Source organism: Pseudomonas sp. NPDC087626, from assembly GCF_044743405.1.
Taxonomy (GTDB): Bacteria; Pseudomonadota; Gammaproteobacteria; order Pseudomonadales; family Pseudomonadaceae; genus Aquipseudomonas.
In genome coordinates, this window is record NZ_JBIUWJ010000012.1 from 114138 (window position 1) to 160864 (window position 46727).

The 46727-nt window shown below is 60.3% G+C and carries 44 protein-coding genes, 2 tRNA genes and 1 pseudogene (1 of these 47 only partly in view); 22 read left to right on the forward strand and 25 right to left on the reverse strand.

Going from position 1 to position 46727, the window contains the following annotated elements; all coding sequences use genetic code 11:
- Positions 1-145 (forward strand): cold-shock protein (locus ACIOVD_RS12690; protein ID WP_401128075.1); only part of this gene is annotated, 145 nt, incomplete at its 5' end.
- A 133-nt stretch (positions 146-278) separates the two neighbouring features.
- Here ACIOVD_RS12690 and ACIOVD_RS12695 read toward each other — a convergent pair.
- Positions 279-1286: a DUF481 domain-containing protein gene (locus ACIOVD_RS12695; protein ID WP_159994079.1), complete on the reverse strand. Its 1008-nt coding sequence runs from the start codon at positions 1284-1286 to the stop codon at positions 279-281.
- A 166-nt stretch (positions 1287-1452) separates the two neighbouring features.
- Between ACIOVD_RS12695 and ACIOVD_RS12700 the strand changes: the two genes are divergently transcribed.
- The 4 genes from ACIOVD_RS12700 (at position 1453) to ACIOVD_RS12715 (ending at position 6228) form a co-directional block, all read left to right on the forward strand.
- Complete coding sequence (locus ACIOVD_RS12700; protein WP_095166919.1) at positions 1453-1806, forward strand: MGMT family protein; 354 nt, start codon at positions 1453-1455, stop codon at positions 1804-1806.
- Between the two features lie 43 nt (positions 1807-1849).
- Entirely contained in the window at positions 1850-3412 is a 1563-nt protein-coding gene (locus tag ACIOVD_RS12705; protein ID WP_095166917.1) for an AmpG family muropeptide MFS transporter, read from the forward strand.
- Positions 3413-3541: 129 nt separating this feature from the next.
- On the forward strand, positions 3542-5257 hold the full coding sequence (locus ACIOVD_RS12710; RefSeq protein ID WP_095166915.1) for a proline--tRNA ligase: 1716 nt from the start codon (positions 3542-3544) through the stop codon (positions 5255-5257).
- A gap of 17 nt (positions 5258-5274) precedes the next feature.
- Positions 5275-6228: a hypothetical protein gene (locus tag ACIOVD_RS12715; RefSeq protein WP_095166902.1), complete on the forward strand. Its 954-nt coding sequence runs from the start codon at positions 5275-5277 to the stop codon at positions 6226-6228.
- 42 nt (positions 6229-6270) lie between these two features.
- Here the strand turns inward: ACIOVD_RS12715 and dinB are convergent, their stop codons facing one another.
- A complete protein-coding gene (gene dinB / locus ACIOVD_RS12720) occupies positions 6271-7332 on the reverse strand; it encodes a DNA polymerase IV (protein WP_095166900.1) in 1062 nt (353 codons plus the stop codon).
- Between the two features lie 298 nt (positions 7333-7630).
- On the opposite strand from dinB, the gene ACIOVD_RS12725 reads away from it, so the two are divergent.
- From ACIOVD_RS12725 to ACIOVD_RS12740, 4 genes are all read left to right on the forward strand, one after another.
- Positions 7631-7707 (forward strand) — tRNA-Met (locus ACIOVD_RS12725).
- A 220-nt stretch (positions 7708-7927) separates the two neighbouring features.
- A tRNA-Met gene (locus ACIOVD_RS12730) sits at positions 7928-8004 on the forward strand.
- Between the two features lie 274 nt (positions 8005-8278).
- Complete coding sequence (mprF, locus tag ACIOVD_RS12735; RefSeq protein WP_401128004.1) at positions 8279-10921, forward strand: bifunctional lysylphosphatidylglycerol flippase/synthetase MprF; 2643 nt, start codon at positions 8279-8281, stop codon at positions 10919-10921.
- Complete coding sequence (locus ACIOVD_RS12740; RefSeq protein ID WP_095166896.1) at positions 10921-12216, forward strand: virulence factor family protein; 1296 nt, start codon at positions 10921-10923, stop codon at positions 12214-12216. Before mprF ends, ACIOVD_RS12740 begins: the two co-directional genes overlap by 1 nt.
- 87 nt (positions 12217-12303) lie before the next feature.
- On the opposite strand, the gene ACIOVD_RS12745 is transcribed toward ACIOVD_RS12740, so the two are convergent.
- Positions 12304-14205: a potassium transporter Kup gene (locus tag ACIOVD_RS12745; protein ID WP_095166894.1), complete on the reverse strand. Its 1902-nt coding sequence runs from the start codon at positions 14203-14205 to the stop codon at positions 12304-12306.
- A gap of 445 nt (positions 14206-14650) precedes the next feature.
- Here ACIOVD_RS12745 and rimO point away from each other — a divergent pair, with 445 nt between their 5' ends.
- From rimO to tsaA, 6 genes are all read left to right on the forward strand, one after another.
- The gene (gene rimO, locus ACIOVD_RS12750) at positions 14651-15988 is read left to right on the forward strand and encodes a 30S ribosomal protein S12 methylthiotransferase RimO (protein WP_095166890.1); all 1338 of its coding nucleotides are present in this window, start codon (positions 14651-14653) and stop codon (positions 15986-15988) included.
- A 115-nt stretch (positions 15989-16103) separates the two neighbouring features.
- Positions 16104-16577, forward strand: a complete 474-nt coding sequence (locus tag ACIOVD_RS12755) for a GNAT family N-acetyltransferase (protein ID WP_095166887.1) — start codon at positions 16104-16106, stop codon at positions 16575-16577.
- 82 nt (positions 16578-16659) lie between these two features.
- The gene (locus tag ACIOVD_RS12760; RefSeq protein ID WP_401128009.1) at positions 16660-17370 is read left to right on the forward strand and encodes an rRNA pseudouridine synthase; all 711 of its coding nucleotides are present in this window, start codon (positions 16660-16662) and stop codon (positions 17368-17370) included.
- A gap of 67 nt (positions 17371-17437) precedes the next feature.
- Positions 17438-17902: a DUF1456 family protein gene (locus ACIOVD_RS12765; RefSeq protein ID WP_095166883.1), complete on the forward strand. Its 465-nt coding sequence runs from the start codon at positions 17438-17440 to the stop codon at positions 17900-17902.
- Positions 17903-18052: 150 nt separating this feature from the next.
- A complete protein-coding gene (locus ACIOVD_RS12770; protein WP_401128012.1) occupies positions 18053-18823 on the forward strand; it encodes an SDR family oxidoreductase in 771 nt (256 codons plus the stop codon).
- A gap of 133 nt (positions 18824-18956) precedes the next feature.
- Positions 18957-19655 (forward strand): tRNA (N6-threonylcarbamoyladenosine(37)-N6)-methyltransferase TrmO, encoded by a 699-nt coding sequence (gene tsaA, locus ACIOVD_RS12775; protein WP_401128015.1) that lies wholly within the window; start codon positions 18957-18959, stop codon positions 19653-19655.
- A gap of 165 nt (positions 19656-19820) precedes the next feature.
- Here the strand turns inward: tsaA and fpr are convergent, their stop codons facing one another.
- Positions 19821-20600, reverse strand: coding sequence for a ferredoxin-NADP reductase (gene fpr / locus ACIOVD_RS12780; RefSeq protein ID WP_003443014.1), 780 nt, complete (start codon positions 20598-20600; stop codon positions 19821-19823).
- Between the two features lie 119 nt (positions 20601-20719).
- On the opposite strand from fpr, the gene ACIOVD_RS12785 reads away from it, so the two are divergent.
- On the forward strand, positions 20720-21646 hold the full coding sequence (locus tag ACIOVD_RS12785; RefSeq protein WP_095166878.1) for a LysR family transcriptional regulator: 927 nt from the start codon (positions 20720-20722) through the stop codon (positions 21644-21646).
- Between the two features lie 4 nt (positions 21647-21650).
- Here ACIOVD_RS12785 and ACIOVD_RS12790 read toward each other — a convergent pair whose 3' ends face one another.
- Together ACIOVD_RS12790 and erdR are read right to left on the reverse strand one after the other, a co-directional pair.
- Positions 21651-22013 carry a diacylglycerol kinase gene (locus tag ACIOVD_RS12790; RefSeq protein ID WP_095166877.1) on the reverse strand — a complete coding sequence of 121 codons (363 nt, stop codon included), beginning with the start codon at positions 22011-22013 and terminating at the stop codon, positions 21651-21653.
- Positions 22014-22086: 73 nt separating this feature from the next.
- Positions 22087-22737 (reverse strand): response regulator transcription factor ErdR, encoded by a 651-nt coding sequence (erdR, locus tag ACIOVD_RS12795; protein ID WP_095166875.1) that lies wholly within the window; start codon positions 22735-22737, stop codon positions 22087-22089.
- A 237-nt stretch (positions 22738-22974) separates the two neighbouring features.
- Here erdR and ACIOVD_RS12800 point away from each other — a divergent pair, with 237 nt between their 5' ends.
- Positions 22975-23874, forward strand: a complete 900-nt coding sequence (locus tag ACIOVD_RS12800; protein ID WP_095166873.1) for a DMT family transporter — start codon at positions 22975-22977, stop codon at positions 23872-23874.
- On the opposite strand, the gene ACIOVD_RS12805 is transcribed toward ACIOVD_RS12800, so the two are convergent.
- Positions 23871-24581: a tRNA-uridine aminocarboxypropyltransferase gene (locus ACIOVD_RS12805; protein ID WP_401128021.1), complete on the reverse strand. Its 711-nt coding sequence runs from the start codon at positions 24579-24581 to the stop codon at positions 23871-23873. The two genes, ACIOVD_RS12800 and ACIOVD_RS12805, sit on opposite strands and share 4 nt — an antisense overlap.
- 190 nt (positions 24582-24771) lie before the next feature.
- On the opposite strand from ACIOVD_RS12805, the gene ACIOVD_RS12810 reads away from it, so the two are divergent.
- Positions 24772-25197 (forward strand): PA3611 family quorum-sensing-regulated virulence factor, encoded by a 426-nt coding sequence (locus ACIOVD_RS12810; RefSeq protein WP_095166869.1) that lies wholly within the window; start codon positions 24772-24774, stop codon positions 25195-25197.
- Here ACIOVD_RS12810 and ACIOVD_RS12815 read toward each other — a convergent pair whose 3' ends face one another.
- Positions 25198-25392 carry a hypothetical protein gene (locus ACIOVD_RS12815; protein WP_095166855.1) on the reverse strand — a complete coding sequence of 65 codons (195 nt, stop codon included), beginning with the start codon at positions 25390-25392 and terminating at the stop codon, positions 25198-25200. It lies immediately after the preceding gene.
- Positions 25393-25870: 478 nt separating this feature from the next.
- Here ACIOVD_RS12815 and ACIOVD_RS12820 point away from each other — a divergent pair, with 478 nt between their 5' ends.
- Complete coding sequence (locus ACIOVD_RS12820) at positions 25871-26989, forward strand: TIGR00730 family Rossman fold protein (protein ID WP_401128026.1); 1119 nt, start codon at positions 25871-25873, stop codon at positions 26987-26989.
- 34 nt (positions 26990-27023) lie between these two features.
- Here the strand turns inward: ACIOVD_RS12820 and recX are convergent, their stop codons facing one another.
- The 5 genes from recX to ACIOVD_RS12845 form a co-directional block, all read right to left on the reverse strand.
- Positions 27024-27491, reverse strand: coding sequence for a recombination regulator RecX (gene recX / locus ACIOVD_RS12825; protein ID WP_401128029.1), 468 nt, complete (start codon positions 27489-27491; stop codon positions 27024-27026).
- A gap of 8 nt (positions 27492-27499) precedes the next feature.
- Positions 27500-28549, reverse strand: coding sequence for a recombinase RecA (gene recA, locus ACIOVD_RS12830; protein WP_095166849.1), 1050 nt, complete (start codon positions 28547-28549; stop codon positions 27500-27502).
- Positions 28550-28632: 83 nt separating this feature from the next.
- Entirely contained in the window at positions 28633-29133 is a 501-nt protein-coding gene (locus tag ACIOVD_RS12835) for a CinA family protein (RefSeq protein WP_159994057.1), read from the reverse strand.
- A gap of 103 nt (positions 29134-29236) precedes the next feature.
- Positions 29237-29578, reverse strand: coding sequence for a phage holin family protein (locus tag ACIOVD_RS12840; RefSeq protein WP_095166845.1), 342 nt, complete (start codon positions 29576-29578; stop codon positions 29237-29239).
- Between the two features lie 184 nt (positions 29579-29762).
- The gene (locus tag ACIOVD_RS12845) at positions 29763-30497 is read right to left on the reverse strand and encodes a S24 family peptidase (RefSeq protein ID WP_095167143.1); all 735 of its coding nucleotides are present in this window, start codon (positions 30495-30497) and stop codon (positions 29763-29765) included.
- A gap of 201 nt (positions 30498-30698) precedes the next feature.
- Here ACIOVD_RS12845 and mutS point away from each other — a divergent pair, with 201 nt between their 5' ends.
- Both mutS and fdxA read left to right on the forward strand, forming a co-directional pair.
- The gene (mutS, locus tag ACIOVD_RS12850; protein ID WP_095166843.1) at positions 30699-33278 is read left to right on the forward strand and encodes a DNA mismatch repair protein MutS; all 2580 of its coding nucleotides are present in this window, start codon (positions 30699-30701) and stop codon (positions 33276-33278) included.
- A 140-nt stretch (positions 33279-33418) separates the two neighbouring features.
- Complete coding sequence (gene fdxA / locus ACIOVD_RS12855) at positions 33419-33742, forward strand: ferredoxin FdxA (RefSeq protein WP_095166841.1); 324 nt, start codon at positions 33419-33421, stop codon at positions 33740-33742.
- 508 nt (positions 33743-34250) lie between these two features.
- On the opposite strand, the gene rpoS is transcribed toward fdxA, so the two are convergent.
- The 8 genes from rpoS to ACIOVD_RS12895 all read right to left on the reverse strand — a co-directional run bounded on the left by rpoS (position 34251) and on the right by ACIOVD_RS12895 (position 41461).
- Positions 34251-35255, reverse strand: a complete 1005-nt coding sequence (gene rpoS, locus ACIOVD_RS12860; protein WP_095166839.1) for an RNA polymerase sigma factor RpoS — start codon at positions 35253-35255, stop codon at positions 34251-34253.
- A gap of 104 nt (positions 35256-35359) precedes the next feature.
- The gene (locus tag ACIOVD_RS12865) at positions 35360-36217 is read right to left on the reverse strand and encodes a peptidoglycan DD-metalloendopeptidase family protein (RefSeq protein ID WP_095166837.1); all 858 of its coding nucleotides are present in this window, start codon (positions 36215-36217) and stop codon (positions 35360-35362) included.
- A gap of 211 nt (positions 36218-36428) precedes the next feature.
- On the reverse strand, positions 36429-37064 hold the full coding sequence (locus tag ACIOVD_RS12870) for a protein-L-isoaspartate(D-aspartate) O-methyltransferase (protein WP_174244610.1): 636 nt from the start codon (positions 37062-37064) through the stop codon (positions 36429-36431).
- A 41-nt stretch (positions 37065-37105) separates the two neighbouring features.
- Positions 37106-37855: a 5'/3'-nucleotidase SurE gene (gene surE, locus ACIOVD_RS12875; protein ID WP_159994049.1), complete on the reverse strand. Its 750-nt coding sequence runs from the start codon at positions 37853-37855 to the stop codon at positions 37106-37108.
- Positions 37843-38901, reverse strand: a complete 1059-nt coding sequence (gene truD / locus ACIOVD_RS12880; RefSeq protein ID WP_401128036.1) for a tRNA pseudouridine(13) synthase TruD — start codon at positions 38899-38901, stop codon at positions 37843-37845. Before truD ends, surE begins: the two co-directional genes overlap by 13 nt.
- Positions 38898-39371, reverse strand: a complete 474-nt coding sequence (gene ispF, locus ACIOVD_RS12885) for a 2-C-methyl-D-erythritol 2,4-cyclodiphosphate synthase (protein ID WP_095166830.1) — start codon at positions 39369-39371, stop codon at positions 38898-38900. Before ispF ends, truD begins: the two co-directional genes overlap by 4 nt.
- Before the next feature lie 42 nt (positions 39372-39413).
- The gene (gene fghA, locus ACIOVD_RS12890) at positions 39414-40259 is read right to left on the reverse strand and encodes an S-formylglutathione hydrolase (RefSeq protein ID WP_401128040.1); all 846 of its coding nucleotides are present in this window, start codon (positions 40257-40259) and stop codon (positions 39414-39416) included.
- A gap of 89 nt (positions 40260-40348) precedes the next feature.
- On the reverse strand, positions 40349-41461 hold the full coding sequence (locus ACIOVD_RS12895) for an S-(hydroxymethyl)glutathione dehydrogenase/class III alcohol dehydrogenase (protein ID WP_095166826.1): 1113 nt from the start codon (positions 41459-41461) through the stop codon (positions 40349-40351).
- A 106-nt stretch (positions 41462-41567) separates the two neighbouring features.
- Here ACIOVD_RS12895 and ACIOVD_RS12900 point away from each other — a divergent pair, with 106 nt between their 5' ends.
- Positions 41568-42464 carry a LysR substrate-binding domain-containing protein gene (locus ACIOVD_RS12900; protein WP_095166824.1) on the forward strand — a complete coding sequence of 299 codons (897 nt, stop codon included), beginning with the start codon at positions 41568-41570 and terminating at the stop codon, positions 42462-42464.
- A 73-nt stretch (positions 42465-42537) separates the two neighbouring features.
- On the opposite strand, the gene ispD is transcribed toward ACIOVD_RS12900, so the two are convergent.
- From ispD to ACIOVD_RS12920, 4 genes and pseudogenes are all read right to left on the reverse strand, one after another.
- On the reverse strand, positions 42538-43251 hold the full coding sequence (gene ispD, locus ACIOVD_RS12905) for a 2-C-methyl-D-erythritol 4-phosphate cytidylyltransferase (RefSeq protein WP_401128043.1): 714 nt from the start codon (positions 43249-43251) through the stop codon (positions 42538-42540).
- Positions 43248-43526: a cell division protein FtsB gene (ftsB, locus tag ACIOVD_RS12910; RefSeq protein ID WP_027619031.1), complete on the reverse strand. Its 279-nt coding sequence runs from the start codon at positions 43524-43526 to the stop codon at positions 43248-43250. The genes ispD and ftsB overlap by 4 nt, the downstream gene beginning before the upstream one ends.
- A gap of 170 nt (positions 43527-43696) precedes the next feature.
- Positions 43697-44986 carry a phosphopyruvate hydratase gene (eno, locus tag ACIOVD_RS12915; protein ID WP_095166820.1) on the reverse strand — a complete coding sequence of 430 codons (1290 nt, stop codon included), beginning with the start codon at positions 44984-44986 and terminating at the stop codon, positions 43697-43699.
- Positions 44987-45228: 242 nt separating this feature from the next.
- Positions 45229-46727, reverse strand: a pseudogene (locus ACIOVD_RS12920) (CTP synthase) (it continues 123 nt past the right edge of the window).

The window sequence follows — 46727 nt, forward strand, 5'->3', positions numbered from 1 at the left end:
TCCACAATCCTGTGACGACCTGTTCGTTCACTTCAAAGCTATCCAATCCGACGGCTTCAAAAGCCTGAAAGAAGGCCAACAGGTTTCTTTCATCGCTACCCGCGGTCAGAAAGGCATGCAAGCTGAAGAAGTTCAAGTTATCTAACTTGTACTGATTTAGTAAAAAAAGCCCCGCCCTCAAAAGCGGGGCTTTTTTGTGCCCGTAGATTTTGTACTCGCTTGCGACACGTGCTTGCGACACCTGCTTGCGGCGCCAGCGGGAGCCGCAAGACTGGGCGTTACCAGGTCACCCCAAAGCCTGCGGTGTAACGGGTCTTGCTGAAGTCGGCATCATCGGAACCGCTGATGATATCGCGCTCGGCCTTGAGGTTGAGCGATGCCCAGTCCGTGACCTTGTAACGCAAGCCCAGCTCGGCATCGAGGGCAAAGTCGGCGACGCCCGACAGCGGCTTGCCGACTTCACCATTGGTGAAGAATTCCACCGACCTGCCGATCAGGTAACGGTTGTAATCCCACTTCATCGCCAGCGAATAGAAGTTGTCTTTGCCGCCGTCCGAATATTCGTAGTCGGTGCGGTTCAGCAGTGAGCCGAGGGAGAACGCACCCAACTCGTCATCCCAGAACTGGTAGCCCGGACCGGTACCGACCGTGCGCTGGCGGGAGAGGTCCTCGACCTTGTCGCGCTTGTAGGTCAAACGCCCCTGCCAGAACCATTGATCGGTAATGAAGCGATCAAGGGAGTACTCGGCCCGCCAGTTGTCGGTAGTCACGACCTCATCCTGGAACTCGCGGTTGTATTCACCTTCTGCGGTATGACGCCATTTGCCATGTCGGGCGGAAGTCTTGAAATCCACGTCATAGTCGTCGGTGTCATTTTCCGCCCGCTGATAATCCAGGGCGACATCGACATTGCCCTTCCACACCAGATCCTCGACCACTGGCTTAGGCTTGAGAATCTGCTGGATACTCGCCAATTCGACGGTCTTGGGGGTTTCGCCATTGGCCAAGGTGACCTTGCCCTCATCGGCCGCCTGCAGGGACTTGGCTTTTTCACCAGTGTAGGCATCCTGCTTGACCAGCAGCTCCTGGTCACTTTCCAGGGTCTTGACCTGTTTCCAGTCGATCGGGATGGCTCCAGCGTATTCGGTCTGGATCAGCAGTTTGCCGCCGTCAAAGAGCTTGATCTTGCCACTCAGGCGATCGCCATTCTTTAACCAGACGGTGTCGCCGAGTGCAGGAGCGCAGGCACTGATAGCGGCGAGGCAGAGCAGAATTCTGGACGGCATAAACAAGGACAAGCCTCAGGTTCGCGAAAAAAAGGCGGTATTATCCCTATAGAGAAAGCCTGAGCAAGGACTGACCGGGGTATTTGTGATGAGTTCATTTATCATTGCGTGATCGGCGCTTTACTCTACCAGCGGTGCAGCGCCTGCCCGTCAAGGAACCCAACACGTGAGCGACTGCGAGAACCAACCTCAGGACCCGGCACAAATCCGCCGAACGGCACTCTACCTCACCCTGGCCCAAGTGCCCGAAGGCAAGGTAGTGAGTTACGGCCAACTCGCCGAACTGGCCGGCCTGGGTCGGGCTGCGCGCTGGGTCGGGCGCACCCTGAGCCAATTGCCCGGCGACAGTAAACTGCCCTGGCACCGCGTGCTCGGCGCAGGCGGACGTATCAGCCTGGCCGTCGGTACCCCCTCGGGCGACGAACAACGCGCGCGCTTGCGAGCCGAGGGCATCAGTATCCAGAACAATCGTGTTGATATTCAGCGCCATGGCTGGCGTCCGGTAGAGCACAGCGGTTAGAGTGCGCGCTTTGTTTCCGCAATTTTGAGGCAGACTCCAGCCCATGCCCCGTAAAACCTGGCGCGCCGCGCTCGCCGCTTATGCCAGCCCCTCGACGCTCGTGCTGTTGCTGCTGGGTTTCGCCGCCGGCCTGCCCTACATGCTGGTATTTTCGACGCTTTCCGTCTGGCTGCGCGAGGCCGGCGTGGCCCGCGAAACCATTGGCTATGCCAGCCTGATCGGCTTGGCCTACGCCTTCAAATGGGTGTGGTCGCCGCTGCTCGACCAATGGCGCCTGCCCTTGCTCGGCAAGCTCGGCCGTCGTCGCTCCTGGTTGGTGCTGTCCCAAGCTTTGGTGATTCTCGGCCTGATCGGCATGGGCTTCTGCGACCCGCAAAAACACCTGTCCTGGCTGATCGCGATCGCGGTGGTGGTGGCTTTCGCCTCGGCCACCCAAGATATTGCCGTCGACGCCTACCGCCTGGAAATCGCCGACGACACGCGCCAGGCTGCCCTCGCCGCCAGCTATATGTCCGGCTATCGGGTGGCCGCCCTGCTGGCAACTGCCGGCGCACTGTTCTTTGCCGAAGGTTTTGGCTCCACCGGCTTCAATTACCAGCACTCGGCCTGGACCGGCACCTACGTGCTGTTTGGCCTGTTGATGGTCCCGGCGTTGCTGACCAGCCTGTTCATGCGCGAACCGCCCGTACCCTTGCGCACCCAGCTGTCCGCCGGACGCTACAGTTTTGTCCACCAACTGGCATCGGTGTTCGTGCTGATTGTGTTGCTGGTCTCGGTACCGGCGATGTGCACCCAGCTCTACAACACTGACTTTGCCAGCGTGCTGTTCGGCGACACCAGCCTGCTCGACTTGCTGCTCGAAGACCGCGCCTTCCTGCGCGCCATCCTCTACATCACCCTCACCGGCATGTGCCTGTCGACCATGGGCCGCCGCGGCCTGGCGCCTGTGCTGACGCCAATCAACGACTTCGTCATGCGCTATCGCTGGCAGGCATTCCTGCTGCTGGGGCTGATTGCTACCTATCGGATGTCCGATACGGTGATGGGCGTCATGGCCAACGTGTTCTACATCGACCTGGGCTTCACCAAGGACCAGATCGCCGGTGTCAGCAAGATTTTCGGCCTGATCATGACCCTGGTGGGTGCCGGCATGGGCGGCCTGCTGATCGTGCGCTTCGGCATCCTGCCCATACTGTTCATCGGCGGCGCGGCGTCGGCCGGAACCAATATCCTGTTCGTGATGCTCGCCGACATGGGCGCCAACCTGCAGATGCTGATTGCCACCATTTCGCTCGACAACTTCAGCTCGGGCCTCGCGACGTCGGCCTTCGTGGCCTATCTGTCGAGCCTTACCAACCTGAAGTTCTCCGCCACCCAATACGCCCTGCTGAGCTCGATCATGCTCCTGCTGCCGCGCCTGATCGGCGGTTATACCGGGGTCATGGTGGAAAAATTCGGCTATCACGACTTCTTCATCATCACCGCCCTGCTCGGCGTGCCGACGCTGATCCTGATCGCCATACACTGGTTCCAGGAAAGCCGGCGCGAAGGTCCGACCCCGACACCTGGGCCCGTGACGAACACCAGCACCCTCGAAGAATCCTGACAAACGCCCGGGGTGCGGGGCTTTCCCCGCCTCAGGGCGACACCACGGACCGCACGCCTGTACGCCAGCACATCTCGCCCGTACAATGCTCCGTCATTTCTAGTCTTCAGCAACCGACAACGGCCTACCATGCGCACCAGTCAATTTTTGCTCGCCACACAGAAAGAAACGCCTTCCGATGCGGTCGTCATCAGCCATCAGCTGATGCTGCGCGCCGGCATGATCCGCAAACTCGCCTCGGGCCTGTACACCTGGCTCCCCATGGGCCTGCGGGTAATGCGCAAGGTAGAAGCGGTCGTTCGCGAAGAAATGAACGCCGCCGGCTCTCTTGAAGTGTTGATGCCGAGCACTCAACCGGCTGAGCTGTGGCAGGAATCCGGGCGCTGGGAAGAGTACGGCCCTGAGCTGCTGCGCTTCAAGGATCGACATGGCCGCGATTTCTGCGCCGGTCCGACCCACGAAGAAGTGATCACCGATCTGATGCGCAACGAGTTGAGCAGCTATAAACAGCTGCCAATCAACCTGTTCCAGATCCAGACCAAATTCCGCGATGAAATCCGCCCACGCTTCGGTTTGATGCGCGGCCGCGAATTCATCATGAAGGACGCCTACTCCTTCCACGCCGACCAGCCTTCGCTGCAGGTCACCTATGACCGCATGCACCAGGCTTACTGCAACGTATTCACGCGCCTGGGCCTGAAATTCCGTCCAGTTGAGGCGGACAACGGTTCGATCGGTGGCGCCGGTTCCCACGAGTTCCACGTTCTGGCCGAATCCGGCGAAGACGACATCGTCTTCAGCAACGGCTCCGACTACGCAGCCAATATCGAAAAAGCCGAAGCCGTGCCACGGGAAACCTCCCGTCCTGCGCCAAGCGAAGAGCTGCGCCTGGTGGATACACCAGAGACCAAGACCATCGCGGCACTGGTGGAAAAATTCAATCTGCCGATTGAAAAGACCATCAAGACCCTGATCGTGCACGCCGAAGAAGCCGGCAAGCTGGTTGCCCTGGTCATCCGTGGCGACCACGAACTCAACGAGATCAAGGCCGCTAACCAGCCTGGCGTTGCCAGCCCGCTGGTCATGGCCGGCGACGCCGAACTGCGTGACGCCATCGGCGCCGGCGCTGGCTCCCTGGGCCCATTGAACCTGCCGCTGCCGATCATCATCGACCGCTCGGTGGAGCTGATGAGCGACTTCGGTATCGGTGCCAACATCGACGACAAGCACTACTTCGGCGTCAACTGGGAGCGCGACCTGCCGGTTCCAACCGTGGCCGACCTGCGCAACGTCGTGGCCGGCGATCCAAGCCCGGACGGCAAAGGCACCCTGGAAATCAAGCGCGGCATCGAAGTCGGGCACATCTTCCAGCTGGGCAACAAGTACAGCAAAGCGATGAAGTGCGAAGTGCTGGGCGAGAACGGCAAGCCGGTGACCCTGGAAATGGGTTGCTACGGCATTGGCGTGTCCCGCGTGGTCGCAGCTGCCATCGAGCAGGGCAACGACGAAAAAGGCATCATCTGGAGCGACACCCTCGCGCCATTCCAGATTGCCCTGGTACCGCTGCGCTACGAAACCGAACTGGTACGCGAAGCCACCGACAAGCTCTACGCAGAACTGACTGCGGCCGGCTTCGAAGTGCTGCTGGACGATCGCGACAAGAAAACCAGCCCGGGCATCAAGTTCGCGGACATGGAGCTGATCGGCATTCCTCACCGGATCGTGGTCAGTGATCGCGGCCTCGCCGAAGGCAACCTGGAATACAAGAGCCGTACCGAGGCCGAGCCGCAAGCGCTGCCGGTCGCTGACGTACTGTCGTTCCTTCAGGCTCGCATCCGCCGCTGACACCAGATAGAGAAGTCATGTTCAAGCGAAACACCTTAAGCCTCGGTGGTGCTGCCCTGTGCAGCACCCTGCTGCTCAGCGGCTGCGCCAATCAAATGTCACAGCGCAGCGAGCACGAGGAACGTATCGAGCGCAAACTGCTCGATCACAGCCTGCAGATCGATGTCGGTGAGCCTAAGGTGCTTGAGCTGCCGCAACGCCGAGTGCGGATTCATGAACAGAAGACCTTCGAAGTCACCGAGTTCGAAGTCACCCGGCGCTACGACCGCTACACGCCTTACCAACCCTGGCGGGAGGTCTATGAGATTCCGCTGGGCGCGGTCGCAGTGGTGGCAGGCGTCGGCGCCAACGTGGTCAACGTGTTTGCCCTCGGCAACCTGCCGGACAGCGTCACCAAGGACTGGATCAGCTACGGTTTTGCCGGGCTCAACCCGTTCATGAACGTGCAGTCCCACGGTCGAGCGCAACAGAACCTGGCGGGCATTGATGAAGTCGAGCGGGAAAAACGCACGGAATACTCAAGCCTGCCCTGGAGCGAACGCCCGGTAGAGGTCAAGACCGGCAAGCAGACCTTCGAGCTCACCACCGACCGCAATGGCGTGCTGCGCTTGAACCTGCTGGACAGTCCGTTCTCCGAACATGACCTGAGCCGCATCAGCAAGCTGCAGATCTCTGTCGCAGACGCCCAGGATGACGTGCACAGCGATTCCTCGCTGGCCATCAGCGGCAATTTGCGCGGCAAGCTGCTGGAAGCCCACGAACTGATTTACGACGACCTCGAAGATGACGAAGTGAGCCAGTGGGTGCACCGGGTCAAGCGCCTGTCGGAACTGGGCCTGGAAGAAGAGGCCAGCGAATTGGAGCAGAGCCTGATCGAACTGACCCGCAACGATCCCGAGTTGCAGAGTGAGTTCCTCAAGTCGCTGACCAAGGATGCCGGGCGCCTGGTGGCGGATCCGGGCGTCAATTAGTACCGCAAATGTTCGCGGGCAAGCCCTGCCCGCGACTACTTTCTAGCGCCCGAACAGGTCCAACTGCTCGAACCCACCGCGCAAATCCTGCAATCGCACGCCAATCCCCAACAACCGCACCGGCTTGCCACCCCGATTGAACGCCTGAGTCAGCAACAGCTGATAACTGCCCAGGTCACGCCCTGCCCCAGCCTGTTCCAGGGTGGTCTGGGTAAAGTCATGGAACTTGACCTTCACGAACGGCTTGCCCGGACGGTAACTGCTGTCGATGCGCGCCATGCGTCCATTCAGGCTTTCCAGCAGCTCGGGCAGCTTGTCCAGGCAACTGACCAGGTCGGGCAGGTCGACATCGTAGGTATTCTCCACGCTCACCGATTGCCGGCGACTGTCGTTTTGCACCGCCCGCTCATCAATCCCACGAGCCAGACTCCATAAGCGCTCGCCAAAACTGCCAAATTCGCGCACCAGCGCCAGCTTGTTCCACTCGCGCAGTTGCAGGCAATCGACGATACCCAGGCGCGCCAGCTTGTCCGCCGTGACCTTACCGACGCCATGCAACTTGCTCACTGGTAACTGTGAGACAAAATCTTCGACCTGATCCGGCGTGATCACGAACAGTCCGTTGGGCTTTTTCCAGTCGCTGGCGATTTTTGCTAAAAACTTGTTTGGCGCCACCCCGGCCGAGACCGTGATGTGCAACTGATTGGAGACGCGCCGGCGGATGTCCTGGGCAATCCGCGTGGCGCTGCCGGCAAAATGCCCACAGTCGGACACATCCAGGTAAGCCTCATCCAGCGACAACGGCTCGATCAGGTCGGTGTAATCGCGAAAGATCGCCTGGATCTCCTTGGATGCCTCGCGGTAAGCGTCCATGCGCGGCTTGACGATGACCAGGTCCGGACACAGCTTCAACGCATGGCGCGAAGACATTGCCGACCGTACGCCATAGGCCCGGGCTTCATAGTTGCAGGTCGCAATCACCCCCCGTCGATCCGCGGAACCACCCACCGCCAGCGGTTTACTGGCCAGCGTTGGGTCGTCACGCATCTCGATGGCTGCATAAAAGCAGTCACAGTCGACGTGAATGATTTTGCGTTGAGTCATAAAAGGCGGTGTTCGCTGAAGGAAAAAGGACAAATATCAGTCAGATCACCAGTATCTCACTGACACCTGTATATAGCACCAGTGCTTTTAATCTTCTGTTACAGCAGGCAATAGCGCCAGGATGGATTTAATTTATTAATCGAAATCAGACCATCAATAGAGCTGAGAGCCTTACGGGGCAAGCCCTGCAGCCCTCCAGGCATCTCCCGCATAAGCGCTAAGCGCTTGAACAGGAACAGATTTTTCTCAGTTAGCGGTTGACACCCCAGCGATCCTCTGTAGAATGCCGACACACAGACGCGGGATGGAGCAGTCTGGTAGCTCGTCGGGCTCATAACCCGAAGGTCGTCGGTTCAAATCCGGCTCCCGCAACCAAACATCAAAAAAGGCTACTCGAAAGAGTGGCCTTTTTTGTGCGTGGGTGTTTTTGCCCACAGCCTTTGAAGACATAACCGAGACGCGACAAATTCTCGTTATGCTTCTGACACTTAAGTGCAGCCCCCGCGTCTTCCCAGGGCAATTTACGTTTATTTGACCCAATCCACGATTAACGGTTGACACCCCTGCGTTCCTCTGTAGAATGCCGCCACACAGACGCGGGATGGAGCAGTCTGGTAGCTCGTCGGGCTCATAACCCGAAGGTCGTCGGTTCAAATCCGGCTCCCGCAACCAAACATCAAAAAAGGCTACTCGAAAGAGTGGCCTTTTTTGTATCTGCAGAAAAAGTCCTTTCGCAACAATGGCCTGGCAAGGTACTGCGAACCTTTGCCGCCCTCCCAGATCCATCAAGCTATGCTCAATCGCAGGCGACCCTTCCAGCATTGAATCGCGCCCACGCGCCAAGGCTCAATGACAGGCGTCAGTATTTGTAACTTTTTTTTACAACAGGGATTGGTAACTTGGCTGGATACCCCCATCCTGTCGCGCACAATCCAAGAGGTGATTGATGCGCGCCAACTCGTCTGATTCACAAGACACCGTCACTGCGACCCAACCGATCAAAGCCACACGCCTGCATTGGCTGGATCTGCTCAGCAAGTACCGCCAGCCCATCGGCCTGGCCGTGACCTTGCTGCTGTTCGCGATTGCCTTGATTGCCTGTCGCCATCTATTAAGCGAACTGGATCTCTACGCCCTGCATGACTCCATCCTGCAAGTGCCACAACCGGCCTTGCTCGGCGCCCTGGGTGCAACGATCGTCGGTTTCATCATCTTGCTCGGCTATGAGTGGTCGGCATCGCGCTATGCCGGTGTAAGCCTGCCGGCCCGCAGCCTGATGTTCGGCGGCTTCAGCGCATTTGCCATTGGCAACGCCATAGGCCTGTCATTGCTCTCGGGCGGCTCGGTGCGTTACCGGCTCTACGCGCGTCACGGCCTCGGGGCTTCGGAAGTTGCCCACATGACCCTGTTTGCCAGCCTGTCCCTGGGCTGCGCCCTGCCCCCGCTGGCAGCCCTGGCGACCCTGAGCAACCTGCCGGCCGCCTCTGCCGCCCTGCACTTGTCCGAGGCCCTGCTGGGCGGCATGGCAATTGCCGTGCTGCTGCTCTGTGCGGTCCTGGCGATTGGCATCTACCGGCGGCGCCTGCCCGAGCAACCCTACCCGGACAACCTGCTGGTGCGTTCCGGGCGCCGCACCCTGCGCCTGCCGGGCCGGCGCCTGACCTTCCTGCAACTGATCATCACCGCGCTCGACGTCGCCGCGGCTGCCACCGTGTTGTATCTGCTGCTGCCGGAAACCCCGCCATTCGGTGCATTCCTGCTGGTCTACCTGCTGGCCCTGGCCGCGGGCGTGCTCAGCCACGTGCCCGGTGGCGTCGGCGTGTTCGAGGCCATTCTGCTGGCAGCCTTTGCCGACAAGCTGGGCGCCGCGCCGCTGGCCGCCGCCCTGCTGCTGTATCGCCTGATCTATGTGATCCTGCCAATGCTGGTGGCCTGCCTGCTGCTGTTGATCAATGAGGCCCAACGCCTGTTCAACAGCCGTGAGGCGCTGCGCACCGCTTCCGGCCTCGCCGCGCCGGTGCTCGCGGTACTGGTGTTCCTGTCTGGCGTGGTCCTGCTGTTTTCCGGCGCCACACCGGAGATCGACACCCGCCTGGAACACATCGGCTTTCTGATCCCCCATCGCCTGATCGACGCCTCGCACTTCGGCGCCAGCCTGATCGGCGTACTGTGCCTGTTGCTGGCCCAGGGCCTGCGCCGGCGCCTGTCGGCCGCCTGGATGCTCACCACCGTGCTGCTGCTGGCCGGTGCCTTGCTGTCGCTGCTCAAGGGCTTCGACTGGGAAGAAGCCAGCCTGCTGATCCTGACGGCCAGCCTGCTGGCGATCTTCCGCCGCTCGTTCTATCGCCCCAGTCGCCTGACCGAACTGCCCTTCTCGCCGCTGTACCTGGTGGCCAGCGTGTGCGTGTTGGCTGCGTCGATCTGGCTGCTGCTATTCGCCTACCAGGATGTGCCCTACAGCCACCAACTATGGTGGCAGTTCACCCTGGATTCCGATGCACCGCGCGGCTTGCGTTCGCTGCTCGGTGCCGCGGTGCTGCTGGTGGTGGTGTCGCTGACCTGGCTGCTGCGCACTGCCCGCCCGGCCATTGACCTGCCCGACGCCACTGACCTGGCAAAAGCGCAGAAGATCCTGATGGCCTCGGCCCAACCGGACGGCGGCCTGGCCCTGACCGGGGACAAGGCGTTGCTGTTCCACCCCAACGGCGACGCCTTCTTGATGTATGCCCGGCGCGGCCGCAGCCTGGTTGCCCTGTACGACCCGATCGGCCAGCCGCAGCAGCGTGCCGAGATGATCTGGCAGTTCCGCGACCTCTGCGACCTGCATCACGCCCGCCCGGTGTTTTATCAGGTGCGCGCAGAAAACCTGCCCTACTACATGGACATCGGCCTGACCGCCATCAAGCTCGGCGAAGAGGCGCGGGTCGACCTGCTGCGCTTTGACCTCGAAGCCAAGGGCAAGGAGATGAAGGACCTGCGCTACACCTGGAACCGCGGCACCCGTGATGGCCTGTCGTTGGAAATCCACGAGCCCGGCCAGGCGCCGATGGACGAGCTGAAAGTGATTTCCGATGCCTGGCTCACCGGCAAGAACGTGCGCGAGAAAGGCTTCTCCCTGGGCCGCTTCAGCGATGACTACCTGAAGCACTTTCGCATTGCGATCATTCGTTTTGAGGGGCGCCCGGTGGCATTTGCCAACCTGCTCGAGACCTACAGCCACGACCTGGCCAGCCTCGACCTGATGCGCGCGCACCCGGACGCCCCCAAGTTGACCATGGAATTCATGATGGTCGGCCTGATTCAGCATTATAAGAACCACGGCTATGCACGCTTCAGCCTGGGCATGGTGCCATTGTCGGGCTTGCAACCCCGGCGTGGCGCGCCACTGACCCAGCGCCTCGGCTCGATGGTGTTTCGCCGGGGCGAGCAGCTCTACAATTTCCAGGGGCTGCGCCGCTTCAAAGACAAGTTCCAGCCTGACTGGGAACCTCGTTACATGGCCGTGCCCGCCGGACTCGATCCGCTGGTGGCACTGGCCGATACCGCCGCCCTGATTGCGGGCGGCTTGACTGGATTGGTGAAACGCTGATGATTCAACGCTCCTGGCGGTATGTATTGGCCACTCTGGTGGCACTGGCTGTGATCCTTGGCGGTGGTTACTGGTACTGGAACCGTCCAGCCCCACAACCCACCGTGGAACTGTTGACGCCGGCTGACGGCGCGCCCATGACCCGGGTCATTCCGGGCACCCAGGCGCGCGCCCAGGTGATCGTCGCGGTCAATGCAGAGCAGAAGCTCAGCGACACCCAGTTGATCACCCTCAGCCGTGGTGGCGCGGCAGAAATCGTCCAGGTGATCCTGCCCAAGGACTGCATGCTGCAAGGACGTGCCCTGCAGTCGGCGCTCAAGCAGCTCAACGGCCCAGCCACCCTGGTCAGCGGTATCGGCCCGGGCGCAGTACTGGCGTGGCGCTGGCTGGCCGAGCAGAAGGACGACAAGTCCCAGGCGGTCTCGGTCGACCTGGCCCTGGAGAAACCCGGCTGCACCCACCTGCTGCCAAAAAGCGCCGCCCACGGCCACTGGCTGGTAGCGTGGAACGATAACCCCGACGACACCAGTGCCGGTTTCGTACGGGACCAGGCCAATGCGCAAACCAGCATCAGCGACTACGACATCAACCTGCCACAGGTGCTGAACAACGAACTGCGCAAGCTGCTGATCGGTGCCGACAAGGGCAATGGCGGCCTGAACATTCCGGTGGTCGAAGTGCCTGCCGGCCAGGCCAAGGACACCGTCACCCTGTTCCTCTCCGGCGACGGCGGCTGGCGCGACCTGGACCGCGACGTGGCCGGTGAAATGGCCAAGATCGGCTACCCGGTGGTTGGCATCGACACCCTGCGCTACTACTGGCAGCACAAAAGCCCCGAGCAGAGCGCCATCGACCTCGCCGAGCTGATGCAGCACTACCGGCAGAAATGGGGCACCAAGCGCTTCATCCTCACCGGCTACTCATTTGGTGCCGACGTCCTGCCCGCCATCTACAACCGCCTGGCGGAATCGGAGCAGCAACGGGTCGACGCGATCATCCTGCTGGCCTTCGCCCGCACCGGCAGCTTCGAGATCGAAGTCGAAGGCTGGCTCGGCAACGCCGGCAAGGAAGCCGCCACCGGCCCGGAAATGGCCAAGCTGCCCGCCGCCAAAGTGGTGTGCATCTACGGCGAGGAAGAAGCGGACGAGAGCGGCTGCACCGATAAGACTGCCGTGGGCCAAGCCATGAAGCTGCCAGGCGGGCACCACTTCGACGAAAACTACCCGGCTCTGGCCCAGCGGTTGGTGGATATCATCGAGAAGCGCCAGGGCGCTGACAAGGTCGCTGAAGACTGAGTGCGCCCCCCAACAAAAAGCCCCCGCTATCGCACGATAGCGGGGGCTTTTTGTTACAACTGACCGACCTCGGCGCTGACCGGCGAACTACATCTCCACCTGCGTCCCCAACTCAATCACCCGGTTCAGCGGCAGATTGAAGAAGCGCAGGTTGCCGTTGGCGTTTTTCAACATGAAGGCGAATAGCGCTTCGCGCCAGCGGGCCATGCCTTCGAGCTTGGAGGCGATCACCGTCTCGCGGCTGAGGAAGTAGGTGGTGCGCATCGGGCTGAAGTCCAGCTCATCGAGATGACACAGCTTCAGCGCCTGCGGCACGTCCGGCTCGTCGACGAAACCAAAGTGCAGGATCACCCGGAAGAACCCTTCGCCGTGCGCCTCGACCTCAAAGCGCCGCGCTGGCGGTACCCGTGGGATGTCTTCGTAGACCACGGTCAGCAGCACTACCTGCTCGTGCAGCACCTGGTTATGCAGCAGGTTGTGCAACAACGCGTGGGGCACCGCGTCCGGGCGTGCGGTGAGGAACACCGCCGTACCCTGGACCCGATGGGGTGGCTGCACACGGATGCTGCTGATGAAGATCGGCAAAGGCAGGCCGCCCTCGTCCATCCGCTCGACCAACAGTTGTTTACCGCGTTTCCAGGTGGTCATCAGGACGAACAGCGCCAGACCGGCGATTACCGGAAAGGCCCCGCCCTGGACGATTTTCGGCACGTTGGCAGCGAAATACAGACCGTCCACCAGCAAGAAGCCCAGCAACACCGGGACGGCGAGCAGTGGAGGCCATTTCCACAGCAACAGCATGACCGCCGACACCAGGATGGTGGTCATCAGCATGGTGCCCGTCACCGCCACCCCGTACGCCGAGGCCAACGCCCCGGAGGATTCAAAACCGAGTACCAGCAGGATCACCCCGACCATCAGCGACCAGTTCACCGCGCCAATGTAGATCTGGCCCTGTTCGGCACTGGAGGTGTGCTGGATGTGCATGCGCGGAATGTAGCCGAGCTGGATCGCCTGGCGGGTCAGGGAGAACGCCCCGGAAATCACCGCCTGGGAGGCAATCACCGTGGCCAGGGTCGACAGGCCGACCAACGGAATCAAGGCCCAGCTTGGCGCCAGCAGATAGAAGGGGTTGCGGGCCGCGCTCGGATCGCCGAGCAGCAATGCGCCCTGACCGAAGTAATTCAGCACCAGCGCCGGCAGTACCAGGATGAACCAGGCGCGGGCAATCGGCTTGCGGCCGAAGTGGCCCATGTCGGCGTACAGCGCTTCAGCACCGGTCAATGCCAGCACCACCGCACCGAGGATTGCCACGCCCATGCCCGGGTGGACAATGAAGAAGCGCACACCCCAGACCGGGTTCATCGCCTGCAGCACTTCCGGATGTTGCAGGATGCCGTAGACACCCAGCGCGCCCAGCACCAGAAACCAGGTGACCATGATCGGCCCGAACAGAATGCCGATACGCGCAGTGCCATGGCGTTGGATCAGGAACAGCGCCACCAGCACCACCAGCGACAGTGGCACCACCCAGTGGTCAATGCCGTCGAATGCCAGTCCCAGGCCTTCAATCGCCGAGAGCACGGAAATCGCCGGGGTAATCATGCTGTCGCCATAAAACAGCGCTGCGCCGATCAGCCCACAAACCACCAGCAAGGTGCGCAATCGGGCATGCCCGGCCGCCGCTCGCCGCGCCAACGCGGTCAAGGCCATGATCCCGCCTTCGCCCTGGTTGTCGGCACGCAGGACAAACATCATGTACTTGATCGACACCACCCAGATCAACGACCAGAAGATCAGCGCCAGAATCCCCAGGACGCCGTCATGGTTGACCGGTACGCCATAGTTCCCGGAGAAGACCTCCTTGAGGGTGTACAGCGGGCTCGTGCCGATATCGCCGTAAACCACCCCAACTGCCGCCACCAGCATGCCGATCGGCTTGGCCGCCGAATGTTCGGAACCTGCCGCCTGACTACTTGCCTGCCCCATCCACCACCCCTACTACCCAGACCCGGACTGCCTTGGAAAAGCACGACGCTTTATCGTGCAGCATGCGCTGTTTTACTTTCCGTTACAGACGTTTTGTTGACTGTAAGAAATCGGCAAAGCCCAACGGCGCGAAGCATAGCGCAGCACTCGTCGTATTTCCCTGCATAAAGCTGGTCAAGTGGGCCGACCATCGCTAGAATTGCGCACTTTTTGATCAGAGGCTAATCGTCCTGCCTCGCGAATACTGCTGTTTTTTGACGGCGCCTGCTGTTGCCATGCTGCGTTGCCGCTTCTCGCCATAGCCAGCTATGACTCGGCGCGGCGCCTTGCCTGGCAACAACAGTCACTCGTCAAAAAGCAGCAGTATTCGCGAGGCAGGACGCCAAGCGCCCGTCTGTCGCCTTGCCGTTCCCGGCTGGAGGCGTCACAAATACCGAGGTTAGACATGTCCACCACTCCTGCGTCGGCCAACCCCAAGGTTGGCTTCGTATCCCTGGGTTGCCCAAAAGCGCTGGTCGACTCCGAGCGCATCCTTACCCAACTGCGTATGGAAGGCTATGACGTCGTGTCCACCTATCAGGACGCGGACGTCGTGGTGGTCAACACCTGTGGCTTCATCGACTCGGCCAAGGCCGAATCCCTGGAAGTGATCGGCGAAGCCATCAAGGAGAACGGCAAGGTCATCGTGACCGGCTGCATGGGCGTCGAAGAAGGCAATATCCGCAACGTGCACCCAAGCGTGCTGGCCGTCACCGGCCCGCAACAGTACGAGCAAGTGGTCAATGCCGTGCATCAGGTCGTGCCGCCACGCCAGGATCACAACCCGCTGATCGACCTGGTGCCGCCACAAGGCATCAAGCTGACCCCGCGCCACTACGCCTACCTGAAGATTTCCGAAGGCTGCAACCACAGCTGCAGCTTCTGCATCATCCCGTCGATGCGCGGCAAGCTGGTCAGCCGCCCGGTGGGCGATGTGCTGGACGAAGCCCAGCGCCTGGTCAAATCCGGCGTCAAGGAACTGCTGGTTATCTCCCAGGACACCAGCGCCTACGGCGTTGACGTCAAGTACCGCACCGGGTTCTGGAACGGCGCGCCGGTGAAAACCCGCATGACCGAACTCTGCGAAGCCCTCAGCACCCTCGGTGTCTGGGTGCGCCTGCACTACGTTTACCCGTACCCGCACGTCGACGAGCTGATCCCGCTGATGGCCGCTGGCAAGATCCTGCCGTACCTGGACATCCCGTTCCAGCACGCCAGCCCGAAAGTCCTCAAGTCGATGAAACGCCCGGCCTTCGAAGACAAGACCCTGGCGCGCATCAAGAACTGGCGCGAAATCTGCCCGGACCTGATCATCCGTTCGACCTTCATCGTCGGCTTCCCTGGCGAAACCGAAGAAGACTTCCAGTACCTGTTGAACTGGCTGACCGAAGCGCAACTCGACCGCGTGGGCTGCTTCCAGTACTCGCCGGTAGAAGGCGCACCGGCCAACGACCTGGACCTGGAAGTAGTCCCGGACGACGTCAAGCAGGACCGTTGGGAGCGTTTCATGGCGCACCAACAGGCCATCAGTTCGGCACGCCTGCAAATGCGCATCGGCCGTGAAATCGAAGTGCTGGTCGATGAAGTCGACGAGCAAGGCGCGGTCGGCCGCTGCTTCTTCGATGCCCCGGAAATCGACGGCAACGTATTTATCGACAACGGCAGCAACCTCAAGCCAGGCGATAAAGTCTGGTGCAAGGTGACTGATGCCGACGAGTACGACCTGTGGGCTGAACAGATCTAAGACAGGGCATCCCCTACGGATTGCTCTGACTCCAAAAAGCCCCGCTCTTTTTCATGAGATGCGGGGCTTTTTTACGGCTATCGTTTGCTTATCCACTAAAAAGAGGCAGGCGGGCATGCGTCAGCATTCGGTCATCCACACACCGACACTCAGCGATTATCAGGAACTGACCCAGGTCTGGGAGGCATCTGTGCGTGCGACCCACGATTTTCTGCCAGACAGCTACATCGAGTTGCTGCGCAATCTGGTGCTCACCCGCTACCTCGACGCGGTGATGCTGATCTGCACCCGCGACAAACAGCAGCACATCAGCGGCTTCGCCGGGGTTGCCGCCGGCAAGATCGAAATGCTCTTCATCGCCCCCCAGCATCGTGGTGAAGGCCTGGGCAAACAGTTGCTGCAGTACGCCATGCAACACCTGAATGCCGATGAACTGGACGTCAACGAGCAGAATCCGCAGGCCCTGGGCTTCTACTACAAGCAAGGGTTTGAAGTGATCGGACGCTCGGCAGTCGACGGCATGGGCCAGCCCTATCCGTTGCTGCACATGCGTTTGAAGCAGTCCAGGCCGCAAGCCCTGCGCGGCTAAAAGCCACACAAGGCAAATGGACCCGCGATTAACCGGCGCGAGGCAGGTACAATGCCTGCCCCCTTTTTGTTACGGCCCTGTCATGACTGACCCGATTCGTCTTTCCAAACGCCTCATCGAACTCGTCGGCTGTTCCCGTCGGGAGGCTGAGCTGTTCATTGAAGGCGGCTGGGTCACCGTGGACGGCGAAGTCATCGACGAGCCGCAGTTCAAGGTCGATACCCAGAAAGTCGAGCTCGACCCTGAGGCCAAGGCCACTGCGCCGGAGCCGGTGACCATCCTGCTGCATGCTCCTGCGGGCATGGACGTGGAGAGCGCCCAGCAATTGATCAGCGCCGACACCCTGAGCGAAGAGCACCGTTTCAGCAAGCGCCCGCTCAAGGGGCATTTCCTGCGCCTGACCGTCAGTGCCGACCTGCAGGCCAACGCCAGCGGCCTGCTGGTGTTCACCCAGGACTGGAAGATCCTGCGCAAGCTCACGGCCGACGCGAGCAAGATCGAGCAAGAGTATGTGGTCGAAGTCGAAGGCGACATGGTCGCCCACGGCCTCAACCGCCTGAACCACGGCCTGACCTACAAGGGCAAGGAATTGCCAGCGGTCAAAGCCAGCTGGCAGAACGAAAACCGCCTGCGCTTCGCGATGAAGAACCCGCAACCGGGAATCATCGCCCTGCTCTGCCAGGCGGTCGGCCTCAAGGTCATTGCCATCCGCCGCATCCGTATCGGCGGAGTTTCCATCGGCAAGGTTCCGCTGGGCCAATGGCGCTATCTGTCCGCCAAAGAGAAATTCTGAGGCTGCCACTCATTTCGGTGTCGCCGGTACCGGCAACGCCCACAGCTGAATGATCAGGACTGCACACATGATTCATAACGACGTACTGCGCAGCGTGCGCTACATGCTCGACATCAGCGACAACAAGGTCGTCGAGATCATCAAACTCGGCGGCATGGACGTCACCAAGGAAGACCTCGTTACCTACCTCAAGAAAGACGAGGAAGAAGGTTTCGTGTTCTGCCCCGACGACGTCATGGCGCATTTCCTCGATGGCCTGGTGATCTTCAAGCGGGGCAAGGACGAAAGCCGTCCGCCACAGCCGATCGAAACGCCGGTGACCAACAACATCATCCTGAAGAAACTGCGCGTGGCCTTCGAACTGAAGGAAGACGACATGCACGCCATCCTCAAGGCCTCCGAGTTCCCGGTGTCCAAGCCGGAGCTGAGCGCACTGTTTCGCAAGTTCGGCCACACCAACTACCGCCCGTGTGGCGACCAGTTGCTGCGCAACTTCCTCAAGGGCCTGACCCTGCGCGTCCGTCCGCAGTAAGAGCCGGCCAGCCGGCGATGGCGCCCTTCAAAACGCCATCGCCCGCAGCTCGACCCGCCCGTATGGCGGCACATTCCCGGTAAAAATAGTGGCTCTGCTTCCCGCGGCTGACGACTAGGGTGTAGTGACCCTCAGTTATCAGGATTCGCCATGCACCCCTACTTCTCCCTGCAAGGCCGCACCGCTCTGGTGACCGGCGGCACCCGTGGTATCGGCAAAATGATCGCCAAAGCCTTCGTCGAAGCAGGAGCGACGGTGTATGTCTGCGCGCGCGACGCCGAGGCCTGCCAACAGACAGCCGATGAACTGGGCGCCCTGGGGCACTGCCACGCGATCGCGGCCAACCTCGCCACAGAAGAAGGCGTCGCCCAATTGGCCAGTCGTCTCGGCGAACGCGTGAACCACCTGGACATCCTGGTGAACAATGCCGGCACCACCTGGGGAGCGCCGCTGGAGAGCTACCCAGTCAAGGGCTGGGAAAAAGTCATGCAGTTGAACGTGACCTCGGTATTCAACTGCATCCAGCAATTCCTGCCGCTGTTGCGCAAGGCCGGTTCGGCCGCCAATCCGGCTCGGATCATCAACATCGGCTCGGTCGCCGGGATTTCCTCCTTCGGTGAACAGGCCTACGCCTACGGCCCGAGCAAGGCAGCCCTGCACCAACTGTCGCGGATTCTCGCCAGGGAACTGGTCAGCCAGCACATCAACGTCAACGTGATTGCCCCGGGGCGCTTCCCGAGCAAGATGACCCAGCACATCGGTAACGATGCCCAGGCCTTGGCCGAGGACACGGCCTTGATCCCCATGCAGCGCTGGGGTCGCGAGGAGGAAATGGCGGCACTGGCCATCAGCTTGGCGAGTACCGCCGGGGCGTACATGACCGGCAACATCATTCCGCTGGATGGTGGGTTCAGCCTCTGAGATCGATGGGGCTGGCTCCCACAGGGCTCAGCAGTTGGCAAAACTGGGTCTAGTGGGAGCGAGCCTGCTCGCGAAGGCGGCCCCGGGCCGCGTGAGTTATCATGCTCACCCTGACCCCGCCTCGACCCCCACCATGACCTATAGCGTTTCCCCCATCGGCTTTGTCCACTCCTGCTTCAAGGAGAAGTTCGCCATTCCCCGCCAACCCCAACTGGCCCCGGCCGCGCGGGGCATCCTGGAGCTGGTGGCACCGTTCGACCAGGGTGATGCGGTACAGGGCCTGGAGCAGGTCAGTCACGTCTGGCTGCTGTTCCTGTTTCATCAGGCCCTGGAAGACAAGCCACGGCTCAAGGTGCGCCCACCGCGCCTGGGCGGTAACAAATCCATGGGCGTGTTTGCCACGCGCGCAACCCACCGTCCCAATGGCATCGGGCAGTCAGTGGTGAAACTGGACAAGGTCGAGGCGAATCGCCTTTGGATTTCGGGCATCGACCTGCTCGATGGCACGCCGGTTCTGGACATCAAACCCTACGTCCCCTACGCCGACATCATCGACACCGCCTCCAACAGCATCGCCAGTGCCGCGCCGCAGCTGATTCCCGTGCAGTGGACGGACGCAGCGCTGCAACAGGCTCACGCGCACGCTCAGCGCCTTGCAGAGCCGCTGGTGGAGCTGATCGAGCAATGCCTGGCACAAGACCCACGCCCGGCCTACCAAACTCCTACATCCGCGCGGGAATATGGCGCGCAGTTTTGGGATCTGGATGTGCGATGGCATTACCCCGAGGCCGGGCTGATTCGTGTGCTGGAAGTCATTCCCGCGCAGGTATAAACGCCAAAAACGAAAAAGCCCGCGCTGCCCTCTCAGGCTGCGCGGGCTTTTTTTGTAGGAGCTGGCTTGCCAGCGATGAACTCGAATACACCGCGTTTACCCGGCAAACACGCGTTATCGTTGACGATCATCGCGAGCAGGCTCGCTCCTACAGGTGACCTTCGGTCACTTCTCGACGAACGCACGCTCGATCAGGTAGTCACCCGGCTCACGCATACGCGGCGACACTTTCAGGCCGAAGCTGTTGAGCACTTCGCTGGTCTCGTCGAGCATGCTCGGGCTGCCGCACAACATGGCGCGGTCGTCCTGCGGGTTGATCGGGGGCAGGCCGATGTCGCTGAACAGCTTGCCGCTGCGCATCAGGTCGGTCAGACGGCCTTCGTTTTCGAATGGCTCGCGGGTCACGGTCGGGTAGTAGATCAACTTGTCACGCAGGGCTTCGCCGAAGAACTCGTTCTGCGGCAGGTGCTCGGTGATGAACTCGCGGTAAGCGACTTCGTTGACGTAACGCACGCCGTGGCACAGGATTACTTTTTCGAAACGCTCGTAGGTTTCCGGATCCTGGATCACGCTCATGAAAGGCGCCAGGCCGGTACCAGTACTGAGCAGGTACAGATGTTTGCCAGGTTTGAGGTCGTCCAGCACCAGCGTGCCCGTAGGCTTCTTGCTGATGATGATCTCGTCGCCTTCCTTGAGGTGCTGCAACTGGGAAGTCAGCGGGCCATCAGGCACCTTGATGCTGAAGAACTCCAGATGCTCTTCCCAGTTTGGGCTGGCAATCGAGTAAGCACGCATAAGCGGGCGGCCGTTGGGCTGTTGCAGGCCGATCATCACGAACTGACCGTTCTCGAAGCGCAGGCCCGGATCGCGGGTGCACTTGAAGCTGAACAGAGTGTCGTTCCAGTGGTGAACACTGAGGACACGCTCGTGGTTCATGTTGCTCATGTACGTGGGACTCCTGGAGATTTTGCCTGCGCCGCTGTGCGCAATTGCATCGCATTCTAATGGCAGCGACAATATCTGTTAAATGGATTATTAAGATAAGGGTTATCGGTTATATAGATATGCGATTTACTCTACGTCAACTTCAAGTCTTCGTCGCCGTTGCCCAGCAGGAAAGCGTATCCCGTGCTGCGGGTCTGCTCAACCTCTCGCAATCGGCGGCCAGCACCTCGATCACCGAGCTGGAGCGCCAGTGCAGCTGCCAATTGTTCGATCGCGCCGGCAAACGGCTGAGCCTCAACGCCCTGGGTAAACAGCTGTTGCCGCAAGCGGTGGCCCTGCTCGACCAGGCCAAGGAAATCGAGGACCTGCTCAACGGCAAGTCCGGTTTTGGTTCCCTGGCGGTCGGCGCCACACTGACCATCGGCAATTACCTGGCGACCTTGCTGATCGGTAGCTTCATGCAGCGCCACCCCGAGAGCCAGGTGAAGCTGCACGTCCAGAACACTGCCAATATCGTGCAACAGGTCGCGCACTATGAAATTGATCTGGGTCTAATCGAAGGCGACTGCAGCCATCCGGACATCGAAGTGCAGAGCTGGGTCGAAGATGAGCTGGTGGTGTTCTGCGCGCCCCAGCATCCGCTGGCACAACGCGGCACTGCCAGCATGGAGGAGCTTAGCCATGAGGCGTGGATTCTTCGCGAGCAGGGTTCCGGGACTCGCCTGACCTTCGATCAGGCCATGCGTCATCATCGCAGCGCGTTGAACATCCGCCTGGAGTTGGAACACACCGAAGCGATCAAACGTGCGGTCGAGTCTGGCCTGGGCATTGGCTGCATTTCCCGCCTGGCCCTGCGCGACGCCTTCCGACGCGGCAGCCTGGTGGCGGTGGAAACCCCGGATCTGGACCTTGCGCGGCAGTTCTACTTCATCTGGCACAAACAGAAATACCAGACCTCAGCCATGCGCGAATTCCTCGAACTGTGCCGCGCCTTCACCGCCGGGGTTCAGCGCAGCGACGAGATCGTGCTGCCGAGCATCGCCTGAGGGGTCAGATCAGGATCACCGCCCACACCAGGGCAATCATGCTCAAAGCCACGAACTGCGCGGCGCTGCCCATGTCCTTGGCGTTTTTCGACAGCGGGTGCAGGTCGAGGGAGATGCGGTCGATGGCCGCTTCAACCGCCGAGTTGAGCAACTCCACGATCAGCGCCAGCAGACAGACGGCAATCAGCACCGCCTGTTCGACGCGGCTGACATTCAGAATGAAGGTCAGCGGAATCAGAATCACGTTGAGCAACACCAGTTGCCGAAAAGCCGCTTCGCCGGTGAAAGCGGCGCGCAGGCCGTCCAGGGAGTAGCCCGAAGCGTTGAGGATGCGTTTGAGGCCGGTCTGGCCTTTGAAAGGTGACATATGAGTAGGCAACTGAAAAAAGGAGTGGGAAAGCTAGATCAACAAAAGTCAAAAAAGCGTGAATGAGCCGGCTTCACTGCGGCGAAATTGACTCAAGTTGTTGCAGGAGCAGCGCCGCCTGAGTCCGGGTGCGCACCCCCAGCTTGCGGAAAATCGCCGTCACGTGGGCCTTGATGGTCGCCTCCGACACACTCAGTTCGTAGGCAATCTGCTTGTTCAGCAAACCTTCGCAGACCATGGTCAGCACGCGGAACTGCTGCGGGGTCAAACTCGCCAGGCCCTCGCTCGCGGCCTTGGCTTCCGGCGAGACACTGACCGCCTCGAACGCTTGCGGTGGCCAGAACACGTCGCCATCCAGCACCGCACGCACCGCCTGCTGGATCACTTCCAGCGAGCTGGATTTGGGAATGAAGCCGCTGGCCCCGAACTCCCGGGACTTGACCATGATCGACGCTTCTTCCTGTGCCGAGACCATCACCACCGGAATCTGCGGGTACTGGCCGCGCAACAGCACCAGCCCGGAGAATCCGTATGCACCCGGCATGTTCAGGTCCAGTAGCACCAGGTCCCAGTCGGCCTTCTCGGTCAGACGGGTTTCCAGCTCGGCAATGCTTGCCACTTCCACCAGGCGCACGTCCGGGCCCAGCCCCAGGGTGACAGCCTGGTGCAGTGCGCTACGAAAGAGAGGGTGGTCATCGGCAATCAGGATTTCGTATGTGGCCATTGTTCAAATGATCCTGTTTTTTATGGCAGGCCTGATGCATTCAAGCCTCACCAAAACAACTCAAGGTAGCACCAGCAGGCGCAACCAACAGGGTACGTTCAACGCCAAGAGCCCATAAAACCGGCGTTTCAATCTTCGGCCGCACCCTAATCGGCGCCAAGGATGCCCAGCGAAGCCGGGGTGGTCAAGCCGCATCCTTTACGGCATCTTAGCTGGCTAACTAATAAGAGTGCCATCATGCAGACCAAAGCCCTGCGTGCCGATGTCCTGATGTTGATCACCGCGATGATTTGGGGATCAGGATTTGTCGCACAAACCTCCGGCATGGATCACATCGGTCCTTTCCTCTATTCCGGCCTGCGCTTCGCGCTTGGTTCGTTGTGTCTGTTACCGCTGGTCCTGCGTGGCTCCCGTCAGAACAGCCACCACGAGCCCTTCCTGACCCGTGGCTTGTTGATCGGTGGCGGCCTGATGGGCCTCGCCCTGGCCCTGGGGATCAACCTGCAACAGGTCGGCCTCTTGTTCACCAGCGTGACCAACGCCGGTTTCATCACCGGGCTCTACGTCATCGTCGTGCCACTGCTGGGGCTGTTGATTGGCCACAAGACCGGGCTCGGCACCTGGTTCGGGGCGATTCTGGCGGTGGTCGGAATGTTCCTGCTCAGCGTCGGCGATCAGTTCCAGGTTGCGTCCGGCGACTGGTTGCAATTGATCGGCGCCTTTGTCTGGGGTGGACACGTGGTGCTGGTGGGCGTTTTCGCCAGCCGCCACGACCCGATTCGCCTGGCATTCCTGCAGTTCACTACCTGCGCGGTGGTCAGCCTGGTCCTGGCCCTGTGCCTGGAGACCTTCGAGCTCAACGCAATCATCGCCGCCGGCCCAGCCATCCTCTATGGTGGCCTGATTGCGGTCGGCATCGGCTACACCTTGCAGGTGATCGCCCAGAAAGACGCAATCGCCTCCCATGCCGCGATCATTTTTTCCCTGGAGGCGGTGTTTGCCGCCATTGCCGGGGCCTGGCTACTGGGTGAAGAACTGAGCCCGCGCGGCTATGTCGGCTGTGGGTTGATGCTGGCCGGGATGCTGGCAGCCCAGCTCTGGCCAAAAAGCCCAGCACTGACCCGCAGTACAACCTAGAGGTAGGGCTTGAGGCGAGCGTGGACTGCGTCGAGCGGATCGATCGCCTGCTGAAACTTGGCCGACAGGTAATGGGTGCTGAAGACGTCCAGGTAGGCGTCCAGCACTTCGCTGGCGACTAGGTCGTCGGCCAGTTCCAGGCAGAGCGCGGCCACTTCGGCGGTGCAGAAGTGATCATCGCGCTTGGAGCGGCGCAACTTGTAGCGCGACAGTTGCTCGGGCTGCAGGCTCAACACCGGCAAATGCTCGAGATAAGGGCTCTTGCGGAACATCTTGCGCGCCTCGCTCCAGGTCGCGTCCAGCAGAATGAACAGCGGACGCTTGCCCGGCTCCAGCCGGACCTCGCTCACCACCCGCTGCGGGGCGACAAACTCCCCCGGAAACACGATGTACGGCTGCCACTGGGGATCGGCGATCAAGGCCAGCAAACCCGGCTCGACTTCGGTACGCGACCAGGGAAACGCACTGGTCTGCTCGATCACGTCGGCAATCAGCCAGCCGGTATTGCTCGGTTTCATCGGCTCGACATCATGCATCACCAGGCACATGGCCGATTTGGCGGCAACGGTCGGCCGCCAGGCACACATGCAATGGCTGGGAATCACCCGGCAGCCGGCGCACCGCTCGGCTCGCGAACCCCGCGCAACAAAGGGGCGGACGGCACGGGCCAGGCGCTGGGCGCGCAAACGGGAAACGGCGTGGCTCATGGCAGGTTTCGATGGCAAGGGGATTGAATCGACACAAAAAGCGCTCGGCAGGGCAATAAAGTGCCAGCAGTTTACCAGAGCAGCCCGCGCAAGCCTGTACCACCCGCCGCCCGCACCCTATAATTTGCCGCCACTGAACGCTCAGCCCTGTGACGGGTCGAAGCACCAGTCACTGAATCAGGAGAGTTTCATGCTGCGCCTAATCGTCCCCACCGCCGCCCTTGTGCTGGCTTTGCCTTTCTGCGCCCAGGCCGCGTCCCTGAAAGACTTGAACCTGAGCAAGATGCTGGAGAAGGTGGCCGCGGAAAGTAACGTTGGCCTGCCTCGCGAAGTCAGTGACAACATTCTGGACCAGGGCTACACGGTCGAAGGCAAGGAGCTGGTTGATCACCTCAGCGTGCAATCGGTGTACGCCGAAGAAATGCGCGCCAACCCGAAAGCCGTCTACCTGCAACTGGGTGCCAGCGTTTGCCGCAACCCCAACTACCGCAAGTTGATGGCCCAAGGGGCGATCTTGCGTTACGAATTCACCGAAAACAAAACCAACCGCCCGGTGGCCTCGGCCCGATTCCAGGAATCGGACTGCCCGGCAGAGCCTGCGAAAAAGAACAAGTAACTAGCCCGAACCTGCGCGCCGCTGCTCTTCATCGGCGCGCAGTTCCGCCACCAGCGCCTGCAAATAAGGCGAGCGCTGTTCCCTGCCCTCCAGCCGCCGTCGACATTCCTCCTCCAGGCTTACCTGATGGTCCTCGGCTGCCGACTTGAGCATCTGATACAGCTGCGTATCGATCTCCAGTATCACCAGAGTCATAACCCGCCTCCGTGCCTAAGAATCGCCACTACTTGCGCGATGACTCCCCACAGCTCCTGGTGCCTTGCGTCTTGCCCTGGACGCACGACAAATGTGTTGCGTGTCTGTATTTCAGTAAATCAGAGCGTAGCGCCTAAGGTGGAGCTTCAGACAAGCGGTGAAAGTCGATCACCTATCGCCAACAAGCTATTGCCAGCACAGACTTTTCAAGACCATGATCGAGTCAGCACAACTGACGCCGAGCGTCTAGATTTAACCTGTCGATGTTCAATGCTCACGGCAGAAAAGGGGCTGCCATCCAGAGCGGTGTCTTGCGAACATTTCTTTCATCCAAGGGATAAACAGAACCCGTCTGGATGACTCGACGGCCGTCCGCGGCGGGTCGGGTTGGCTGCAATGCCCAGGCGACACAAGGTGTGTCGCGGCCCCGACGAATCTTTCGGTCGGGCCGAAGGTTCTGTGTAGAAGGAGAAGTTGAATGCCTTACCAACCGAATGACCTTCTGATACGTCATTTTCAAAACAACGGTGTCGATCTCACGAGCAAGATCGAAGAACAACTCAACCTGGTTTCCCCCAACAGCCCGAACATTCCGATCTACCGCGACATGATGCTGACTGTCCTGCGCATGGCCCAGGACGACCACAACCGCTGGAATGCCAAGATCACCCTACAAGCCTTGCGCGAACTGGAGCACGCTTTCCGTGTGCTGGAACAGTTCAAGGGACGCCGCAAGGTCACCGTGTTCGGCTCAGCGCGTACTCCGGTGGAGCACCCGCTGTATGCACTGGCCCGTGAACTGGGGGAAAAACTCGCGCAATCGGACCTGATGGTGATCACCGGAGCCGGTGGCGGGATCATGGCCGCCGCTCACGAAGGCGCCGGCCGCGATCACAGTCTTGGGTTCAACATCACCCTGCCCTTCGAACAGCATGCCAACCCCACCGTCGGTGGCACTGCCAACTTGCTGCCCTTCCACTTTTTCTTCACCCGCAAACTGTTCTTCGTCAAGGAAGCCGACGCGCTGGTGCTGTGCCCGGGCGGCTTCGGCACACTGGACGAAGCCCTGGAAGTACTGACCCTGATCCAGACAGGCAAAAGCCCACTGGTGCCCGTGGTGCTACTGGATGCACCGGGCGGCAAGTTCTGGGAAAGCGCATTGGAGTTTATCCGCAATCAATTGGAGGCCAATCGCTACATCCTGCCCAACGACCTGAAGCTGGTGCGTCTGGTGGATAACGCCGAGGAAGCCGTGGCGCAAATCAATCAGTTCTACAGCAACTTCCACTCCAGCCGCTGGCTAAAAAACCAGTTTGTGATCCGCATGAATCACGCGCTAAACGAGCAGGCGCTGGCACACCTGCAAGTGGCGTTCGCCGATCTGTGCCTCAGCGATCACTTTCACCAGCATGCCTACAGTGGCGAGGAGCATGACGAAGCGCAGTTCAGCCACTTGGCGCGTCTGGCGTTCACCTTCAATGCCCGGGATCATGGGCGCCTGCGTGAGTTGGTGGACTACCTCAACCTGCCGGAAAACTGGGTCACCTCCCAGCCCGCAACTGCCCAGCGCCAACGGGACCCCATCAAAGTGACGTGAATAAAAAAGCCCGACTATTTCTAGTCGGGCTTTTTTAGTCGTCCATTGCTCGGCCGCTGAACAACCGGCCGATCATCTCCATGGAGTAACCGCGATAAGCGAGGAAGCGCCCTTGCTTGGCACGCTCGCGGGCATCGATTGGTAAATGCCCGGCAAATTTACGACGCCAGGTGTCTTCCAGTTGTGCCTGCCAGCTGATTCCACACTCGCGCAAGGCGAGTTCGATATCAGCGCGCTGCAATCCGCGCTGGCTCAACTCTTCACGAATGCGCAAAGGGCCGTAGCCTGAACGGGCCCGGAAGGAAACGAAACTTTCGAGGTAACGGGATTCGGACAGCAACCCCTCTTCCGTCAGACGGTCGAGGGCAGTGTCGATCATTTCATCGGGGGCGCCGCGCTGACGCAGTTTACGCGTCAGCTCGACTCGACCGTGCTCGCGTCGCGCTAGCAGGTCCATTGCGGTTCGCCGCACCGCGACGAGGGTATCGAGTACGGCGGTCATGGGATCAATCAGATATCAGCGTCGGCCAGGTCATCTTCAGTCTCTTTGACCGGCGCGGCGTTGAGGTCCACCGGCGTCAGCAGCTTGTCGCGAATCTGCTTCTCGAGCTTGGCTGCAATGTCCGGGTTGTCCTGCAGGAACTTGGCCGAGTTGGCCTTGCCCTGACCGATCTTGCTGCCGTTGTAGGCATACCAGGCACCGGACTTCTCAACAAAACCGTGCAACACACCCAGGTCGATCATCTCGCCATTGAGGTAGATGCCCTTGCCGTAAAGAATCTGGAACTCGGCCTGACGGAACGGTGCTGCCACCTTGTTCTTGACGACTTTGACGCGGGTTTCGCTGCCGACCACTTCGTCGCCTTCTTTCACCGCGCCAGTACGGCGGATGTCCAGGCGAACCGAGGCGTAGAACTTCAGCGCGTTACCACCGGTGGTGGTTTCCGGGCTGCCGAACATCACGCCGATTTTCATCCGGATCTGGTTGATGAAGATCACCAAGCAGTTGGCGTTCTTGATGTTACCGGTGATTTTACGCAGCGCCTGGGACATCAGGCGGGCTTGCAGGCCCACATGCATGTCGCCCATCTCGCCTTCGATTTCCGCCTTGGGTACCAGTGCAGCCACGGAGTCGACGATGATCACGTCAACCGCGTTGGAACGCACCAGCATGTCGGTGATTTCCAGGGCTTGCTCGCCGGTGTCCGGCTGGGAAACCAGCAGGTCGTCGACGTTGACCCCCAGTTTGCCGGCGTATTCCGGGTCCAGGGCGTGCTCGGCATCGACGAACGCGCAGGTCGCACCGGCTTTTTGCGCTTGGGCGATGACCGACAGGGTCAGGGTGGTTTTACCGGAAGATTCAGGACCGTAGATTTCAACGATACGGCCTTTTGGCAGGCCGCCAATGCCGAGTGCGATGTCCAGACCCAGAGAGCCAGTGGAGATAGCCGGGATCGCCTGACGGTCCTGATCGCCCATACGCATTACGGCACCCTTGCCGAATTGACGTTCGATCTGACCCAGGGCCGCAGCCAAGGCTTTCTTCTTGTTGTCGTCCATTAAAGTCCTCACGTAATCAATAAGGCCTGACGGCCAACACCTGTATAAGTAGACAGTATTATTCCACAGCGATTGTGGATCGCCTACCCCTGATTTGAGATTTCTCCGGCGGCATGTTGCAGCAAGCCCTCTAGCGCGGCCTTCACCGTTTGTCGGCGGACCTCATCGCGGTTACCGGGGAAGTGCCGGCACTCGCTAAACACGGCCTCGCCCACCCCCCAGGCCAGCCAGACAGTCCCCACCGGCTTGGCCGGCGAGCCGCCGTCAGGTCCGGCGATCCCGCTGACCGCCACGGCAAACCGCGCATGGCTGTTGCGCTGCGCGCCGCGAACCATGGCCTCCACGACCTCGCGACTCACCGCACCGACCTGCTCGAACAACTCGCCCGGCACCTTCAATTGCTGGGTTTTCTGGCGATTGGAGTACGTGACATACCCCGCCTCGAACCAGGCCGAACTGCCGGCAATCCGGGTGATCGCCTCGGCGATACCGCCCCCGGTGCAGGATTCGGCCGTGCTGACGTGGGCATTGAGAACCTGTAGACGCCGGCCCAGTTCCGCGGCCAGCTGAGTGATTTCATTCACGACTCTCTCCTTATCAGACGGGCGTGAGCACTACCCTACATGAGCAGGTTGCGCTTGCAAGGCGCTGGGGAAATCAAAATATGAGTGGCGCCGTGCCCGCGCACTACCGCTGATCCTCCGGGGCCTGGTCTTCCACTACGCCGATGCGCCTGGCCGCCCAGCGCTGATACAAGCCAATGGCGAAATCCGCACCGGCCATCGCCGTCAGGCAGCCGAATGCGGCAGCTGTCCAGGCCGAGATGTTGGCGGCATATAACAGCATCACCACCGAGACACCGCAGATCATGCTCGACCCAGAGCGCAGGCTCAGGCGCCGGACCAATGACCAGCCGCGCTCACCCTCCTTGTCCGCACGCCACATTTCACCAGACAAGCCACCCAGCAGCGTGAGTGCAATGACCAGCCAGACAGGGATCTCCAGCAAGGCTTGCTGTTCGATTGTCATTTGATTGCTCCTGAGTGACGAGTCAAAACATTATGCACTGATGCATATATAGTCAATCGGAAACCCATCACACTCAGCGAATATTCATGCATAAATGCATCAAAACAATTCACCTCCCCCCAAAAAAAACTCCAGGCGCAAAAAAACCCGCCAGAGGACGGGTTGGGATTGGCACAAGAGACAATCAGCGAGCGTACATACCCCACCAGAACACATGCCCCAGGATTACGATCTGCCCGGTCTGGATATCCTGGAAGCCATAGTCCTCATCCGGATGCTCATCGCGATTGAAGCTGCGCAGGCGAATCCCGGTGGGCAGTCGATACAGCTGTTTCACGCGCAACTGGCCGTTGTGGTTGATCGCGTAGAGATCGCCGTCGACGATATCGCCGATCCCACATTTGCCGGCATTCACCCCTACCGTGGCGCCATCACGCAGCACCGGCAACATGCTGTTGCCGCGCACGGTCACGCATTTGGCCTGATCGAATTGCACGCCGTTGTGGCGCAGGCTGCGCTTGCCAAAACGCAGGCTGGCGCGCTCGCTTTCTTCGATCACGAATCTTCCTGATCCAGCAGCCAATTCAACCTCGCGCAGAAAAGGTACCGAGACCTCGTCGTCTTCGATGGGAGTGTCGTCATCCCACAGGCTGATGTCCTTGAGCTCCGAGTGCGCGGGATCTCGTGCAGGCGGGTAACCCGGCGCGACATCGACACGGCCACGCAACTGGTCGGTGCTCACACGAAAATACTCGGCGATCTTCGAGATGTGTTTATCCGCCGGATCGGCGATCTTGCCGCCGAGTATCCGCGAGAGGGTGGATTGCGGCACGCCGGTACGCCGGTGAAGCTCCGTAGGGGAGATCCCGTGTTGATCGAGCAGCGCCCTGAGGACGGTAGAAACATTGCGTTTTTGCATACTTTGCATAATGCGGATTCTTTTTCGGGATGACAAATGCTGTTTCGCATAAATTGCCCTTCAGATTCGCAAAACACCCCCACTTGGCGTTCATCCCTGGGTCGTGCGGAGCCGCCCATGGTAACCTTGCGCCCATCGCGCAAAGGCCTGGGCAACGCCCTCCTTTACCCACCCCTTTGAATGAATCCGCCTGATTACCCGATGAATAAAGCACTTTCCGACCTGTCCTCCCACACCCCGATGATGCAGCAGTACTGGCGCCTGAAGAACCAGCACCCGGACCAGTTGATGTTCTATCGCATGGGTGACTTCTACGAGATCTTCTACGAAGACGCGAAGAAAGCCGCCAAGCTGCTGGACATCACCCTGACGGCGCGTGGGCAGTCGGCCGGCCAGGCGATTCCGATGTGTGGGATTCCTTACCATGCCGCCGAAGGTTACCTCGCCAAGCTGGTCAAGCTGGGCGAATCAGTAGTGATCTGTGAGCAGGTGGGTGATCCGGCGACCAGCAAAGGGCCGGTGGATCGCCAGGTGGTGCGCATCATCACCCCCGGCACCGTCAGCGACGAGGCGTTGCTGGACGAACGGCGCGACAACCTGATCGCTGCTGTGCTGGGTGACGAGCGCCTGTTCGGCCTGGCCGTACTGGACATCACCAGCGGCAACTTCACGGTGCTGGAAATCAAAGGCTGGGAAAACCTGCTGGCCGAGCTGGAACGGGTCAACCCGGTGGAACTGATGATCCCGGATGACTGGCCAAAAGACCTGCCGGCGGAAAAACGGCGTGGCGTTCGTCGTCGCGCGCCGTGGGATTTTGAGCGAGATTCGGCGTTCAAGAGCCTGTGCCAGCAATTTTCCACCCAGGACCTCAAGGGTTTTGGCTGCGAGAACCTGACCCTGGCTATCGGCGCTGCCGGTTGCCTCCTGAGCTATGCCAAGGAAACCCAGCGTACCGCCCTGCCGCACTTGCGCAGCCTGCGGCATGAACGCCTGGACGACACCGTGGTGCTGGACGGCGCGAGCCGACGCAACCTGGAACTGGACACCAACCTGGCCGGTGGCCGCGATAACACCCTGCAATCGGTGGTCGATCGTTGCCAGACTGCCATGGGCAGCCGCCTGCTGACCCGCTGGCTGAACCGCCCGTTGCGCGACTTGCAGGTGCTACAGGCGCGGCAGAGTTCGATCACCTGCCTGCTGGATGGCTATCGCTTCGAGAAACTGCAACCGCAGCTCAAGGAGATCGGCGACATAGAGCGAATCCTGGCGCGGATCGGCCTGCGCAACGCTCGCCCGCGCGACCTGGCACGCCTGCGTGACGCCCTCGGCGCCCTGCCGCAACTGCAAGTGGCGATGAGCGAACTGGAAGCGCCGCACCTGAACCAACTGGCCGTGACCACCAGCACCTATCCCGAACTGGCGGCGCTGCTGGAAAAAGCCATCATCGACAACCCGCCCGCAGTGATCCGCGACGGTGGGGTGTTGAAAACCGGGTACGACACCGAGCTCGACGAGCTGCAATCGCTGAGCGAGAACGCCGGCCAGTTCCTCATCGACCTGGAAGCCCGGGAAAAGGCGCGCACCGGCCTGTCCCACCTGAAGGTCGGTTACAACCGGATTCACGGCTACTTCATCGAACTGCCGAGCAAGCAGGCCGAACAGGCCCCCGCCGACTACATTCGGCGGCAGACGCTCAAGGGCGCCGAGCGCTTCATTACGCCGGAACTCAAGGCATTCGAAGACAAGGCACTGTCGGCCAAGAGCCGAGCGCTGGCTCGCGAGAAAATGCTTTATGAAGCCCTGCTCGAGGACTTGATCAGCCAATTGCCACCCTTGCAGGACACTGCAGCGGCACTGGCCGAGCTGGATGTGCTGAGCAACCTGGCCGAACGCGCGTTGAACCTTGATCTGAACTGCCCGCGTTTCGTCAGCGAGCCGTGCATGCGCATCAGTCAGGGCCGCCACCCAGTGGTCGAGCAAGTGCTGAGCACCCCGTTCGTGGCCAACGACCTGAGCCTGGACGACAACACCCGGATGCTGGTGATCACCGGGCCGAACATGGGCGGTAAATCCACCTATATGCGCCAGACTGCACTGATCGTGTTGCTGGCGCACATCGGCAGCTTCGTGCCGGCGGCCAGCTGTGAGTTGTCGCTGGTGGACCGGATCTTCACCCGGATCGGCTCCAGTGACGACCTTGCAGGCGGGCGCTCGACCTTTATGGTGGAAATGAGCGAAACCGCGAACATTCTGCACAATGCCACCGAACGCAGCCTGGTGCTGATGGACGAAGTGGGCCGTGGCACCAGCACCTTCGACGGCTTGTCCCTGGCCTGGGCAGCGGCCGAGCGCCTGGCCCAACTGCGCGCCTACACGCTGTTCGCTACCCACTACTTCGAGTTGACGGTGCTGCCGGAAGCCCAGCCATTGGTGGCCAACGTGCATCTCAACGCCACCGAACACAACGAGCGCATCGTTTTCCTCCACCACGTGCTGCCTGGCCCCGCCAGCCAGAGCTACGGCCTGGCGGTGGCACAACTGGCGGGCGTGCCCACAGAGGTCATCCTGCGCGCCCGAGAGCACTTGAGCCGCCTGGAAACCACCAGCCTGCCCCATGAAGTCCCGGCTCCAGCCAAAGGCAAACCGGCAGCACCGCAGCAGAGCGACATGTTCGCCAGTTTGCCCCACCCGGTGCTGGATGAGCTGGCAAAACTCGATCTGGATGACCTGACACCACGTCGTGCACTCGAAATGCTCTATACACTGAAGACACGGATCTAACGCTGTTGCCTGCAAGCTGTTAGAATCTCGCGCGGTTTGGGGTGCTGCAGGCTATTAGCCTGGTCTGCAGGCAAGCGCTCCCAAACCTGGCGACCCCACCGTGAAGGGGCGCAGCACGCCGCCTGAGGAGAGAATTAGAAATGACCTTCGTCGTCACCGACAACTGCATCAAGTGCAAGTACACCGACTGCGTAGAAGTCTGTCCGGTGGACTGCTTTTACGAAGGCCCGAACTTCCTGGTGATTCACCCGGATGAGTGCATCGACTGCGCCCTGTGCGAGCCGGAATGCCCTGCTGTGGCCATCTTCTCCGAGGACGAAGTTCCGGACGAGATGCAAGAATTCATTCAGCTGAACGTTGAACTGGCCGAAATCTGGCCCAACATCACTGAGAAGAAAGATTCGCTGCCAGACGCAGCGGAATTTGATGGCGTCAAAGGCAAGATCAAAGACCTGGTTCGCTGATCTTCGCTGCACGCTCAAAAAAGGCCCTTCGCGGGCCTTTTTGCATTTTGGAGCGCGGTACTTTTCAGCTGGCAAAAAAAAGGGGCGGTATGACCCGCCCACATTTTTTCCCTAGTCCCTGTGTTCCTTTTCATCGTCCTGATGAATCACGTCCTTGCGATGTTCCTTGACCATCATCCTTGATGGCTGTGTCTATCCGTCGACACAGGGCTGATATTAAAGGCTTCGCCAGCAATCACAATCACCGCTTAGGCTTAAACAGTAGGTGTAGAAGTGCCTGCGCTAATAATTAATTACTTATAAAACAAGATGTTAAAAAATGTATTACTGAGCAACAGCATTCATCCAGCAAGCATAAAAACCGAACACTTACGAAAGAGTAAGCCACGGCTTACAGCAACCCGGGAAAGCACCCGGGATACTCTCCCTGCTAAACACGTGGTGAAATCGCGGGCACAAAAAACCCCGAGATGCCGGGGTTTTTGCTGATCGAGTACTGGGGTTCCTGCTACTGGAACAAAGACTCGCTCGACAATCCATTTTTCTCGAGAATTTCACGCAGACGTTTCAGTCCTTCAACCTGGATCTGCCGGACCCGTTCGCGGGTCAGTCCGATTTCCAGGCCAACGTCTTCCAGCGTGCTGCTCTCATGGCCGCGCAAGCCGAAGCGGCGAATCACCACCTCTCGTTGCTTGTCGGTCAATTCGCACAGCCACTGATCGATACTCTGTGACAGGTCATCATCCTGAAGCAGCTCACAGGGATCGGTAGGGCGGTCGTCAGTCAGGGTGTCCAGCAGGGTTTTATCCGAATCCGGACCCAACGAGACGTCGACCGAAGAAACCCGCTCGTTCAGGCCGAGCATGCGCTTGACCTCTCCCACCGGTTTTTCCAGCAGGTTGGCGATTTCTTCGGGTGAGGGTTCATGATCGAGCTTTTGTGTCAGCTCTCGGGCGGCCCGCAAGTAGACATTCAGCTCTTTGACCACATGAATCGGCAACCGGATGGTCCGGGTTTGATTCATGATCGCGCGCTCGATGGTCTGACGAATCCACCAGGTTGCGTAGGTCGAAAAGCGGAAGCCACGCTCCGGATCAAACTTTTCCACTGCCCGGATCAGCCCAAGGTTGCCCTCTTCGATCAGGTCGAGCAATGACAGCCCACGATTGACGTAGCGTCGGGCGATTTTCACCACCAGTCGCAAGTTGCTTTCAATCATGCGTTTACGCCCGGCCGGATCTCCACTTTGCGACAGGCGCGCAAAATGAACTTCTTCTTCCGGGGACAACAGGGGGGAAAAGCCGATTTCATTGAGATACAACTGGGTAGCATCTAGCGCCCGTGTGTAATCAATGTACTTGTGTTGCTTGAGTGAGGCGGAGTGTTTGGATTTTGCGCGAACTGAAGGTGTAGCAGACCCCTCATTCGACGTCTGATCCGATGCGACGTCGGTCTCCATCAGGAGAACCTCATCGTCGATGTCAAACTCCGGCACTTCTTTACTGAGAGCCATTGTTATAGTCCTTTGGTGAGTTCGACCTCAAGCTCAAGCGGCGCCTTTATCCTTGGCAACGCTGGAGCCTGTTCCTCTACGTGAAGGAACAGGCTGGTAACAAATCAACGACGTGGCAGGAATTGCAGCGGATCTACTGGCTTACCTTGTCGGCGAATCTCAAAATGCAGTTTCACCCGGTCCGTACCCGTTGACCCCATTTCGGCAATTGTCTGCCCAACCTTGACCTGCTGCCCCTCCCGAACCAACAGCCTGCGGTTGTGACCGTAGGCACTGACGTAGGTATCGCTGTGTTTGATAATGACCAATTCACCGTAGCCCCGCAAGCCACTCCCGGCGTAAACGACAGTCCCATCAGACGCAGCTAAAACAGGCTGTCCCAAATCTCCGGCGATATCAATTCCTTTATTCAAACTACCGTTTGAAGAGAATTTTCCAATAAGAATGCCATTAGATGGCCAACCCCATCCTGTGGGAGCGGGCCCCGCTGGAGGCAATGGCGCCGGCGCGGGCTTGCTGGCAGTAGACGGTGCAGCAGTGGCCGTACTGGTGCCGGTCGCCGAAGCCGGACGGCGAGTAACCGTGAATTTTCCGGAAGACGAAGAGTTGGTGGTGGAGGACGTTACGACCGGGGTCGGCGTTGAACCCGAGCGCCCATCGAAGCGAATCGTCTGACCCGGATGTATCGTATAAGGCGTAGGAATGTTGTTGCGCGCGGCGAGGGCTTTGTAGTCCCAGCCGTAGCGGAAAGCGATTGAAAACAAGGTATCGCCGCGACGGACTACGTACTGGCCGGTGGTAACGGCAGGACGCTGGGCGGCCGTGCTGTTGCGATCGACAACCCGCACGTCACTCGACTTGGTGCTGGAGCAACCGACCAGCAATGAGCTCAAGACAAGGCCAGTCACCAGGCACTGAAAGCTTTTTGTACCAATACGCTGCGCAATGACTTTGAGACTCACCCGCCGCTCCCTTTCTGGTGGCTGAAAATAGTAGATGCCTGGTTCAGGCATGAAGTGTCGCAAGTATAACTGGCCGCTGGCGCATTACCGTCGGCAAAACGAAATCGATACAGCCCCGCGTTTACTGGCGGTAGTACAACGACGTTGAAGCCATCCTTGCCGCTGTAAGACCAAGGTAATCGAAGAGAATTCAGCGCCGTTGAACAAATGCTCAGGCCAATGGCCCGTTAAGCAACGGGACGAAGCGCACCGAGCCCAGGACACGCCTGGAAAACCCCTGTTCCTCGCGGATGATCAGCAACAATTGTTGAACCTCCCCTGACCCAACCGGAATCACCAGACGCCCTCCTGGCGCCAACTGATCCAGCAATGCCTGGGGCACATCGGTCGCCACCGCCGTGACGATAATGCCGTTGTAAGGTGCCAGTGCCGGCCAGCCTTCCCAACCATCGCCCCAGCGAAACACCACGTTGCGCAGGTTCAATTCCACCAGGCGCTCTTTGGCCCGATCCTGCAGGACCTTGATCCGCTCGACCGAAAACACCCGCTCCACCAGTTGCGACAACACGGCCGTCTGATAGCCGGAACCGGTACCGATCTCCATGACCTTGTCCAACGGCCCCGCCTCTAAAAGCAGCTCGCTCATGCGTGCCACCATATAAGGCTGGGAAATGGTCTGGTTGTGGCCAATCGGCAAGGCCGTGTCTTCGTAGGCTCGGTGGGCCAGCGCTTCATCGACAAACAGATGGCGCGGTGTACGGCGGATCACTTCCAGGACCTGGGCGTTGCTCACGCCTTCTTCATAAAGTCGCTGGATCAAGCGTTCACGGGTCCGCTGGGAAGTCATCCCGATCCCGCGGCGCAGCATATCGTCTTGCTCGCGAGCCATCAGCGCAGCCCCTCCAGCCAGCCATCGAGACTGGCAAAGGCATCATTGAAGGTGCGATCGAGCTGCAGCGGGGTGATGGAGACATACCCCTGCATGACGGCATGGAAATCCGTACCCGGCCCACCATCTTCCGCATCGCCGGCCGCAGCAATCCAGTAGCCGGACTTGCCGCGTGGGTCGACCACCTTGGTCGGTGCCGCAGCGCGTGCCCGGTGGCCCAGGCGGGTCAGTTGAATGCCCCGGATGTGGTCCAGCGGCAGGTTCGGAATGTTCACGTTCAACACCGTGCGCGGCGGCAGATTCAGCTCGGCATGAGCTTCCACCAGTTTGCGCGCAAAGTAGGCCGCTGTCGGCAAATTATCCACCTGCCGCGAGACCAGGGAAAACGCAAAGGACGGCTTGGCGAGGAAGCGCCCTTCGAGTGCCGCCGCCACCGTACCGGAATACAGCACGTCGTCCCCCAGGTTGGCACCCAGGTTGATCCCGGAAACCACCATGTCCGGCTCGCGCTCGAGCAAGCCGTTGAGGCCCAGGTGCACACAATCGGTCGGCGTGCCATTCAGGCTGATAAAGCCGTTGGCCAGGGTTTGCGGGTGCAGCGGACGGTCCAGCGTCAGCGAACTGCTGGCGCCGCTCTTGTCCTGGTCCGGGGCGATAACCACGCACTCGGTGTAATCCGCCAGCGCAGCATAAAGCGCGGCGAGACCGGGTGCGGTTACCCCGTCGTCGTTAGAAATCAGAATACGCATGGGCTGTCCGTCTGCCCCACCGGCACCAGATCAACGAGTTCACGCACCAATACGGTGGCGAAGCATCCGGCCGGCAGGACGAATTCCAGTTGCAGAATGTCCAGCGAAGGATAATGCCACGTCAACCCGCCAATGGGCAGCCGCAGGATGCGTCGTTCATGGCTCATTCCGGCGTTTACCAGCCAATCGCGCAGGTCCGCTTCGTTCGTGGCGATCCGTTGCTCCAGCTCATGAGTCGCACCAGCGGCAGGTGAATCGCCCTCGCCCCATTGCGGCCCGGTCGGATGCAGGTCGAGGATCGCCAGGCGCGGGTCACTGCACTCCGCTTCGCCAGCCGGGAAAAAGCTGCGGCTGTCGGTGAAGGCCAGTAAGTCGCCAACCTGAGCGCGCTGCCAACTACCGTCGGCAACACGCGCCGCCAGCACCTGATTGAACAGAAAGCTACGGGCGGTGGACAGCAACCGCGAACGCACATTGCGCTGCTCCGGCAAGGCCTTGCGTGCCGCCCAGGCACGCGCGTCCACCACGTTGCCACCGTCATGGCCGAAACGTTGTGCACCGAAGTAATTGGGAATGCCCTGCTTGGCGATCAGTTGCAGACGCGCTTCGAGCGCCTCTTTGTCACCGGCGAACTGGGTCAGGCGCAAGGTAAAACCGTTGGCCGAATGCGCGCCCCGTTGCAGCTTGCGCTTGTGCCGGGCGGTCTTGAGAATTTTCAGGGTGTCGTTTTCAGCCGCCGACAAATCCGGATCGGCCTTGCCCGGTAATTGCACGCTGAACCACTGTCGGGTCAGCGCCTGACGATCCTTCAGACCAGCATAGCTGACGGTGCGCAAGGGCACGCCGGCGGCCTTGGCGATGCGCCGTGCCGCTTCCTCGGTGTTCAGGCCGCGTTTTTCCACCCAGATCCACAGGTGCTCACCATCGCCAGTCAGCGGAATATCGAGCACTTCATCGACTTGGAAATCTTCCGCGATGGCTTTCAGTACGGCGCTGCCGAGGGGTTCGCCGTAGGCACGCGGGCCGAGCAATTGCGCTTCGTTCATGGGCGCAGCAACAAGGCAACGGAATGCACGGCAATGCCTTCTTCGCGACCGACAAAGCCGAGTTTTTCGGTGGTGGTAGCTTTCACGTTCACTTGATCCAGTTCAACTTGAAGATCGGCGGCAATCAGCGCGCGCATCGCTTCGATATGGGGAGCCATTTTCGGCGCCTGGGCGACGATGGTGTTGTCGACGTTGCCGACTTTCCAACCCTTGGCGTGAATCAGCGCAACGACATGACGCAACAGCACACGGCTGTCAGCACCCTTGAACTGGGGGTCGGTATCGGGGAAGTGTTTACCGATATCGCCCAGTGCCGCAGCACCCAGCAGGGCATCGCTCAACGCGTGCAACAATACGTCGCCGTCGGAGTGGGCGAGCAGCCCGAAGCTGTGTGCAATCCGCACGCCGCCCAGAGTGATGAAATCGCCTTCAGCAAAACGGTGCACATCGTAGCCGTGGCCAATACGCATAAAAAAACGCCCTGATTGAGTCAGGGCGTGATTCTACCTGCTTTAGGCGCCTAGGGCGTGCGCGTGATGCCGTAAGTGGTCATCGATGAAGCTGGCGATGAAGAAATAGCTGTGGTCGTAGCCCGGTTGCAAGCGCAAGGTCAGCGGATGGCCGGCGAGTTTGGCTGCCTGCTGCAAGGCTTCAGGCTTGAGTTGGGTGGCGAGGAAGTCGTCCCGATCACCCTGGTCGACCAGCAGTGGCAGCTGTTCGCTGGCTTCGCTGATCAGCACCGTAGCATCCCACTCTCGCCACTTCGAACGCTCTTCACCCAGATAGCGCGAAAACGCCTTCTGACCCCACGGGCAATCCATTGGGTTGTTGATCGGCGCGAACGCCGAGACCGACTGGTAGCGCCCCGGGTTACGCAGTGCGCACACCAGCGCACCGTGGCCACCCATGGAGTGACCGCTGACGCCGCGTTTGTCCGAGGCCGGGAAATGCGCCTCGACCAATGCCGGTAATTCCTGCACCACGTAGTCGTGCATCCGATAGTGTTTGGCCCAGGGTTCCTGGGTGGCATTCACGTAAAACCCGGCCCCCAGGCCAAAGTCCCAGGCACCCTCAGGGTCCCCCGGCACATCGGCACCACGCGGACTGGTGTCCGGTGCCACGATGATCAAGCCAAGCTCGGCCGCCAGGCGCATGGCACCGGCCTTGTGCATGAAGTTCTCATCGGTGCAGGTCAGGCCCGACAACCAATACAGCACCGGCAACTTGCCACCCTGCTCCGCCTGGGGTGGCAGGTACACGGCAAACACCATGTCGCAACCCAGCACTTGGGAGTGATGTCTGTAGCGTTTGTGCCAGCCACCGAAGCTCTTCTGGCATGAGATGTTTTCCAGACTCATGGGAGTACTCCCAGCTTCAAGCCGCAAGCTGTGAACCGCAAGAGAGGGACACCCGCTTGCCGCTTACAGCTTGGCGCTTGGCGCTGCGCTTAAAAGTGGATGACGGTGCGAATGCTCTTGCCTTCATGCATCAGGTCAAAAGCCTTGTTGATGTCTTCCAGGCCCATGGTGTGGGTGATGAAAGTGTCCAGTGGAATCTCGCCGGTCTGGGCCATTTCCACATAGCTTGGCAATTCGCTGCGACCGCGCACCCCACCAAACGCCGACCCGCGCCATACGCGCCCGGTGACCAACTGGAACGGACGGGTGGCGATTTCCTGGCCAGCGCCGGCCACGCCGATGATCACCGACTCGCCCCAGCCTTTGTGGCAGCATTCCAGTGCCGCACGCATCAGTTGGACATTGCCTATGCACTCAAAGGAAAAGTCCACGCCGCCATCGGTCATGTCGACAATGACCTCTTGGATCGGACGGTCGAAATCTTTCGGATTCACACAATCGGTGGCACCCAACTGCTTGGCGATCTCGAACTTGCCCGGGTTGATGTCGATCGCAATGATGCGCGCGGCCTTGGCCTTGACCGCACCGATCACGGCCGACAGGCCGATGCCGCCCAGGCCAAAGATGGCCACGGTATCGCCCGGCTTGACCTTGGCAGTGTTGAGCACCGCACCAATCCCGGTGGTCACGCCGCAGCCCAGCAGGCAGACCTTTTCCAGCGGCGCCTCTTTAGGAATCTTGGCCACGGAAATTTCCGGCAGCACGGTGTACTCGGAGAAAGTCGAGGTCCCCATGTAGTGGAAAATCGGCTGGCCTTTGTAGGAGAAGCGAGTAGTGCCGTCCGGCATCAGGCCCTTGCCCTGGGTCGCACGGATCGCCTGGCAGAGGTTGGTCTTGCCCGACTTGCAGAATTTGCACTGGCCGCATTCCGGGGTGTAGAGCGGAATCACATGATCGCCCACGGCCACCGAGGTCACGCCCTCGCCAATGGCTTCGACAACCGCGCCACCTTCGTGACCGAGGATCGACGGGAAGATGCCTTCCGGATCGGCACCCGACAAGGTGTAGGCGTCGGTGTGGCAAACGCCGGAGGCGACCACGCGCAACAGCACTTCACCGGCCTTGGGCATGGCGACATCGACCTCAACGATCTCCAGGGGTTTCTTGGCCTCGAAGGCAACGGCAGCGCGCGACTTGATCATCCTGACTCTCCAGCGAATTAAAACGAGACCGGGAGTGTAATACACGGCCATCCGATGAATAATCGAGACAAATGCAAAATATTATTGCCATACAGGGATAATCAGAATGTCCGAGAACCGCTGGGAAGGCATCGACGAGTTCGTCGCCGTCGCCGAATGCAGCCAGTTCACCGCCGCCGCTGAACGCCTGGGAGTCTCTTCCTCCCACGTCAGTCGACAAATCGTACGCCTGGAAGAACGCCTGCAAACCCGCCTGCTCTACCGCAGCACGCGCCGGGTGACCCTCACCGAGGCTGGACAAACCTTCCTGCAACATTGCCAACGGCTGCAGGACGGACGCGAAGAGGCCTTGCGCGCCGTCGGCGACCTGACCAGCGAACCCAAGGGCATGCTGCGCATGACCTGTGCCGTGGCGTACGGCGAGCGCTTCATCGTGCCGCTGGTGACCGGCTTCATGGGGCTTTACCCGCAGCTGCGGGTCGACATCGAACTGAGTAACCGCCCCTTGGACCTGGTCCACGAAGGCCTCGACCTGGCCATTCGCCTTGGCCGCCTGCAGGACTCGCGCCTGGTGGCCACCCGCCTGGCACCACGGCGCATGTACCTGTGCGCCTCCCCCTCCTACCTTGAGCGTTATGGACGCCCCCATAGCCTGTCGGAACTGAGCCGGCACAACTGCCTCATCGGCAGTTCGGACCTTTGGCAACTGGAACAGAACGGCCGCGAGTTTTCCCAGCGAGTCCAAGGCAACTGGCGCTGCAACAGCGGGCAAGCCGTCCTCGATGCCGCGCTCCAGGGCGTTGGCCTGTGCCAACTCCCGGACTACTACGTGCTGGAACACCTGACCAGTGGCGCCCTGGTGTCGCTACTCGACGCCCACCAGCCACCGAACACCGCGGTCTGGGCGTTGTACCCACAGCAACGACATCTGTCGCCGAAGGTGCGCAAATTGGTCGATTTTCTTAAAGAAGGGTTGGCAAAACGGCCGGAGTACAGCAGCTAGCCTGCTGCCGATACCCATTACTCAACGGGATGAGGACTGAATCTTCGAGCGCTGCCTCCGGCAGCCCCGACACCTACAGCCCCCCGCGCTGCCCCCAACGCAACCGCAACCACTCAAGATCCTCAGGCCGCGTCACCTTGAGGTTATCCGCCCGCCCTTCGATCAAGCGCGGCGCCTGCCCCGACCACTCCATCGCCGAAGCCTCGTCAGTGATCGTGACATCCGCCACCAGACTATCGGCCAACGCCCGATGCAGGGCCCCCAGGCGAAACATCTGCGGCGTATACGCCTGCCAGATCAAACTCCGGTCAACGGTCTCAAGCACCCGGCCGTGTTTGTCCGCCCGCTTGAGGGTGTCACGCGCTGGCACGGCCAGCAGCCCACCCACCGGATCATCCGCCAGCTCCGACAGCAGCTTGTTGAGATCATCACGAGTCAGGTTCGGCCGTGCCGCATCATGGACCAACACCCAATCCTCATCGCCAGCCCCCTGCGCATGCAGGTGCAACAAGGCATTGAGTACCGACCCCGAACGCTCTTCGCCACCGTCCACCCGCTGAATGCGCGGGTCGGCAGCGCAGGCCAGGTTCGGCCAATAAGGATCATCGTTTGCCAGACTAACCACCAGCCCCTTCAAGGCCGGGTGATCAAGGAAACAGCCAAGGCTGTGTTCAAGAATTGTGCGTCCGCCCAATTGCAGATACTGCTTGGGACGGTCGGCTGCCATACGGGCACCGACACCCGCGGCAGGAATCACGGCCCAGAAGGCCGGCAAGCTATTCATCATTGAGCCAGCTGGTAAAGGGTTTCACCGTCCTTGACCATGCCCAACTCATGGCGAGCCCGCTCTTCAACGGTCTCCATGCCTTTTTTCAGCTCCATCACTTCGGCGTCCATCACCCGGTTGCGCTCCAGCAGCGTCTGGTTTTCAGCCTGCTGATCGGCAATTTGCTGAGTCAGGTCGGCCACCTGTGCCAGGCTGCCGTTTCCCACCCACAGGCGGTACTGCAACCCCCCCAGGAGCAAGAGCAAGACAAGAAACAACCAATAGGGACTGCGCATCGAATATCAGGTATCCACTGAAAAAAAACAGCCATGCCAACACTTTGAAGCGTCTGATAGCACGAAGCCTGGAAGAACCAGGCTCGTACTCTAAGGCATCAGACTAGTGGCAAAAAACCCGCTAATGCGATTTTTTCGACACAATCCGGTGTCTTTTTACTCCACCAAGCTTAGCCGCGGAATTCGCTGCGGCCGTTGTACTTGGCTTTGCCACCCAATTGCTCTTCGATACGCAGCAGTTGGTTGTACTTGGAAACGCGGTCGGAACGGCACAGCGAACCGGTCTTGATCTGGCCTGCCGAAGTGCCCACAGCCAGGTCGGCAATGGTCGAATCTTCGGTTTCGCCGGAGCGGTGCGAGATCACGGCAGTGTAGCCAGCGGCCTTGGCCATCTGGATCGCTTCCAGGGTCTCGGTCAGGGTGCCGATCTGGTTGAACTTGATCAGGATCGAGTTGGCGATCTTTTTATCGATGCCTTCTTTCAGGATCTTGGTGTTGGTCACGAACAGGTCGTCGCCCACCAGTTGGGTCTTCTCGCCGATCTTGTCGGTGAGGATCTTCCAGCCAGCCCAGTCGGACTCGTCCAGGCCGTCTTCGATCGAGATGATCGGATAACGCTCGGTCAGGCCTTTGAGGTAGTCAGCGAAACCTTCAGCGGTGAACACCTGGCCTTCGCCGGACAGGTTGTACTTGCCGTCTTCGTAGAATTCGCTCGCCGCGCAGTCCAGTGCCAGGGTCACGTCGGTGCCCAGGGTGTAACCGGCGTTGGCTACGGCTTCGGAGATGACTTTCAAAGCGTCTTCGTTGGAAGCCAGGTTTGGCGCGAAACCACCTTCGTCACCCACTGCAGTGCTCAGGCCACGGGCCTTCAGTACAGCCTTGAGGTGATGGAAAATCTCGGTGCCCATGCGCAGGCCTTCCGAAAAAGACTTGGCGCCAACCGGCTGCACCATGAATTCCTGGATGTCGACGTTGTTATCAGCGTGCTCGCCACCGTTGATGATGTTCATCATCGGCACCGGCATCGAGTAGACACCCGGGGTACCGTTCAGGTTAGCGATGTGGGCGTACAGCGGCAGATCCTGATCGTGGGCTGCTGCCTTGGCCGCAGCCAGGGAGACGGCGAGGATCGCGTTGGCGCCCAGGCTGCCTTTGTTCTCGGTACCGTCGAGCTCGATCATGATGCGGTCGAGGGCTTTCTGGTCAACCGGGTCTTTACCCAGCAGCGCGGTGCGAATCGGGCCATTGATGTTGGCTACGGCCTTGAGCACACCTTTGCCCAGGTAACGGCTCTTGTCGCCATCACGCAGCTCGAGCGCTTCACGCGAGCCAGTGGAAGCACCGGACGGCGCGCAAGCGCTGCCGATGATGCCGTTATCGAGAAGCACGTCCGCTTCGACGGTGGGGTTGCCACGGGAGTCGAGAACTTCACGACCTTTGATGTCGACGATTTTTGCCATTGTTGTAAACACTCCAAAGTTGACGAAAACGCTGTATACCGATCGATTTATAACTTGTGGGTCACATTACTGTTTGTCGACGCTGACAATCCAGCGCCAACAAGACGCAGAAACCCAGGTAACGCGGCTTCTGCGTTGGAAAACTTTCAGCCAATCATCCAGCAACGGCCAGCGGCGTAATCGCGGCAACCCACGGGCCTTGGCAGCCCATGGGTCACATCGCGAATTCACGCCTTGGCGCGTCAGGCTTTTTTCTGGTGCTGAGTCAATGCTGCCTTGACGAAACCGCTGAACAGCGGGTGGCCGTCACGCGGAGTCGAGGTGAACTCCGGGTGGAACTGGCAAGCGACGAACCATGGATGATCCGGTGCTTCAACCACTTCAACCAGGGCGCCATCGCCGGAACGACCGGAGATTTTCAGGCCGGCTTCGATCAGCTGTGGCAGCAGATTGTTGTTCACTTCATAGCGATGACGATGACGCTCGACGATCACGTCCTTGGCATAGCAATCGTGAACCAGCGAGCCGGCTTCCAGCAGGCAGTCCTGGGCACCCAGACGCATGGTGCCGCCCAGATCGGAGGACTCGGTGCGGGTTTCAACAGCGCCGGTGGCATCTTCCCACTCGGTGATCAGGCCCACGACCGGGTGACCGCTGGCGCGATCGAACTCGGTGGAGTTGGCGTCTTTCCAGCCCAGCACGTTACGGGCGAACTCGATGACCGCCACTTGCATGCCCAGGCAGATACCCAGGTACGGCACTTTGTTTTCGCGAGCGTACTGCACGGCGGTGATCTTGCCTTCCACGCCACGCAGGCCAAAACCGCCTGGTACCAGGATCGCATCGACACCTTCGAGCAGCGCAGTGCCCTGGTTCTCGATGTCTTCGGAGTCGATGTAGCGCAAGTTGACCTTGGTCCGGTTGCTGATGCCGGCGTGGCTCATCGCTTCGATCAGCGACTTGTACGCGTCCAGCAACTCCATGTACTTGCCGACCATGGCGATGGTGACTTCGTGTTCCGGGTTCAGCTTGGCATCGACCACCGCTTCCCACTCGGACAGGTCGGCGCTATCGCATTGCAGGCCAAAACGCTCGACGACAAAATCATCCAGGCCCTGGGAGTGCAGGATGCCCGGGATCTTGTAGATGGTGTCGGCGTCTTCCAGGGCAATCACCGCACGTTCTTCAACGTTGGTGAACTGCGCGATCTTGCGACGCGAAGACAGGTCGATCGGGTGATCGGAACGGCAGACCAGCACGTCCGGCTGCAGGCCGATGGAACGCAGTTCCTTGACCGAATGCTGGGTTGGCTTGGTCTTGGTTTCGCCTGCGGTGGCGATGTACGGTACCAGCGTCAGGTGCATCAGCATCGCGCGCTTGGCGCCGACTTCGAAACGCAGTTGACGGATGGCTTCCAGGAACGGTTGCGACTCGATGTCACCCACGGTGCCACCGATCTCGACCATCGCCACGTCAGCGTCGCCAGCACCCTTGATGATGCGGCGCTTGATTTCGTCGGTGATGTGCGGGATCACCTGGATGGTTGCACCCAGGTAATCACCACGGCGCTCTTTGCGCAGCACGTGCTCGTAGACACGGCCAGTGGTGAAGTTGTTGTTCTGGGTCATGGTCGTGCGGATGAACCGCTCGTAGTGGCCCAGGTCCAGGTCGGTCTCGGCGCCGTCGTGAGGGTCGAAAACTTCACCGTGCTGGAACGGGCTCATGGTGCCCGGGTCGACGT

What these genes read in the sequence shown, in the direction of transcription:
- ACIOVD_RS12695 (WP_159994079.1), bottom strand. Translation starts at nt 1,286, where the DNA reads ATGCCGTCCAGAATTCTGCTCTGCCTCGCCGCTATCAGTGCCTGCGCT.
- ACIOVD_RS12705 (WP_095166917.1), top strand. Translation starts at nt 1,850, where the DNA reads ATGCCCCGTAAAACCTGGCGCGCCGCGCTCGCCGCTTATGCCAGCCCC.
- ACIOVD_RS12710 (WP_095166915.1), top strand. Translation starts at nt 3,542, where the DNA reads ATGCGCACCAGTCAATTTTTGCTCGCCACACAGAAAGAAACGCCTTCC.
- ACIOVD_RS12715 (WP_095166902.1), top strand. Translation starts at nt 5,275, where the DNA reads ATGTTCAAGCGAAACACCTTAAGCCTCGGTGGTGCTGCCCTGTGCAGC.
- dinB (WP_095166900.1), bottom strand. Translation starts at nt 7,332, where the DNA reads ATGACTCAACGCAAAATCATTCACGTCGACTGTGACTGCTTTTATGCA.
- mprF (WP_401128004.1), top strand. Translation starts at nt 8,279, where the DNA reads ATGCGCGCCAACTCGTCTGATTCACAAGACACCGTCACTGCGACCCAA.
- ACIOVD_RS12740 (WP_095166896.1), top strand. Translation starts at nt 10,921, where the DNA reads ATGATTCAACGCTCCTGGCGGTATGTATTGGCCACTCTGGTGGCACTG.
- ACIOVD_RS12745 (WP_095166894.1), bottom strand. Translation starts at nt 14,205, where the DNA reads ATGGGGCAGGCAAGTAGTCAGGCGGCAGGTTCCGAACATTCGGCGGCC.
- rimO (WP_095166890.1), top strand. Translation starts at nt 14,651, where the DNA reads ATGTCCACCACTCCTGCGTCGGCCAACCCCAAGGTTGGCTTCGTATCC.
- ACIOVD_RS12755 (WP_095166887.1), top strand. Translation starts at nt 16,104, where the DNA reads ATGCGTCAGCATTCGGTCATCCACACACCGACACTCAGCGATTATCAG.
- ACIOVD_RS12760 (WP_401128009.1), top strand. Translation starts at nt 16,660, where the DNA reads ATGACTGACCCGATTCGTCTTTCCAAACGCCTCATCGAACTCGTCGGC.
- ACIOVD_RS12765 (WP_095166883.1), top strand. Translation starts at nt 17,438, where the DNA reads ATGATTCATAACGACGTACTGCGCAGCGTGCGCTACATGCTCGACATC.
- ACIOVD_RS12770 (WP_401128012.1), top strand. Translation starts at nt 18,053, where the DNA reads ATGCACCCCTACTTCTCCCTGCAAGGCCGCACCGCTCTGGTGACCGGC.
- tsaA (WP_401128015.1), top strand. Translation starts at nt 18,957, where the DNA reads ATGACCTATAGCGTTTCCCCCATCGGCTTTGTCCACTCCTGCTTCAAG.
- fpr (WP_003443014.1), bottom strand. Translation starts at nt 20,600, where the DNA reads ATGAGCAACATGAACCACGAGCGTGTCCTCAGTGTTCACCACTGGAAC.
- ACIOVD_RS12785 (WP_095166878.1), top strand. Translation starts at nt 20,720, where the DNA reads ATGCGATTTACTCTACGTCAACTTCAAGTCTTCGTCGCCGTTGCCCAG.
- ACIOVD_RS12790 (WP_095166877.1), bottom strand. Translation starts at nt 22,013, where the DNA reads ATGTCACCTTTCAAAGGCCAGACCGGCCTCAAACGCATCCTCAACGCT.
- erdR (WP_095166875.1), bottom strand. Translation starts at nt 22,737, where the DNA reads ATGGCCACATACGAAATCCTGATTGCCGATGACCACCCTCTCTTTCGT.
- ACIOVD_RS12800 (WP_095166873.1), top strand. Translation starts at nt 22,975, where the DNA reads ATGCAGACCAAAGCCCTGCGTGCCGATGTCCTGATGTTGATCACCGCG.
- ACIOVD_RS12805 (WP_401128021.1), bottom strand. Translation starts at nt 24,581, where the DNA reads ATGAGCCACGCCGTTTCCCGTTTGCGCGCCCAGCGCCTGGCCCGTGCC.
- ACIOVD_RS12810 (WP_095166869.1), top strand. Translation starts at nt 24,772, where the DNA reads ATGCTGCGCCTAATCGTCCCCACCGCCGCCCTTGTGCTGGCTTTGCCT.
- ACIOVD_RS12815 (WP_095166855.1), bottom strand. Translation starts at nt 25,392, where the DNA reads ATGACTCTGGTGATACTGGAGATCGATACGCAGCTGTATCAGATGCTC.
- ACIOVD_RS12820 (WP_401128026.1), top strand. Translation starts at nt 25,871, where the DNA reads ATGCCTTACCAACCGAATGACCTTCTGATACGTCATTTTCAAAACAAC.
- recX (WP_401128029.1), bottom strand. Translation starts at nt 27,491, where the DNA reads ATGACCGCCGTACTCGATACCCTCGTCGCGGTGCGGCGAACCGCAATG.
- recA (WP_095166849.1), bottom strand. Translation starts at nt 28,549, where the DNA reads ATGGACGACAACAAGAAGAAAGCCTTGGCTGCGGCCCTGGGTCAGATC.
- ACIOVD_RS12840 (WP_095166845.1), bottom strand. Translation starts at nt 29,578, where the DNA reads ATGACAATCGAACAGCAAGCCTTGCTGGAGATCCCTGTCTGGCTGGTC.
- ACIOVD_RS12845 (WP_095167143.1), bottom strand. Translation starts at nt 30,497, where the DNA reads ATGCAAAAACGCAATGTTTCTACCGTCCTCAGGGCGCTGCTCGATCAA.
- mutS (WP_095166843.1), top strand. Translation starts at nt 30,699, where the DNA reads ATGAATAAAGCACTTTCCGACCTGTCCTCCCACACCCCGATGATGCAG.
- fdxA (WP_095166841.1), top strand. Translation starts at nt 33,419, where the DNA reads ATGACCTTCGTCGTCACCGACAACTGCATCAAGTGCAAGTACACCGAC.
- rpoS (WP_095166839.1), bottom strand. Translation starts at nt 35,255, where the DNA reads ATGGCTCTCAGTAAAGAAGTGCCGGAGTTTGACATCGACGATGAGGTT.
- ACIOVD_RS12870 (WP_174244610.1), bottom strand. Translation starts at nt 37,064, where the DNA reads ATGACTTCCCAGCGGACCCGTGAACGCTTGATCCAGCGACTTTATGAA.
- surE (WP_159994049.1), bottom strand. Translation starts at nt 37,855, where the DNA reads ATGCGTATTCTGATTTCTAACGACGACGGGGTAACCGCACCCGGTCTC.
- truD (WP_401128036.1), bottom strand. Translation starts at nt 38,901, where the DNA reads ATGAACGAAGCGCAATTGCTCGGCCCGCGTGCCTACGGCGAACCCCTC.
- ispF (WP_095166830.1), bottom strand. Translation starts at nt 39,371, where the DNA reads ATGCGTATTGGCCACGGCTACGATGTGCACCGTTTTGCTGAAGGCGAT.
- fghA (WP_401128040.1), bottom strand. Translation starts at nt 40,259, where the DNA reads ATGAGTCTGGAAAACATCTCATGCCAGAAGAGCTTCGGTGGCTGGCAC.
- ACIOVD_RS12895 (WP_095166826.1), bottom strand. Translation starts at nt 41,461, where the DNA reads ATGATCAAGTCGCGCGCTGCCGTTGCCTTCGAGGCCAAGAAACCCCTG.
- ACIOVD_RS12900 (WP_095166824.1), top strand. Translation starts at nt 41,568, where the DNA reads ATGTCCGAGAACCGCTGGGAAGGCATCGACGAGTTCGTCGCCGTCGCC.
- ispD (WP_401128043.1), bottom strand. Translation starts at nt 43,251, where the DNA reads ATGATGAATAGCTTGCCGGCCTTCTGGGCCGTGATTCCTGCCGCGGGT.
- ftsB (WP_027619031.1), bottom strand. Translation starts at nt 43,526, where the DNA reads ATGCGCAGTCCCTATTGGTTGTTTCTTGTCTTGCTCTTGCTCCTGGGG.
- eno (WP_095166820.1), bottom strand. Translation starts at nt 44,986, where the DNA reads ATGGCAAAAATCGTCGACATCAAAGGTCGTGAAGTTCTCGACTCCCGT.